Annotated in this window: 55 protein-coding genes, 1 tRNA gene and 1 pseudogene (1 of these 57 running past the window's edge); 20 read left to right on the forward strand and 37 right to left on the reverse strand. The window is 71.9% G+C overall.

All coding sequences use genetic code 11. The annotated features are described in order from the left end of the window. Window positions 1–179: 179 nt before the first annotated feature. Window positions 180–365 carry a hypothetical protein gene (locus N8N77_RS12270; protein ID WP_396652839.1) on the forward strand — a complete coding sequence of 62 codons (186 nt, stop codon included), beginning with the start codon at window positions 180–182 and terminating at the stop codon, window positions 363–365. A gap of 36 nt (window positions 366–401) precedes the next feature. Here N8N77_RS12270 and N8N77_RS12275 read toward each other — a convergent pair whose 3' ends face one another. After that, window positions 402–611 (reverse strand): methyltransferase, encoded by a 210-nt coding sequence (locus N8N77_RS12275; protein ID WP_261167164.1) that lies wholly within the window; start codon window positions 609–611, stop codon window positions 402–404. 125 nt (window positions 612–736) lie between these two features. After that, the gene (locus tag N8N77_RS12280; RefSeq protein ID WP_396652840.1) at window positions 737–2,815 is read right to left on the reverse strand and encodes a type IIA DNA topoisomerase subunit B; all 2,079 of its coding nucleotides are present in this window, start codon (window positions 2,813–2,815) and stop codon (window positions 737–739) included. A 192-nt stretch (window positions 2,816–3,007) separates the two neighbouring features. On the opposite strand from N8N77_RS12280, the gene N8N77_RS12285 reads away from it, so the two are divergent. After that, window positions 3,008–3,223, forward strand: coding sequence for a hypothetical protein (locus N8N77_RS12285; RefSeq protein WP_261167165.1), 216 nt, complete (start codon window positions 3,008–3,010; stop codon window positions 3,221–3,223). 66 nt (window positions 3,224–3,289) lie between these two features. Here the strand turns inward: N8N77_RS12285 and N8N77_RS12290 are convergent, their stop codons facing one another. From N8N77_RS12290 to N8N77_RS12315, 6 genes are all read right to left on the reverse strand, one after another. Next, the gene (locus N8N77_RS12290) at window positions 3,290–4,381 is read right to left on the reverse strand and encodes an alanine racemase (protein WP_261167166.1); all 1,092 of its coding nucleotides are present in this window, start codon (window positions 4,379–4,381) and stop codon (window positions 3,290–3,292) included. Continuing rightward, window positions 4,378–5,349: an alanine racemase gene (locus N8N77_RS12295; RefSeq protein WP_261167167.1), complete on the reverse strand. Its 972-nt coding sequence runs from the start codon at window positions 5,347–5,349 to the stop codon at window positions 4,378–4,380. Before N8N77_RS12295 ends, N8N77_RS12290 begins: the two co-directional genes overlap by 4 nt. Further along, window positions 5,346–6,371, reverse strand: a complete 1,026-nt coding sequence (locus N8N77_RS12300; protein WP_261167168.1) for a sugar-transfer associated ATP-grasp domain-containing protein — start codon at window positions 6,369–6,371, stop codon at window positions 5,346–5,348. The genes N8N77_RS12295 and N8N77_RS12300 overlap by 4 nt, the downstream gene beginning before the upstream one ends. Continuing rightward, window positions 6,359–7,090, reverse strand: a complete 732-nt coding sequence (locus N8N77_RS12305) for a coenzyme F420-0:L-glutamate ligase (protein WP_261167169.1) — start codon at window positions 7,088–7,090, stop codon at window positions 6,359–6,361. Before N8N77_RS12305 ends, N8N77_RS12300 begins: the two co-directional genes overlap by 13 nt. Then, the gene (locus tag N8N77_RS12310) at window positions 7,087–8,451 is read right to left on the reverse strand and encodes an RNA polymerase sigma factor (RefSeq protein WP_261167170.1); all 1,365 of its coding nucleotides are present in this window, start codon (window positions 8,449–8,451) and stop codon (window positions 7,087–7,089) included. Before N8N77_RS12310 ends, N8N77_RS12305 begins: the two co-directional genes overlap by 4 nt. A gap of 151 nt (window positions 8,452–8,602) precedes the next feature. Then, complete coding sequence (locus tag N8N77_RS12315) at window positions 8,603–9,541, reverse strand: proteasome assembly chaperone family protein (RefSeq protein WP_261167171.1); 939 nt, start codon at window positions 9,539–9,541, stop codon at window positions 8,603–8,605. Window positions 9,542–9,674: 133 nt separating this feature from the next. Here N8N77_RS12315 and N8N77_RS12320 point away from each other — a divergent pair, with 133 nt between their 5' ends. From N8N77_RS12320 to sucB, 3 genes and pseudogenes are all read left to right on the forward strand, one after another. Beyond that, complete coding sequence (locus N8N77_RS12320; protein WP_261167172.1) at window positions 9,675–11,162, forward strand: leucyl aminopeptidase; 1,488 nt, start codon at window positions 9,675–9,677, stop codon at window positions 11,160–11,162. A gap of 28 nt (window positions 11,163–11,190) precedes the next feature. After that, the gene (lpdA, locus tag N8N77_RS12325) at window positions 11,191–12,564 is read left to right on the forward strand and encodes a dihydrolipoyl dehydrogenase (protein WP_261167173.1); all 1,374 of its coding nucleotides are present in this window, start codon (window positions 11,191–11,193) and stop codon (window positions 12,562–12,564) included. A 97-nt stretch (window positions 12,565–12,661) separates the two neighbouring features. After that, window positions 12,662–14,800, forward strand: a pseudogene (gene sucB / locus N8N77_RS12330) (2-oxoglutarate dehydrogenase, E2 component, dihydrolipoamide succinyltransferase). Window positions 14,801–14,836: 36 nt separating this feature from the next. Here sucB and N8N77_RS12335 read toward each other — a convergent pair. Next, window positions 14,837–16,399: a hypothetical protein gene (locus N8N77_RS12335; RefSeq protein ID WP_261167174.1), complete on the reverse strand. Its 1,563-nt coding sequence runs from the start codon at window positions 16,397–16,399 to the stop codon at window positions 14,837–14,839. A gap of 133 nt (window positions 16,400–16,532) precedes the next feature. Here N8N77_RS12335 and N8N77_RS12340 point away from each other — a divergent pair, with 133 nt between their 5' ends. Further along, window positions 16,533–17,240, forward strand: coding sequence for a DUF4191 domain-containing protein (locus N8N77_RS12340; protein ID WP_261167175.1), 708 nt, complete (start codon window positions 16,533–16,535; stop codon window positions 17,238–17,240). Between the two features lie 102 nt (window positions 17,241–17,342). Here the strand turns inward: N8N77_RS12340 and N8N77_RS12345 are convergent, their stop codons facing one another. Continuing rightward, a complete protein-coding gene (locus tag N8N77_RS12345; RefSeq protein WP_261167176.1) occupies window positions 17,343–17,741 on the reverse strand; it encodes an RDD family protein in 399 nt (132 codons plus the stop codon). A 189-nt stretch (window positions 17,742–17,930) separates the two neighbouring features. On the opposite strand from N8N77_RS12345, the gene glnA reads away from it, so the two are divergent. Beyond that, window positions 17,931–19,355 carry a type I glutamate--ammonia ligase gene (gene glnA, locus N8N77_RS12350; protein WP_261167177.1) on the forward strand — a complete coding sequence of 475 codons (1,425 nt, stop codon included), beginning with the start codon at window positions 17,931–17,933 and terminating at the stop codon, window positions 19,353–19,355. A 128-nt stretch (window positions 19,356–19,483) separates the two neighbouring features. On the opposite strand, the gene N8N77_RS12355 is transcribed toward glnA, so the two are convergent. From N8N77_RS12355 to N8N77_RS12425, 15 genes are all read right to left on the reverse strand, one after another. After that, window positions 19,484–19,954: a DUF2243 domain-containing protein gene (locus N8N77_RS12355; RefSeq protein ID WP_261167178.1), complete on the reverse strand. Its 471-nt coding sequence runs from the start codon at window positions 19,952–19,954 to the stop codon at window positions 19,484–19,486. Beyond that, the gene (locus N8N77_RS12360) at window positions 19,947–20,792 is read right to left on the reverse strand and encodes a cytochrome c oxidase assembly protein (RefSeq protein ID WP_261167179.1); all 846 of its coding nucleotides are present in this window, start codon (window positions 20,790–20,792) and stop codon (window positions 19,947–19,949) included. Before N8N77_RS12360 ends, N8N77_RS12355 begins: the two co-directional genes overlap by 8 nt. 121 nt (window positions 20,793–20,913) lie before the next feature. Further along, complete coding sequence (locus tag N8N77_RS12365; protein ID WP_261167180.1) at window positions 20,914–23,910, reverse strand: bifunctional [glutamine synthetase] adenylyltransferase/[glutamine synthetase]-adenylyl-L-tyrosine phosphorylase; 2,997 nt, start codon at window positions 23,908–23,910, stop codon at window positions 20,914–20,916. A gap of 34 nt (window positions 23,911–23,944) precedes the next feature. Beyond that, entirely contained in the window at window positions 23,945–25,282 is a 1,338-nt protein-coding gene (locus N8N77_RS12370; protein WP_261167181.1) for a glutamine synthetase family protein, read from the reverse strand. A 58-nt stretch (window positions 25,283–25,340) separates the two neighbouring features. Then, window positions 25,341–25,556, reverse strand: coding sequence for an SPOR domain-containing protein (locus tag N8N77_RS12375; protein ID WP_261167182.1), 216 nt, complete (start codon window positions 25,554–25,556; stop codon window positions 25,341–25,343). A gap of 59 nt (window positions 25,557–25,615) precedes the next feature. Continuing rightward, window positions 25,616–25,798 (reverse strand): PspC domain-containing protein, encoded by a 183-nt coding sequence (locus N8N77_RS12380; protein WP_261167183.1) that lies wholly within the window; start codon window positions 25,796–25,798, stop codon window positions 25,616–25,618. 31 nt (window positions 25,799–25,829) lie between these two features. After that, window positions 25,830–27,431, reverse strand: a complete 1,602-nt coding sequence (gene lnt / locus N8N77_RS12385; protein ID WP_261167184.1) for an apolipoprotein N-acyltransferase — start codon at window positions 27,429–27,431, stop codon at window positions 25,830–25,832. Window positions 27,432–27,479: 48 nt separating this feature from the next. Beyond that, the gene (locus N8N77_RS12390; protein WP_261167185.1) at window positions 27,480–29,870 is read right to left on the reverse strand and encodes an RNA helicase; all 2,391 of its coding nucleotides are present in this window, start codon (window positions 29,868–29,870) and stop codon (window positions 27,480–27,482) included. A gap of 2 nt (window positions 29,871–29,872) precedes the next feature. Then, window positions 29,873–30,682, reverse strand: a complete 810-nt coding sequence (gene tatC, locus N8N77_RS12395; protein ID WP_314732532.1) for a twin-arginine translocase subunit TatC — start codon at window positions 30,680–30,682, stop codon at window positions 29,873–29,875. 6 nt (window positions 30,683–30,688) lie between these two features. Further along, window positions 30,689–30,937 (reverse strand): twin-arginine translocase TatA/TatE family subunit, encoded by a 249-nt coding sequence (locus N8N77_RS12400; RefSeq protein WP_261167186.1) that lies wholly within the window; start codon window positions 30,935–30,937, stop codon window positions 30,689–30,691. A 95-nt stretch (window positions 30,938–31,032) separates the two neighbouring features. Further along, the gene (locus N8N77_RS12405) at window positions 31,033–32,004 is read right to left on the reverse strand and encodes a YafY family protein (RefSeq protein WP_261167187.1); all 972 of its coding nucleotides are present in this window, start codon (window positions 32,002–32,004) and stop codon (window positions 31,033–31,035) included. Beyond that, window positions 32,001–32,993: a YafY family protein gene (locus N8N77_RS12410; protein WP_261167188.1), complete on the reverse strand. Its 993-nt coding sequence runs from the start codon at window positions 32,991–32,993 to the stop codon at window positions 32,001–32,003. Before N8N77_RS12410 ends, N8N77_RS12405 begins: the two co-directional genes overlap by 4 nt. A gap of 63 nt (window positions 32,994–33,056) precedes the next feature. Beyond that, window positions 33,057–34,031, reverse strand: a complete 975-nt coding sequence (locus tag N8N77_RS12415; RefSeq protein WP_261167189.1) for an FKBP-type peptidyl-prolyl cis-trans isomerase — start codon at window positions 34,029–34,031, stop codon at window positions 33,057–33,059. A gap of 76 nt (window positions 34,032–34,107) precedes the next feature. Then, window positions 34,108–35,115, reverse strand: coding sequence for a tRNA (adenine-N1)-methyltransferase (locus tag N8N77_RS12420; RefSeq protein WP_261167190.1), 1,008 nt, complete (start codon window positions 35,113–35,115; stop codon window positions 34,108–34,110). Beyond that, window positions 35,112–35,792 (reverse strand): HAD family phosphatase, encoded by a 681-nt coding sequence (locus N8N77_RS12425; protein WP_261167191.1) that lies wholly within the window; start codon window positions 35,790–35,792, stop codon window positions 35,112–35,114. The genes N8N77_RS12420 and N8N77_RS12425 overlap by 4 nt, the downstream gene beginning before the upstream one ends. 98 nt (window positions 35,793–35,890) lie before the next feature. Here N8N77_RS12425 and N8N77_RS12430 point away from each other — a divergent pair, with 98 nt between their 5' ends. Then, window positions 35,891–36,763, forward strand: a complete 873-nt coding sequence (locus N8N77_RS12430; protein ID WP_261167192.1) for a PAC2 family protein — start codon at window positions 35,891–35,893, stop codon at window positions 36,761–36,763. Window positions 36,764–36,766: 3 nt separating this feature from the next. Here N8N77_RS12430 and N8N77_RS12435 read toward each other — a convergent pair whose 3' ends face one another. The 5 genes from N8N77_RS12435 to N8N77_RS12455 form a co-directional block, all read right to left on the reverse strand. Then, window positions 36,767–37,600, reverse strand: a complete 834-nt coding sequence (locus N8N77_RS12435) for an undecaprenyl-diphosphate phosphatase (protein ID WP_261167193.1) — start codon at window positions 37,598–37,600, stop codon at window positions 36,767–36,769. Between the two features lie 57 nt (window positions 37,601–37,657). Then, window positions 37,658–38,974 carry a M20/M25/M40 family metallo-hydrolase gene (locus N8N77_RS12440; protein WP_261167194.1) on the reverse strand — a complete coding sequence of 439 codons (1,317 nt, stop codon included), beginning with the start codon at window positions 38,972–38,974 and terminating at the stop codon, window positions 37,658–37,660. Window positions 38,975–39,140: 166 nt separating this feature from the next. Next, window positions 39,141–39,226: transfer RNA gene (locus N8N77_RS12445), tRNA-Leu, on the reverse strand. 86 nt (window positions 39,227–39,312) lie between these two features. Further along, complete coding sequence (locus N8N77_RS12450) at window positions 39,313–40,404, reverse strand: VIT1/CCC1 transporter family protein (protein WP_261167195.1); 1,092 nt, start codon at window positions 40,402–40,404, stop codon at window positions 39,313–39,315. Window positions 40,405–40,493: 89 nt separating this feature from the next. Then, on the reverse strand, window positions 40,494–42,239 hold the full coding sequence (locus tag N8N77_RS12455) for a DEAD/DEAH box helicase (protein ID WP_261167196.1): 1,746 nt from the start codon (window positions 42,237–42,239) through the stop codon (window positions 40,494–40,496). A gap of 54 nt (window positions 42,240–42,293) precedes the next feature. On the opposite strand from N8N77_RS12455, the gene N8N77_RS12460 reads away from it, so the two are divergent. Then, complete coding sequence (locus N8N77_RS12460) at window positions 42,294–43,133, forward strand: SGNH/GDSL hydrolase family protein (protein ID WP_261167197.1); 840 nt, start codon at window positions 42,294–42,296, stop codon at window positions 43,131–43,133. Between the two features lie 12 nt (window positions 43,134–43,145). Here the strand turns inward: N8N77_RS12460 and N8N77_RS12465 are convergent, their stop codons facing one another. Next, the gene (locus N8N77_RS12465; protein WP_261167352.1) at window positions 43,146–43,976 is read right to left on the reverse strand and encodes an RNA methyltransferase; all 831 of its coding nucleotides are present in this window, start codon (window positions 43,974–43,976) and stop codon (window positions 43,146–43,148) included. A 47-nt stretch (window positions 43,977–44,023) separates the two neighbouring features. Here N8N77_RS12465 and N8N77_RS12470 point away from each other — a divergent pair, with 47 nt between their 5' ends. The 3 genes from N8N77_RS12470 to N8N77_RS12480 all read left to right on the forward strand — a co-directional run bounded on the left by N8N77_RS12470 (window position 44,024) and on the right by N8N77_RS12480 (window position 46,077). Then, window positions 44,024–44,875 (forward strand): Sir2 family NAD-dependent protein deacetylase, encoded by an 852-nt coding sequence (locus tag N8N77_RS12470; RefSeq protein WP_261167198.1) that lies wholly within the window; start codon window positions 44,024–44,026, stop codon window positions 44,873–44,875. A 28-nt stretch (window positions 44,876–44,903) separates the two neighbouring features. After that, the gene (locus N8N77_RS12475; RefSeq protein ID WP_261167199.1) at window positions 44,904–45,464 is read left to right on the forward strand and encodes a histidine phosphatase family protein; all 561 of its coding nucleotides are present in this window, start codon (window positions 44,904–44,906) and stop codon (window positions 45,462–45,464) included. 136 nt (window positions 45,465–45,600) lie between these two features. Continuing rightward, window positions 45,601–46,077 carry an Lrp/AsnC family transcriptional regulator gene (locus N8N77_RS12480; protein WP_261167200.1) on the forward strand — a complete coding sequence of 159 codons (477 nt, stop codon included), beginning with the start codon at window positions 45,601–45,603 and terminating at the stop codon, window positions 46,075–46,077. A 9-nt stretch (window positions 46,078–46,086) separates the two neighbouring features. Here N8N77_RS12480 and N8N77_RS12485 read toward each other — a convergent pair whose 3' ends face one another. Beyond that, on the reverse strand, window positions 46,087–46,968 hold the full coding sequence (locus N8N77_RS12485) for an alpha/beta fold hydrolase (RefSeq protein ID WP_261167201.1): 882 nt from the start codon (window positions 46,966–46,968) through the stop codon (window positions 46,087–46,089). Window positions 46,969–47,249: 281 nt separating this feature from the next. Here N8N77_RS12485 and N8N77_RS12490 point away from each other — a divergent pair, with 281 nt between their 5' ends. Both N8N77_RS12490 and N8N77_RS12495 read left to right on the forward strand, forming a co-directional pair. Beyond that, window positions 47,250–47,960: a 3'-5' exonuclease gene (locus N8N77_RS12490; RefSeq protein WP_261167353.1), complete on the forward strand. Its 711-nt coding sequence runs from the start codon at window positions 47,250–47,252 to the stop codon at window positions 47,958–47,960. A 57-nt stretch (window positions 47,961–48,017) separates the two neighbouring features. Further along, the gene (locus N8N77_RS12495) at window positions 48,018–48,395 is read left to right on the forward strand and encodes a hypothetical protein (RefSeq protein ID WP_261167202.1); all 378 of its coding nucleotides are present in this window, start codon (window positions 48,018–48,020) and stop codon (window positions 48,393–48,395) included. 64 nt (window positions 48,396–48,459) lie between these two features. On the opposite strand, the gene N8N77_RS12500 is transcribed toward N8N77_RS12495, so the two are convergent. Further along, a complete protein-coding gene (locus tag N8N77_RS12500) occupies window positions 48,460–48,711 on the reverse strand; it encodes a type B 50S ribosomal protein L31 (RefSeq protein ID WP_261167203.1) in 252 nt (83 codons plus the stop codon). A 95-nt stretch (window positions 48,712–48,806) separates the two neighbouring features. Further along, window positions 48,807–49,595 carry an ABC transporter ATP-binding protein gene (locus N8N77_RS12505; RefSeq protein WP_261167204.1) on the reverse strand — a complete coding sequence of 263 codons (789 nt, stop codon included), beginning with the start codon at window positions 49,593–49,595 and terminating at the stop codon, window positions 48,807–48,809. Between the two features lie 84 nt (window positions 49,596–49,679). Between N8N77_RS12505 and serB the strand changes: the two genes are divergently transcribed. Further along, the gene (gene serB / locus N8N77_RS12510; protein WP_261167205.1) at window positions 49,680–50,312 is read left to right on the forward strand and encodes a phosphoserine phosphatase SerB; all 633 of its coding nucleotides are present in this window, start codon (window positions 49,680–49,682) and stop codon (window positions 50,310–50,312) included. Here serB and N8N77_RS12515 read toward each other — a convergent pair. Further along, a complete protein-coding gene (locus N8N77_RS12515) occupies window positions 50,252–50,830 on the reverse strand; it encodes a tetratricopeptide repeat protein (protein WP_261167206.1) in 579 nt (192 codons plus the stop codon). The two genes, serB and N8N77_RS12515, sit on opposite strands and share 61 nt — an antisense overlap. A 53-nt stretch (window positions 50,831–50,883) precedes the next feature. Between N8N77_RS12515 and N8N77_RS12520 the strand changes: the two genes are divergently transcribed. Further along, a complete protein-coding gene (locus N8N77_RS12520) occupies window positions 50,884–51,696 on the forward strand; it encodes an SDR family oxidoreductase (protein ID WP_261167207.1) in 813 nt (270 codons plus the stop codon). 96 nt (window positions 51,697–51,792) lie between these two features. Here N8N77_RS12520 and fabG read toward each other — a convergent pair whose 3' ends face one another. Continuing rightward, window positions 51,793–52,503 carry a 3-oxoacyl-ACP reductase FabG gene (gene fabG, locus N8N77_RS12525; protein ID WP_261167208.1) on the reverse strand — a complete coding sequence of 237 codons (711 nt, stop codon included), beginning with the start codon at window positions 52,501–52,503 and terminating at the stop codon, window positions 51,793–51,795. Between the two features lie 128 nt (window positions 52,504–52,631). Here fabG and N8N77_RS12530 point away from each other — a divergent pair, with 128 nt between their 5' ends. Genes N8N77_RS12530 through N8N77_RS12540 form a run of 3 tightly spaced genes read left to right on the forward strand, consistent with a single transcriptional unit; the run spans window position 52,632 to window position 54,012 of the window. Beyond that, window positions 52,632–52,955, forward strand: a complete 324-nt coding sequence (locus N8N77_RS12530; protein ID WP_261167209.1) for a DUF3099 domain-containing protein — start codon at window positions 52,632–52,634, stop codon at window positions 52,953–52,955. Continuing rightward, window positions 52,952–53,161, forward strand: coding sequence for a hypothetical protein (locus N8N77_RS12535; protein ID WP_261167210.1), 210 nt, complete (start codon window positions 52,952–52,954; stop codon window positions 53,159–53,161). Before N8N77_RS12530 ends, N8N77_RS12535 begins: the two co-directional genes overlap by 4 nt. Further along, complete coding sequence (locus N8N77_RS12540; protein ID WP_261167211.1) at window positions 53,158–54,012, forward strand: SURF1 family protein; 855 nt, start codon at window positions 53,158–53,160, stop codon at window positions 54,010–54,012. Before N8N77_RS12535 ends, N8N77_RS12540 begins: the two co-directional genes overlap by 4 nt. A gap of 28 nt (window positions 54,013–54,040) precedes the next feature. Here N8N77_RS12540 and N8N77_RS12545 read toward each other — a convergent pair whose 3' ends face one another. Beyond that, complete coding sequence (locus N8N77_RS12545) at window positions 54,041–55,639, reverse strand: ABC-F family ATP-binding cassette domain-containing protein (RefSeq protein ID WP_261167212.1); 1,599 nt, start codon at window positions 55,637–55,639, stop codon at window positions 54,041–54,043. Window positions 55,640–55,868: 229 nt separating this feature from the next. Between N8N77_RS12545 and N8N77_RS12550 the strand changes: the two genes are divergently transcribed. Beyond that, on the forward strand, window positions 55,869–56,180 hold the 5' end (the start) of the coding sequence (locus N8N77_RS12550) for a glycoside hydrolase family 3 N-terminal domain-containing protein (RefSeq protein WP_261167213.1). It continues 2,598 nt past the right edge of the window; only the first 312 of its 2,910 coding nucleotides appear in the window; the start codon lies at window positions 55,869–55,871; its stop codon lies beyond the right edge, outside the window.

Consider the following 56,180-nt stretch of genomic DNA (forward strand, 5'->3'; position numbering starts at 1 on the left):
GGGACTGACCGCGGCGCGATCGGCCGTGCTGTTCGTCGTCGACGGGCTCGGGGCGATCCCGCTGCGCGCGCACCGCGGGCATGCCCGCTTCCTCGCCGGCGCGATGGCGCGGCGCGACGTGGCGCGCGAAGATCACCGACTTCTCCGAGTTCCCCGCGAAGGGACGCGCCACCGGCGGCGTGCGAGCCCACGCCTTCCTGAAGGGCGAGGACCGGCTCACCCTGGCGTGGGTGGGTCCTGACCCGGCACTGGCCGTCGACGCCCAGGGCTCGGTGCGCAAGCTGCCCCCGACGCTCGCGCGACGCGACGCGTCGGGCCAGCCCCTCGAGGCCGTGATCGGCTCGATCGGCCGCACCCTGGTCTGATCGCGCCGCGCTCCCGCCCTCGGGCGGGGCCGCCGGTCAGTGGCGGCGGAACTCGGGGCGTGGGCTGCCCGGCTTCAGGTGCGAGCAGAGGGCGCCCTTGGCGATCTCGAGCGTCGGATAGGAGCCGATAGGCGCCGACTCGCCCACCATCGTCACGGCGAACCCGTCGTCGTCTCGTCGGATCGACCCGACGGCACCGGCCCTGCCGTATGCCACCCACAGCGATCGCGTCTGCGTCATCGACATGCGACTCTCTTCCCGCGCGATCCTCGTCGATCGCGCACGCCCGACGCTACGCTGCCGCGCGCGGGCGGTCCACTCCGGTCGCGATGAGGTCCGCCCCGCCGCGCGAGCGCGGCCCGCGCCGCGCGTCAGGCGTCGATCGCCTCGCGGTCGAGCCGGTCGGCGGAGTCCACGATGAACTCGCGTCGCGGGGCGACGTCGTTGCCCATGAGCATCTCGAAGACGCGGCCGGCGGCCTCCGCGTCCTCCAGACGGACCCGGCGCAACAGGCGCCCGTCCTTCTGCATGGTCGTCTCGGCCAGCTGATCCGCGTCCATCTCGCCGAGGCCCTTGTAGCGCTGGATCGGCTCCTGCCAGCGCTTGCCGGCCTTGCGGAGCCGCGCCAGCAGCGCGTGCAACTCGCGCTCGCTGTAGGTGTAGATCGTCTCGTTCGGCTTGGAGCCGGGGTTGACGACGATCACGCGGTGCAGCGGCGGCACGGCGGCGAACACGCGGCCGTGCTCGATGAGCGGGCGCATGTACCGATAGAAGAGGGTCAGCAGCAGGGTGCGGATGTGCGCGCCGTCCACGTCGGCGTCGCTCATCATGATGATCTTGCCGTAGCGGGCGGCGTCGATGTCGAAGGTGCGCCCGGAGCCGGCGCCCACCACCTGGATGATGGAGGCGCACTCGGCGTTCGAGAGCATGTCGCTGATCGACGCCTTCTGCACGTTCAGGATCTTGCCGCGGATGGGCAGGAGGGCCTGGAACTCGCTGTCGCGCGCCTTGCGCGCCGTGCCCAGCGCCGAGTCGCCCTCGACGATGAACAGCTCGCTGCGCTCGACCTCCTTGGTGCGGCAGTCCACGAGCTTGGTGGGAAGCGTCGACGATTCGAGCGCGTTCTTGCGCCGCTGCGTCTCCTTGTGGGTGCGGGCGGAGATGCGCGCCTTCATCTCGGCGACGACCTTGTCGAGCAGCATCGAGACCTGGCTCTTGTCGTCTCGTTTCGGCGAGGCGAACCGCTGCTTCAGCGCCTCCCGGACCACCTTGGCGACGATCTGGCGGGCGGCGGGGGTGCCGAGCACCTCCTTCGTCTGCCCCTCGAACTGCGGTTCGGGCAGCTCGACGGTGAGCACCGCCGTCATGCCGGCGAGGACGTCGTCCTTCTCGAGCTTGTCGTTGCCCACCTTCAGCCGCCGCGCGTTCTTCTCCACCTCGGCGCGCAGCTGCTTGAGCAGTTCCTGCTCGAAGCCCTGCTGGTGGGTGCCGCCCTTCGGCGTGGCGATGATGTTCACGAAGGATCGGATCGTCGTGTCGTAGCCGGTGCCCCAGCGCAGCGCGATGTCGACGCGGCACTCGCGCTCCACCTCGGTGGAGCGCATCGAGCCGTCGGCCTGGAGCATCGGCACCGTCTCGGTGAACGTGCCCGCCCCCTCGAGCCGCCACGTGTCGGTCACGGGCGCGTCGGTCGCGAGGAAGTCGACGAACTCGGCGATGCCGCCGTCGTACTTGAACGACGTGTCGACGGGCTCGTCGCCGCGCTCGTCGCGGATGGCGATCTCGAGACCCGGCACGAGGAACGCCGTCTGGCGTGCCCTGGTCATGAGGTCGTCGAGCTGGAACGCCGCGTCCTTGGCGAAGATCTGGCGATCGGCCCAGTAGCGCACGCGCGTGCCGGTGACGCCCTTGGCGACCTTGCCGATCACACGCAGCTCGCTCGACTGCTCGAACGGCGTGAACGGCGCATCCGGGCGCTTCTCGCCCGTGTCGGCGAAGATCCCGGGCTCACCGCGGTGGAACGACATGGCGTAGGTCTTCCCGCCGCGGTCCACCTCGACGTCGAGACGCTCGCTGAGGGCGTTCACGACCGAGGCGCCCACGCCGTGCAGACCGCCCGAGGCGGCGTAGGAGCCGCCGCCGAACTTGCCGCCTGCGTGCAGCTTGGTGTAGACCACCTCGACGCCCGTGAGGCCCGTGCGCGGCTCGACGTCGACGGGCACACCGCGGCCACGGTCGCGCACCTCGACGCTGCCGTCCGCGTGCAGCAGCACGTCGATACGGTTGCCGTTGCCCGCCACCGCCTCGTCGACGGAGTTGTCGATGATCTCCCAGAGGCAGTGCATCAGGCCCTGGGAGCCGTTCGACCCGATGTACATGCCGGGGCGCTTGCGGACGGCCTCCAGCCCTTCCAGGACCTGCAGATGGTGGGCGGAGTACTCGGCTGTCACAATCTTCGATGCTATCCGCGCTCGGCCCTCCCACCTCGCCGACACTCCCCACGCGGGCCCGGTGCGGGCGGGTGCGAGCGCCCGGCGTACGCGCAGAGCGAAACATGCCGGCGTTCGGGCAGGATCCACAGCGCCGCGTGGTTATATGTGAGGCATCGATCATCGGTGCAGGACGAAACGAGGAGGCAGACCATGACAACCGCAACCGCTGAAGCTCCTGGCCTCCACCGCCTCACGGCGGCCGACCGCTGCGACTCGTGCGGCGCTCAGGCGTACATCGCCGCTGAGGTCAATGGCAGCGAACTGCTGTTCTGCGCACACCACGGCCGCAAGTACGAGGAGAAGCTGCGCGCCGTCGCCACGAGCTGGCACGACGAGACCGAGCGACTTCAGGCTGAGGCGCGCTGACGCAAGGCGCGCTCCTGAGCTGAAAAGAGGGGCCGGGCGGATTGCCCGGCCCCTCTTGCGTGTCCGTCAGGATCCGCCGATGTACCGTCGCGGCACGCGCGACGCGATCCGCGTCGTGATCTCGTCGCCGAGGGTGCCGCTCAGGTCGCCCCATTCGCGCACGGTCTGCTCCCCCTCGGCGCCCGTGCCGAAGAGCACGGCGGCCTCGCCGACCTCCGGCTCGCGACCCGTGACGTCGACGACCAGGTGGTCCCGCTCCACGGCGACGATCGGGTGCTGCGTGCCGCCCAGCGCGACCGACGCCTTCCCGGCGACCGACCGCGGCACGCCGTCGCCGTAGCCCGCGCTCACGAAGGCCAGGGCGCGGTCCCGGTCGCGACGCACGCCGAGCACCTGGGCGCGCAGCGTCATCACCGGCACGAGTCCCATCTGCGCGGGCGTCACGCCGTCGAAGGACGGGATGCCCCAGCAGTGGCCTCCCATGCGCACCAGATCGAGCCGCACGTCCTCCCGGCGGAACCCGGCGCTGCTGGCTGCCAGGTGCCGCACCGCGACGGTGGCGCCCAGCGCGCGGGCGGCGGCGACGCCGGCGAGGAACCGCTCGAGGGAGAGGGTGTCCTCCTCCTCGGATGCCTCGGCGATGTGCGTCCACACGGCGTGCGTCCGCACGAGACCCCGGCGCTCGGCCGCGACGGCCGCCGCCACCAGTGCCGGCCAGTCGTCGGCCGTGGCGCCGTTGCGATGCAGGCCCGTGTCGAGCTTGAGATGCAGCCGGGGCGCGACGAATCCCGGGCGGTCGCGGGCCTCGGCCGCCGCGCGCGCGATCGCGTCCATCTCGCTCACGCTCGACACTCCGAGGTCGACGCGGGCGGTGATGGCGCGCTCGAAGTCCTCGCCGGGCGGGTACAGCCACGCCAGCACGCCCGTGTCGGGGCCGACGCCCCCGGCGCGCAGCGTCAGCGCCGTGTCGAGGTCGAGCGCCCCGATCCAGCGGATGCCCCTGCGCGCGGCCTGCAGGGCCACCGGAAGCCGCCCGTGCCCGTACGCGTCGGCCTTCACGACGACCATGAGCTCGGCCGGCGCCACCCGGGCGCGAAGCGCGTCGATGTTGTGCCCGAGGGCATCGAGGTCGACGACGGCCTCCACCAGCGCGCTCATCGATCGCTCCCCGTCGCGCGTCGCCGCGGCCGAGCCGAGAGGCGGGTCACGACCTCGGCGCTGTGCGTGCCGAGGGCCCGCGCGTGGGCGAAGGCGTCCGGCTCGCCGCGGCGTGGATCGCCGAGCACGGTGACCGGCGTGCCCAGCGGCGGCGCCGGCGCGTCGCCGAGGTCAAGCATGAAGGCGTCCATGGCCACCCGTCCCGCGATGGTGCGGGGGCGGCCGCCCGGTGTCGGCGCGACGGCCGCGGCGACCCGGTTGCCCGCGGCGCGGTCGAGCCCGTCGGCGTAGCCGAGCGTGACCAGCGCGAGAACCGTGTCCGCCCGTGTGCGGTAGGTGTAGCCGTAGCTGACCCCCTCGTCTGCGCGGACGCGCTTGGTGGCCGCGATGGGCGCCCACAGCCGCAGCACGGGCCGTTGCTCGCCGATCTCATCCGTCTCGCGCTCGCTCACACCGAACACCTCGGCGCCGACCACCGACAGCGTGGAGGCGAGGTGCGCCGCGGCTCCCTGTCGCGCCGCCGCCGCGATCGCCTCGTCGATCTGCGAGGAGGTCAGGCCCGGCAGCCCGCCGCCCGTCTCCTCGGCGAGAAAGACTCCCCCGACGCCCGCGGCCAGGGCCCTCTCCACCTCGTCCGGGCGTCGTACGAGCGGCGTCACCCCGAGCTCGGCGGCGGCTCGGAAGCTCTCGTCGGCCGCGTGCTGGGTGGTGATGATCTGGGCGGATGCGCTGAGGGCACGCACTCGCGCCGCCTCGTCGAGCCGCGGCACCGCAAGCCGATCCACGCCCAACGCGACGAGCGCCGGGACGACGACCGCGAGGCCGTGACCCCACGCGTCCGCCCCCACGTCGACGACGAGGTCGCGGGCCTGGGCGCGGCGCAGGCCATCCACGTTGGCCGCGAGCTGCGCGAGGTCGATCTCGATCTCTCGGAACGCCGGGGCCGTCATCTCGGGCTGACGCTTCACCGCCCGATGACCGCCTCGAAGCGAGGACGCGTGCCCGTGCGGATGCCGGTGACCGACGGCTTGTGCTCGTAGATGCCGGGCAGCCAGTTGCCCTCGACCACGAGCGGGCCGTTCTCGCCGATGACGAAGTCCCAGCCCACGTACGGCACCTCGGGCACGACACGTCCGACCTTGGCGACGAGCGCGCGAAGCTCCTCCACCATCGGCAGCTGGAACTGCGCGATGGACGCGCCCGAGTCCGGATGCGTGGGGAAGCGGTTGGTGTTCTTGCCCGTGTGCCCGTCGCCGTACGAGCGTCCGTTGTCGTCGAGCATCGTGTAGAAGCCGCCCGAGATCGGCTGATCGCTCACCTCGCCGCGCCCGAACTTCTGCGCCCACGAGAGGATGTGCGTGCGCTCGCCGTCGAAGAAGGCGTTCACCCGCGTGGTGTTGACGGTGCCGGGGCACACCTCCGCCAGCGCGGGATGCTGGCGGATGTTCTCCTCGACGAGGATCTGTCCCTTGGCGACGAGGCGATCGTGGAAGGCGCGCCAGTCCTCGACGTCGGCGGTGACGTAGCGCTCCACGCCGTTGCCGGCCTGGCCGGTCGGGAACTTGCCGATGATCAGCTCGTGGCGGCGCCCGAAGTCCTCCAGGCCCTCGGGGCCGACCTCACGAAGGTCGATCCACTCGCGCCCGAGGTAGGGGCCGAACGCGCGGTTGAATGCGATCTTGTCGAGGAACAGGTCGCGCTTGTCCGGCCGGTCGTACTTCGTCGCGATGTGGTTCGACAGCGGCGACGTCATGAACGTGCGGCGCTCCTCGCGCGTGAGCATCGCGAAGTCGAGCTCGAAGTAGTCGTTGAAGGCCGTGTCGCGGAACGCGGCGCTCCAGAGCATGTCGGCGAGCACGGCCGGGGCAAAACGGTCGTGCTGCGACGCCGCCAGGCGCGCGCGGCGCACGACCGACCCGACGTCGATCCGCCTCGCGCGGCCGAGCACGAAGCGCACGCGGCTCGCCACGTCGAAGTTCAGGCGCGCCATCCGCCGGTCCCCTCCCCTTCCGTCACCGCGCGGATGATGCCGAGCGGCGTCGACTGGTGTCCCTGGCCGAGCGGGTTGTCCTTCAGGATCCGGACGAGCAGCCTCTCACCGTCGCGACCGAGCGTGGAGCCCAGGATGTTGCCTCCCAGATCGTTGATGTCGACCACCGCGACCTGCGCGTCGGCCTTCAGCAGCGACTTGACGTGCGCGGCGACCTCGCGCGGCCGTTCCGGGCCCAGCACCACCGCGGTGTTGTACGGCGGGATCGTGCCGCTCGTCGGCCCGTCGATGGCGCGCGCCTTGTCACCGGCGATGCGGTAGAAGTCGCCGCTGCGGCCGAAGAGCTTCGTCACGGCCGAGACGGCGGCCGCGAACAGGATGCGCGGCGTGCCGACCTCGCGCAGCGCGAACTCCATGGTCTCGGGGATCCCCAGGCCGATGCCATACGCCGTCTTGGTGACGTACCGCGAAAGGAACCGCGCGAGCGGGCGCGCCTGGATCTCGCTCATCTGATACGAACGGCCCTGCATGATGGCGACGATCTTCTCCGTCACGAAGAGGATGTCGCCATCGCGCACGTGGTCTGCCGCGTACGTCGCGATGACCTCGTCGAGCTCGTCCCCGGGCATGATGACCCGGGTCCTGAGGGGGATGCGCTGATACGTGACGCCGTCGACGACGGCCTCGAGAGCCTTGCCCTCGTTGGCGGCCGCACTCACTCGAGATAGTCCCGCAGCGACTGCGAGCGGCTCGGGTGACGCAGCTTCGCCATCGTCTTCGACTCGATCTGGCGGATACGCTCGCGCGTGACGCCGAACGTGTCGCCGATCTGGTCGAGGGTCTTCGGCTGGCCGTCGCCCAGACCGAAGCGCATCCGGATCACGCCGGCCTCACGCTCCGACAGCGAGTCGAGCAGGCTCTCCAGCTGGCGCTGCAGCATCGTGAAGCCCACCGCGTCGGCCGGCACGACCGCCTCGGTGTCCTCGATCAGGTCACCGAACTCGCTGTCGCCGTCCTCGCCGAGCGGGGTGTGCAGCGAGATCGGCTCGCGGCCGTACTTCTGCACCTCGACGACCTTCTCGGGCGTCATGTCGAGTTCCTTCGACAGCTCCTCGGGCGTGGGCTCCCGGCCCAGGTCCTGCAGCATCTGACGCTGCACGCGCGCGAGCTTGTTGATGACCTCGACCATGTGCACCGGAATGCGGATGGTGCGCGCCTGGTCGGCCATGGCGCGGGTGATGGCCTGGCGGATCCACCACGTCGCGTAGGTCGAGAACTTGAAGCCCTTGGTGTAGTCGAACTTCTCGACCGCACGGATCAGACCGAGGTTGCCCTCCTGGATCAGGTCCAGGAACTGCATGCCACGGCCGGTGTAGCGCTTGGCGAGCGACACGACGAGGCGCAGGTTGGCGCCGAGCAGGTGACTCTTGGCGCGCTGGCCGTCGCGGGCCACCCACTGCAGGTCGAGCCCCAGCTGGCTCGACTTCTCGGCCGCCGACATCTTCGACAGCTTCTCCTCGGCGAACAGGCCGGCCTCGATCCGCATGGCGAGGTCGACCTCCTCCGCGGCGTTCAGCAGCGGGACCTTGCCGATCTGCTTGAGGTAGTCCTTGACCGGGTCGGCGGTGGCGCCGGTGATCTGCGTGGAGTAGACCGGCACCTCCTCCTCGTCGGCCTGCGAGATGACGATCGCGCCCGTGGGAAGCGGCTCGGTCGTCGCCTTGGCGGGCGTCTCGTCCTCGGTCTCGTCCGCCTCGCCCTCGGCGACGGCAGGAACAGCCTCCGTGTCCGGGCTGGCGACGTCCGCGTCGTCGGCGACATCCGCGTCCTCGGCGATGTCGTCGTCGAGCTCGACGTCGTCCTCGACGACCTCGGACTCATCCTTCTTCGCGGTCTTCTTGGCGGCGGTCTTCTTCGCCGGCGCCTTCGCCGCGGTGGTCTTCTTGGCGGCGCGCTTCGCGGGCGCCTTCTTCGGAGCGGCCTCGGCGGCTTCGGTCGTCTCGTCGACGACGACCTCCTCGCTCGCCTTCGCCGTGGTCTTCGCCGCGCTCTTGCGCGGGGTCTTCGTGGCAGTGGTCACGTCTCGCCTTTCACCGGCGGCGCTGTGCGCGACGCCCCCGGATGTTTTCGGGCACTAGTAGGACCCTTGTCAAGTGGGCGATGAGCGCCTCTCGACAACGGGTCCGTCTTGACATTATAACCCGCAGCCCCTAGCGATCATTCCCCGTGCGTCAGGACGAGGCGCCCTTGTCATCGTCGGACGGACGCGAGGCGAGGTAGCGCTCGAGCTCCGCGGCCAGTTCGTCGGCGCTCGGCAGGGCCGCCTCGTCGAACGTTCCGGTACCGGAGGGCGCCGTGCCGCTCGCGAGCCGGGCCGCGTACGCGTCGTAGCGGTCCTCGAGGCCGCGCACCATCCGCTGCAGCTCCTCGTTCGCCGAGATCTGCTCCTCCACCCGCTCCACGTAGTCGCGGTCGTCCTCGCGCAGGTCGTCGAGCGCGAAGACCAGGCCGGTGGACGACATCAGCTTCTCGAGCGCTGCCGCCGTCGCTCCGGGATAGTCGGTGTCGGCCAGGTAGTGCGGCACGAGCAGTACGAAGCCCGTGACGGTGGCACCGGCCTCGCTCAGCCGGATCTCCAGCAGGTGCCCCACCGTGGCCGGCACCTGCGTGTGCGGGCGCCAGATGGAGTGGGCTTCGATGAGGTCGCCACGGGTCCCGCTCACCGTCACGCCCAGCGTGCGCGTGTGCGGCACCGGCATCGCGATCGCGTGCACCCACGTGACGGACGAGACCTCGAACTCCTCGGACAGATCGAGCACCGCGGTCGCGAAGGCGTCCCAGCCGAAGTCCGGTTCGTAGCCCGCGAGCACGAGGAAGGGCTGCCCGAGCGCGTCGCGCACGAGCGACAGCTCCAGCCGCTGCGGGCGGTAATCGGTGAGGTGATCCTGATCGAAGGTGACGATCGGCCGACGCGCCCGGTAGTCCAGCAGCGCGTCGTTGGAGAACTGCACGAGCGGGCGGGGGTCCAACTCCTCGCGCACGTACTCGATGACGCCCGAAACCGTGCCGCCCGCATCGGTGAAGCCCGTCATGAGCACCACCATCGGCAACCCGGCGGGAACCACCGGGGCGTTGGCGACTCTCTCGAACAGCGGACCGAACGGGGGCATGCACCCATGCTACGAGGCGGGCGCGTCCACGTCGCCGCCCTCGCGCGCGCGGGGCGCCGCTTACGCCAGCGGCGAAAACGCCGTGCCCGACGGCGGCGTTCTCGGTGACGGGCGCGTACCTAGGATGGAGCGCATGGCCCATCCCGAGCTCTCGCTGACGCACGCCCCCTTCCCGTCCGATGACGCCGACGCGCTGATCCTCGCGATCCCGTCTCTGGAAGAGGCCGAGCTGGGCGCGTTCGCCGGTCTCGCGGCGGCTCTCGAGGCGGTCGGCTTCACGGGCGCGGCGCGCAGCTACGCCCGCGCGTACGTGCCGGAGCTCGTGGCGAAGCCCCTTGCCGTGGTGGGCCTGGGCACCTCTCCGGACCTCGAGACGATCCGGCAGTCCGTGGGGGCCGGCGCACGCCAGCTCACGGGCTTCGACACGGTCGCGGTCGCCGTCCTGTCGGACGCGGAGGGCGCGTGGCTCGCCGCCGCCGAGGGTGCCGTGCTCGGCGCGTACCGATTCGACGCGTACAAGACGCGGGATCCGGAGAAGGCGGCGCAGAAGCGCCGCGCGTCCCGCATCATCGTGCACGCCCCGGAGGGCACGACGGACGCCGACCTCGCCGCGGTCCGCGCCGGCGCGGAGGCCGTGGCACTGGTCAAGGACCTCGTGTCGACGCCGGCCGAGTGGCAGAGCCCGGCGCAGCTGGCCGAATCGGCGGTCGCGGCCGTCGAGGGCCTCGGCGTCGACGTGACGGTCTACGACGAGGCGGCGCTCGAGGAGGGTGGCTTCGGCGGCATCCTCGGCGTCGGCAAGGGGTCGGATCGCCCGCCGCGCCTCGTGCGGCTGGAGTGGGCGCCGGAGCGCGCGCAACGACACGTCGCGCTCGTCGGAAAGGGCATCACCTTCGACACCGGCGGTCTCTCCCTCAAGCCCGCGGCCTCGATGGTGGGGATGAACGAGGACATGACGGGCGCCGCCGAGGTCCTCGCCGCCGTCCGGGCCGCCGCGCAGCGCGAGCTGCCCGTGCGCGTGACAGGATGGATGTGCCTCGCCGACAACATGCCGTCGGGTCGCGCCATCCGCCCCGGCGATGTGCTGCGCATGCTCGACGGCCAGACGGTCGAGGTGACCAACACGGACGCCGAGGGGCGCCTCGTGCTGGCCGACGGTCTCGTGGCCGCCAGCCGGGAGAAGCCCGATGTGATCGTCGACGTGGCCACCCTGACGGGCGCGATCATCATCGGGCTGGGCACGCGGTACACCGGCGTCATGGGCGATCAGGAGACCGTCGACGCGTTCCTTCGCGCCTCCGACCGCACCGGTGAGCCGGTGTGGGCGCTGCCGCTGCCCGAGTACCTGAACGAGCGCCTCGATTCGCGCATCGCCGACATGCAGAACGCCGACGTGGGCAACCGCGAGGCCGGGTCGCTGTTCGCCGGGCTGTTCCTGCAGCGTTTCGTCGGTCGCGTCGGCGAGGGCGAGGACGCACCGCGCATCCCCTGGGTGCACCTCGACATCGCCGGCTCGGCCATGTCGGCGGGAAGCGCCTACGGCTACACCGACAAGGGCCCCACCGGCGCGACGGTGCGCACCCTCATCGACTTCGTCGCGGCGGGCGGCGAGCTGCTGTGACCCTCGCCATCCGTCGGACGGAGACCGCATGACCGAGCACGCATTCGACGTCGTCGTGCTGGGCGGCGGCAGCGGCGGCTACGCCGCGGCACTGCGGGCGGCCGAGCTGGGCAAGCAGGTGGCGCTCATCGAGCGCGACCGCCTGGGCGGGACCTGCCTGCACCGTGGCTGCATCCCGACCAAGGCCCTTCTCCACGCCGCCGAGATCGCCGACACGGTGCGCTCGGCCGGCACCTCCGGCATCTCGGCGACGCTCGACGGCGTCGACGGGGAGGCGATGCTCGCGCACCGGCACTCCATCGTCGACAAGAAGACGAAGGGCCTCGAGGGACTGATCGGGCGGCGCGGCATCACCGTCGTCTCCGGCTCCGGTGAGCTCACCGCCGATCGCGCGGTCGCGGTGGGAGACGACCTTTACCGCGGCACGGATCTCGTGCTCGCGACCGGCTCGTACAGCCGCCTCATCCCGGGCATCGAACTGGGCGAACGCATCCTGACAAGCGAGGGCGCGCTGGCGCTCGATCGCGTCCCCGCGCGGGCGATCGTCCTCGGCGGCGGTGTGATCGGCGTCGAGTTCGCCAGCGCATGGCGCTCGCTGGGCGCCGACGTCACGATCCTCGAGGGACTGGAGCACCTCGTCCCGAGCGAGGACATCGCTCTGAGCACGGCGCTCGAGCGCGCCTTCCGCCGCCGCGGGATCGTTTCGCGACTCGGTGCTCGCGTGGCGTCGGCGGTCGAGTCCGGCGACGGCGTCACCGTGACGCTCGAGGGCGGGGAGACGCTCGACGGCGATGTCCTGCTCGTGGCCGTCGGCCGCGGGCCGTCGACCTCGGGGCTGGGCCTGGAGGAGGCCGGCATCGCCCTGGACCGCGGGTTCGTGTCGGTCGACGAACACCTGCGCACGAACGTTCCCGGCGTGTGGGCGGTGGGCGACATCACCCCGGGCCTGCAGCTGGCGCACCGCGGCTTCCAGCAGGGCATCTTCGTGGCCGAGCGGATCGCCGGCCTGGAGCCCGCTCCGATCGACGAGCGGCTCATCCCCCGCGTCACGTACTCGAGCCCCGAGCTGGCCTCCGTCGGCCTCACGCAGGCCGCCGCGGAGGAGCGGTACGGAGCGGAGGGCATCGCCGTGGCGGAGCTCGACCTCGCGGCGAACGCGCGCAGCGAGATCCTCGGCACGCGCGGTCTCGTCAAGATCGTCCGGCGCGTCGACGGGCCCGTCGTGGGCGTCCATCTCGTGGGCGACCGCGTGAGCGAGCTCATCACGGAGGGCCAGCTCGCCGTCGCCTGGGACGCCCATCCCGAGGACATCGCGCCCCTCATCCACGCGCACCCCACGCAGAGCGAGGCCCTGGGCGAGGCGTTCCTCGCCCTCGCGGGCAAGCCGCTTCACACTCTCTGATTCCCCGATCCGCCCCGTCGCCGCGCGCGAATGCCGCACCTTGAGGACGGATCACTAAGCTAGGCATGTCACCGACAGATACGAAGGAGACTTCGACATGAGCACTCCCGTAGTCCTCCCCGCGCTCGGAGAGAGCGTTACCGAGGGCACCATCACCCGCTGGCTGAAGCAGGTGGGCGATACCGTGCAGGCGGATGAGGCCCTGCTCGAGGTCTCGACCGACAAGGTCGACACGGAGATCCCGTCGCCCGTGAGCGGCGTGATCGAGGAGATCCTCTTCCAGGAGGACGACACCGTCGAGGTGGGCGCCGTCCTGGCCAAGATCGGTGACGGCAGCGGCTCGTCGGCCGCGCCCGAGGGGCCCGCCGGGGCCGCGCCGGGCGCCGGGTCCGCCCCCGCCCCGGCCGTCGAGGCCTCCACCGTGCCCGCCGCCGACTCCCCCGGTGCGGAGTCCGCGCCGGCTCCCGCGGCGTCGGGCGAGGCGACCGACATCGTGCTGCCCGAGCTGGGCGAGTCGGTCACCGAGGGCACCGTCACCCGCTGGCTCAAGCAGGTCGGCGACACCATCGAGGTCGACGAGCCCCTGCTCGAGATCTCCACCGACAAGGTCGACACCGAGGTCCCCTCGCCCGTCGCCGGCACGATCACCGAGATCCTCGCCGCCGAGGACGAGACCGTCGAGGTCGGCGCCGTCCTGGCCCGCGTCGGCTCCGGCGCCCCGGCCGCGAAGGCCGCCCCGGCCCCCGCCGCCCCGGCACAGGCCGAGCAGCCCGCCCCCGCTCCCCAGGCCGAGCAGCCCGCGCCGGCACAGGCCGAGCAGCCGGCCGCGGACGCGCCCGCGGCGTCGGGCGGGCGACCGACATCGTGCTGCCCGAGCTGGGCGAGTCGGTCACCGAGGGCACGGTCACCCGCTGGCTCAAGCAGGTCGGCGACACCATCGAGGTCGACGAGCCCCTGCTCGAGATCTCCACCGACAAGGTCGACACCGGGTCCCCTCGCCCGTCGCCGGCACGATCACCGAGATCCTCGCCGCCGAGGACGAGACCGTCGAGGTCGGCGCCGTCCTGGCCCGCGTCGGCTCCGGCGCCCCGGCCGCGCAGGCCGCCCCGGCCCCGCCGCCCCGGCACAGGCCGAGCAGCCCGCCCCCGCTCCCCAGGCCGAGCAGCCCGCGCCGGCCCCGCAGGCCGAGCAGCCGGCTCCGGCCGCTCCGTCGCAGCCCGCGCAGGCCGCTCCGTCGCAGCCCGCGCCGGCCGAGCAGCCCAAGGCTCCGGCCGAGCCGGCCGCGCCGAAGCTCTCGCTGCCGACGGACGACGAGAAGGTGTATGTCACGCCGCTCGTGCGCCGCCTCGCCGCCCAGCAGGGCGTGGACCTTGCCACGGTGAAGGGCACGGGCGTGGGCGGTCGCATCCGCAAGGAGGACGTGCTCAAGGCTGCCGAGGCCGCGAAGGCCGCCCCGGCCCCCGCCGCCACGCCGGCCACGCCGGCGCCCGCTCCGGCCGAGACGCTCGAGGACTCGCCGCTGCGTGGCACCACGCAGCCGATGTCGCGTCTGCGCAAGGTGCTCGCGAAGCGCGCCGTGGAGTCCATGACGTCGACGGCGCAGCTCACGACGGTCGTCGAGGTCGATGTGACGAAGCTCGCGGCGTTCCGAGACCAGGTCAAGGCGGACTTCCAGGCCAAGACCGGCGACAAGCTGTCGTTCCTGCCCTTCTTCGCCCTCGCGGCGGCCGAGGCGCTGCGTGCGTACCCGATCATCAACTCGACGCTCGACGGCGAGAACATCGTGTACCCGCCGTCGGAGAACCTCTCGATCGCCGTTGACACGGAGCGCGGCCTGCTCACGCCGGTCGTCCGCGACGCGAGCGAGAAGAGCCTCGCGCAGCTCGCGCACGAGATCGCCGACCTCGCCGCGCGGACGCGCGACAACAAGCTGAAGCCGGACGAGCTCGCCGGCGGCACGTTCACGCTGACCAACACCGGTTCGCGTGGCGCGCTGTTCGACACGCCCGTCGTCTTCCTCCCGCAGTCGGCCATCCTCGGCACCGGCATCGTGTTCAAGCGGCCCGGCGTCGTCAAGACCGACGGCGGCGTCGAGGCGATCGGCATCCGCTCGTACGTCTACCTCGCGCTCTCGTACGACCACCGCACGATCGACGGCGCCGACGCAGCTCGCTACCTGTCGGCCGTCAAGACGCGCCTGGAGGCGGCGGACTTCGCGGGCGACCTCGGCATCTGATCCGATCGCTCCCCGAGGGGGACGGGTGACCTCGCGTCATCCGTCCCCCTCGGTCGTCCCGGGCGTTGGAGAGTGCACGTCTCGCACGGTCCAGCGCTCGTCGGCCGACGCGCGCTCGATCACCACCGACTGCGGCGCACCGGCCCCGTCCGACGCCTGCACCCGCAGCACCGCGAGATCGCCGAAGTCGTCGAGCAACACCACGCTGCGAGCGTCGGCCGGCAGCCACACGGCCGCGTCGTCGTTCAGGCGCAGCGGGGGCGCGCCGACGGGGCGCACGGCGCCGCACGTTTCGTCCCCCGCCGCGCGACACACCGCCAACCCGTCGAGGAGCCGCTGCGCGGCCGCGACGGGGTCCTCGGCCGATTCCGCAGCGCCGGCCTCGCCCCGGTTCCGCGCCGCGTCATCGCCCGGTCTCACCGCCGCCCCGGCGGTTGATGCCGTCTCCTCGTTCGTCGCCGCCTCGTCCGTTGCGGCGCCGCCCGGCCGCCGCTCGGCCTCCCCGCGCGCGCCCGCCGCGGCGTGCGCGGAACGGGCGGTCCCCGCACCCGGCTCGGCGGCGGCGTGATCCTCGCCGCTCGGCCACATCAACCCGCCGGCGATCACGGCCGCCGCCGCCACGCCGCCCAGGAGGAACGGCGCCCCGCGGGCGTCCCGCACGGCGCGCAGTCGTCCACGCACGCTCAGGAGGAAGGCCGCTGCGCTCTCGGCCACCCGCCCGGACAGCGCCGCGTCGATCGTCTCCCGCAGGTCGATGCGCGTCCGCGCTGCACCATTTACCGCGCCGGGTCGCCGCCCGCCGTCGCGCCGCGGACGACCGCGCGCGGCGCGCGCCGTGCGAAGCTCGCGCCTCGTGCGGCGTTCGCTCGCGCGCGCCGGCGGGGCGGGAGCGGGAGCGCCGTCGCGGGGCTCGGGTGGCGCGAGCAGGCGCTCGAGCGGCTGCGGGGCGCGGGCCTCGAAAAGGCGCTCCTCCAGCGCCTCGACGGCCTCCACCGACACGTCGGCGGCCTCGAGCAGCGCGCAGGCCTCGTCGAGCAGCTTGCGCACCACCCGGTCGTCGACGCCCGCCCCCACCTCGGTGAGGATCCGTGCCGCCGATGACGCGCACTCACCCATCCCGTCGAGGGCCGGCCGGGACGCCGCGCTCCGCAGTCCGTCCGTCGGGACGAACGCGGGGCGCCCGTCGGACACGAGCCACCACGCGCCGCGCACCGGGGCGCCGCGCGAGGAGCGCCGAGCCTCGCCCACGCCACGCATCAGGCTGACGGCGAGGGTGACCGCCCCACCACCGGAGAGCGGGGGCGCGGCGCGAAGCGAGACGTCGAGGCGCCTCACGCACCAGGAGAGCACCGCGTCGTGCCCGCCGCGACGCCGCGCGACGTCGCGCACGCCGAGGACATGCTGCGATTCCCCGTGCGCCCATCCCGGCCAGCCGTCGAGCTCGGCGACGTCGACGAGCACGACGCTCTCGTCTCCCACCGCAACAAGCTCGCCCGGAAGCGGCGACTCCCCGGGCACGAGACGCCGAATCGTGCGATACGCCCCACCGAGAAGCTCGCCGCGCTCCTCCCCGGCGTCGTCCGTGCGCTCCCCTGTCATGGGACCAGCCTGCGTCGCGAGGCGAGGACGGCGCCCGGCGCGGCACGCTCCGTGGAGGTCTCGGTGCTTCGCGCACGCTGTGAGCGGACCGAGGCGCACGTGCGCACGGCGGGCACTCGGTAGGCTGGAGGGTATGGCAGCACGCGGTACCGAGGCGGAGAAGCGCCCGGGATTCATCTCTCAGCTCAGGCAGCTCTTCACGTTCACGCGCGAGGTGTTCGCGTGGCTGCCGTGGGCGCTGGCCGGCATCGTCCTCGCCGGCGTCGGCCTCGGCGTGCTGCTGGCATTCCTCGTGCAGCCCGACATCTGGGGCTTCATCCTGTGGCCGATCTTCGGCCTCATGCTCGGGGTGCTGGGGTCGATGATCCTCATGACCCGGCTCTCGACGGTCGTCATGTACCGGCGCATCGACGGCATGCCCGGCGCGGCCGGTCACGTGCTGTCGACGATGCTCGGTCGCCGCTGGCGCGCGAGCGAGATGCCCGTCGGCGTCAACCCGAAGACGCAGGAGGCCGTGTACCGTGCCGTGGGCCGGGGCGGCATCGTGCTGGTCGGCGAGGGCTCGCGCGGCCGCCTGAAGAAGCTCTTTCGCGACGAGCGCATGAAGGCCGCGCGCGCCGCGCACGGCGTGCCGCTGCACGAGTTCTACGTGGGCCACGGCGAGGGCGAGATCCCCATCAAGGACCTCGCCAAGACGATCAAGGCACTTCCGAAGGCGATCGATCGCGCCACCATGGGTGCGGTCGTGCAGCGACTCGAGTCGCTGGGCAGCGGGATGTCGTCGCTTCCGATCCCCAAGGGCATCGACCCCACGCGGGTCCGCGCGCCGCGCCCGCGCTGACGACCCGCCCCCGGCTGCAGGGCCAGGCCCCGTCGCGGATGGGCGGCCCTTGTCGTTGCGTGGGGGCCGTTCCGTCCGAGCCAGCCGGTGCCTGGGCGCGGCCTACGACCGGACGAGCACCGTGCCGGCGATGACGTCGTGCAGTCCCCGCCCGTCCTGCCAGATCACGGCGGGGACCACGAGGCCGAGCAGGAGCGTGCGCACCGCGGGCCGCCACGGTCCCGCCCAGCCGCCCGCTGCGCGCTGCACCCGCAGGCCGAAGATGCGGTGACCGGGGCTGCCGCCGATGGTCGGGATGAAGACGATGTGGATGACCATGAAGGTCAGGTGGATCGCGAGGGCCTCCGACGCGAAGAACGTCGCCGCGATCACATACGCGGCCGCCCAGTCGATCGCGAGGCCGCCGATCCTCCTGCCCAGCGATCCGAGGCTCCCGGTCCCCGTGCGCGGCAGTCCCAGATCCCTGCCCGGATAGTCGCTGTCGGCCTGCGTGTCGGTCACCCCACCAGCCTACGGTCCGGCCGCTGAGCGCCCGCCGACGACCGGGCCCACCACGCGTTTCCGGATGCTCGCGAGCCGGCGTAACATCGCGGAAACATTCGGGACACCCTCGAGCAATGCCCCGCGGATAGCGTCGAGGGGTCACCCGTGGAGGGTGTCCGACCCGAAGATCCCCAACCTGGAGCCTCAATGTTCAACGATTCCTCCGAGGTGCTCAAGTTCATCAAGGACGAGGACGTCAAGTTCCTCGACATCCGTTTCACGGACCTCCCCGGTGTCCAGCAGCACTTCAACATCCCGGCTTCGACCGTCGACGAAGAGTTCTTCACGGTCGGACAGCTCTTCGATGGCTCCTCGATTCGCGGCTTCGCGAACATCAACGAGTCGGACATGCAGCTCATCCCCGACGTCACCACCGCGTACGTCGACCCCTTCCGCGAGGCGAAGACGCTGATCATGGTCTTCGACATCTACAACCCGCGCAACGGCGAGATCTACTCGAAGGACCCGCGTCAGGTCGCCAAGAAGGCCGAGAAGTACCTCGCGTCCACGGGCATCGCCGACACCGCCTTCTTCGCGCCCGAGGCCGAGTTCTTCATCTTCGACGACGTGCGCTACGAGGTCTCCTCCGGCAAGAGCTTCTACTCGGTCGACTCCGAGGAGGCCGCGTGGAACTCGGGCCGCGAGGAGGAGGGCGGCAACCTCGGCAACAAGACCCCGTACAAGGGCGGCTACTTCCCCGTCTCGCCGGTGGACAAGCAGGCCGACATCCGCGACGACATCGTGCTGAAGCTCATCGAGGTCGGGCTCGAGGTCGAGCGCTCGCACCACGAGGTCGGCACCGCGGGCCAGGCGGAGATCAACTACAAGTTCGACACGATGGTCCACGCCGCGGACGACATCCTGAAGTTCAAGTACATCGTCAAGAACACGGCCGAGCAGTGGGGCAAGACCGCCACGTTCATGCCGAAGCCGCTGTTCGGCGACAACGGCTCGGGCATGCACACGCACCAGTCGCTCTGGGCCGACGGCAAGCCGCTGTTCTACGACGAGAAGGGCTACGCGCAGCTCTCGGACGTCGCCCGCTGGTACATCGGCGGTCTGCTCAAGCACGCCCACGCGGTCCTCGCGTTCACGAACCCCACGCTGAACAGCTACCACCGCCTGGTCAAGGGCTTCGAGGCGCCGGTCAACCTCGTCTACTCGGCCGGCAACCGCTCGGCGGCCATTCGCATCCCGATCACGGGATCGAACCCCAAGGCGAAGCGCATCGAGTTCCGCGCCCCCGACTCGTCGGGCAACCCGTACCTCGCGTTCGCGGCGCAGCTGATGGCCGGCATCGACGGCATCAAGAACCGCATCGAGCCGCACGAGCCGATCGACAAGGACCTGTACGAGCTGCCGGCCGAGGAGGCCAAGGGCATCCCCCAGGTGCCGAACTCGCTGCTCGACTCGCTCGAGGCGCTCGACAAGGACCGCGAGTTCCTGACCGCCGGCGGCGTGTTCACGGACGAGCTGATCGACACGTGGATCGAGTACAAGTACGAGAACGAGATCCTGCCGATGCAGCAGCGTCCGCACCCCTTCGAGTTCGAGCTGTACTACGGCGTCTGACCTCCCCGCAGGCCCGCACCCGGCCCGGTCCTCGCGAGTCATCGCGGGGGCCGGGCCTTTGCCGTCCTCGCGGAAGGTTCGCGAGCGACGGCGGTGCGGCGGTTCGCGCCCCGGGTGGGGGCCGTCGGTCAGCTCGCGGCGATGGCGCTGGGCCGTCGCGAGCAGGCGACGGTGAGCGCGATCCCCACCGCGAGGAGCGCGACGGCGACGACGAGCCAGGCCACGTCGTACGGGAGGATCTCGACGTCGTAGCGGATCTGGTGCAGGCGGAGGAGCTTGTGGTTGACCGTGCCGTCCCACAGCTGGAAGGCCCCCGTCCCGACGAGGAAGCCGGCCCACGCGGCGTCGTGGCGGAAGCCGCCGCGGCGGCGCGCATCGAGCATGAGGAAGAAGCCCGCGGCCGCGCAGAACAGCTGACCCGCGTGCAGCAGCCCGTCGGACACCAGCCCGAACGCGGGCGTCGAGAGGTCGTAGAAGTGGTGCCAGCGCAGGATCTGGTGGAACACGATCTCGTCGAGAGCGGCGACCACCGCGACACCGAGAAGGACGGCCGCCGCGTACTCACGGCGACGAACGACCCGCAGCACCCGCTCAGCCACGGCGCTCTCCGCTCGCCGCCGCCGGCTCGGCGACCTCGACGGTCGCACCGACGCTGTCGAGCCGCCGCCCGCTGCGCCGATACCACTCGGCGCACAGGAGGACCATGAGCACGAGATCGACCGCGTCGCCGCCGTAGAACATGAGCAGGGCGCCATCGCGCGCCTGAGCGGCGGGGACGCCGGCGGGCGGGTTCACGAAGAGCAGCTTGGCGAGCACTCCGTGCGCGGCGAGCGACAGCACGAGAACCGTCGCCCTCAGGGCCAGACCTGCGCGATGGGGGTTCGGATCCACCGACACCAGCGCCGTCGTGAACAGGTAACCGGCGATGAGGAAATGCGCGGTCACGAGCAGGTGCAGGAAGGGATCCTGCATCATCATCCCGTGCAGGGGCGTGAGATGGATCACCCACAGGCCGCCCACGTTGAGCAGGGCCGCCACGACCGGGTGCGTCAGAAAGCGGGCGAGCGGGCTGCGGAGCAGCCGGCTCAGGCGGCGGGCGGGGACCGTGGCGAGCGTGCGCAGCGCCAGCGTCGCGGGCGCTCCGTACACGAGCAGCAGCGGCGCGATCATGCCGACGAGCACGTGCACGCCGACGTGCGCGACGAACCCGCCGTGGGCAGCGGCGGCGAGGGGGCCCGCGAACCCGAGGGCTGCGGCCACCAGTCCGGCCATCCATATCGCTGTCCGCCACATCTGCCAGCCGCGTCCGGTGCGCTGCTCGCGGATCGCGGAGGCCAGGTACGCGATCGCCGCGACGGCGAACGGGAGCAGCAGGAAGGCCTCGACGGGGATGCCGCCGTGCCCCGAGTGAACGTGAGCAGCGACCTCGACGGGCACGTGGGCTCCCCCCTGACGATCCGGTCCGTTCCGTGAACCGTACGCGCCGAGGCGCTGGCGGCGTCAGAGGGTTGACGCGGGCGCCGGCGGCTGCGATGCGGGGCGCCGCGCCGGCGGCCGGTCAGCCGTAGAAGAGCGTCTCGAACGCGCGCCGGGCGCGCCGGGACGTGCGCATCCAGTCCTCCTCCACCTCCGTGGCCGAATGGGCCGGGTACTCGAGGATGCGGCCGATGCCGTCCAGGTCGCGACGGTCGCTCGGCAAGACGTCGCTCGTGCGTCCCGTGAGGAGCGTGTTCGCCGAGCGCAGCCGCGAGGCGAGGCGCCACGCCTCCCCCAGCCGCCGCGCGGGATCGACCGGCAGGAGGCCCGCGTCCACGGCGGCGACGAGGGCGTCGAGCGTCGAGGTCGTGCGCAGCGCCGGCACCTCGTGCGCGTGCTGTAGTTGCAGCACCTGGACGAGCCACTCCACGTCGCTCAGGCCACCAGGGCCGAGCTTGAGGTGACGGCGCGGGTCGGCGCCCTGCGGCAGGCGCTCGCTCTCGACCCTGGCCTTGATGCGGCGGATCTCTCGCACATCCTGCGGGTCCAGCTCCCGCGGGTAGCGCACCTCGTCGGCCATCTCGAGGAACGCGTCGATCAGCTTCGCCGACCCCGCGATCCCCCGCGCTCGCAGCAGGGCCTGAGCCTCCCACGAGAGCGACCACCGGCGGTAGTACTCGCGGTACGCGTCGAGCGAGCGCACGATCGGCCCGTTCCTGCCCTCCGGGCGCAGTCCCGCGTCGAGCTCGAGCGGCAGCCGGTGATCCTCCGATTGCCGGCGCAGCTCGGCGACGATCCGCTCGGCGTGGCGCTGCGCCCGCTGGGGGTCGACGCCCTCGGGCCGGTACACGTAGAGCACGTCGGCATCGGAGCCGAAGCCGATCTCGGCGCCACCGAAGCGCCCCATGCCGACCACGGCGAAATCGAGCGCGTCGTCCTCGGGGGGCACCACCTCGCGGCGGATCGCGCGCAGGGCGGCCTGGATCGTGACCTCGGTGATGGTGGTCAGCGCGGCCGAGAGCTCGGTGATCGTGACGGTGCCCAGGATCGACGCCATCGCCGCACGCAGCAGCTCGCGGCGCCGCAGCGCGCGCACCGCCCGCATGGCGTCGTGCATCGTGGCGTGGCGCGACTGGATCGCCCGCGCCTCCTCCGCCAGCAGCGAGCCGCCGCGCGGGCGCAGCTGCTCCTCGTCGTCGAGCCACGCCACCGATTCGGGGATCCACTCCATCAGCTCGCCCACATACCGCGAGCCGGAGAGCAGCTTGGCCAGGGCGTCGGCGGCGCCCGCCGAGTCGCGCAGCATGCGCAGGAACCACGGCGAACCGCCCAGCCGCTCGCTGATGCGGCGGAACGCGATCAGTCCGTAGTCCGGATCGACGCCCTCGGCGAAGCGGCGCAGCATGACGGGCATGAGGTGGCGCGTGATGGTGGCCTTGCGGCTGATGCCGCTCGTGAGCGCCTCGATGTGGCGCAGCGCGCCGCCCGGGTCGCGGAAGCCGATGGCGGCAAGCCGGTCGTGCGCCCGCTGCGGCGTCAGCTGGGCCTCATCGCTTGGCAGCGCCGCGACGGCCGACAGCAGCGGGCGGTAGAAGATGCGCAGGTGGATGTCTCGCACCTCACGCTTGAGGCGCTCCCACGCGCGGCGCAGGTCCGACCCGGTGGGCGCCAGGCCGGTCGCCCGCGCGAGCACCCGAAGGCCGTCGTCGTCGCGCGGCACGAGGTGGGTTCGGCTCAGGCCCTGCAGCTGCAGCCGGTGCTCCATGAGACGCAACCGCCGGTAGTGATCGTCGAAGGCGGCGGCGTCGGCACGGCCGATGTAGCCGCCGTCGGCCAGCGCCGCCAACGCCTCCAGCGTGCCGCGCTGGCGGACCGCGTCGTCTGTGCGTCCGTGCACGAGCTGCAGCAGCTGCACGGCGAACTCGATGTCGCGCAGGCCTCCCGGCCCGAGCTTGAGCTGATAGGGCACGTCCTCCGCGGGGATGTGCTCGGTGACCCGCTCGCGCATGCGCTGCACGCCGTCGACGAAGTTCTCGCGCGCCGCGCTCTCCCACACCGCCGGTCGCACCGCCGCGATGTAGTCGTCGCCCAGCGCCGCGTCGCCCGCGAGCGGCCGGGCCTTCAGCAGGGCCTGGAACTCCCAGCTCTGCGCCCACCGCGCGTAGTACGCCACGTGCGATTCCAGCGTGCGCACGAGCGCGCCCTTCTTGCCCTCGGGCCGCAGGTTCGCGTCCACCTCCCACAGCGGCGGTTCGGCCTCGAAGCCCGAGATCCCGCGCATCGTCTGCACCGCGAGGCGGGTCGCGATGTCGATCGCCCGGCTCTCGGCCAGGTCGGATCCCTCACGCGCTCCGGCGACGAAGATGACGTCGACGTCGCTGACGTAGTTCAGCTCGCGGGCGCCCGCCTTGCCCATGCCGATGATCGCGAGCCGGGTGTCCGCCACCTCCTCGCGGGGAAAGAGACCGGCGCCCCCCGTGCCGGTCGCGACGCGTGTGCGTGCGACGGCGAGCGACGCCTCCAGCGCCGCCCCGGCCAGATCCGAGAGCGCGGCCGCGACGTCGGGCAGGACGTCGACGGGCTGCGACGAGAGCAGGTCGAAGGCGGCCACGCGGGCCAGCTGCGAGCGATACGCCGCCCGCAGGGCCGCCCAGGCCGACTCGTCGCACGTCTGCGCGAAGCCGCCGGACGCACCGACCGCGTCGAGCACCTCGCGACGCATCTCCTCGGCGCTCGGCAACCGGCTCCCCGCGGTGTGCAGCGCCGCCAGGTGTTCGGGTCGCCGCAGGTAGAACTCGCCGAATCCGCGCGACGCTCCGAGCAGCCGCCAGGCCGTGCCGCGGGCGCGTTCGTCCCGCAGCACGTCGGTGACGGCGTCGGCGCGTCGCCGCGCGATGAGGACGAGCCCCGTGAGCGCCTCGTCCGGATCGGCGGCGCCCTCGGCGCCTCCCAGCAGCACCACGCGCTCCAGGCCGGTGGCCTCGGCGAGCTCGGCGATCCGGTCCTCGGCCTCGTCGATGCGCGCGAAGCCGAGGCGCACCAGCCCGGTGCGGGTGGCCGCCCGGCTGACCGAACTCATGCGCGCGTTCCGGTGATCCTCAGCGACGCGTCGGTCAGACGATGTCGAGGTGGTGACGCAGCTCGAAGGGCGTGATCTGCGAACGGTACTGCTCGAACTCGCGCCGCTTGTTCGCCAGCACGTAGCTGAACACCTGCTCGCCCAGGGTCTCGGCGACGAGCTCGCTGTCCTCCATCGCCGCGACGGCCTCGTCGAGGGTCTGCGGCAGCGCCCGGTAGCCCAGCGCGCGTCGCTCGGCGTCGCTGAGCGCCCACACGTTCTCCGCCGCCTCGGCGGGCAGCTCGTACTCGTCCTCGATGCCCTTCAGGCCCGCCGCGAGCATCAGCGCGTACGCGAGGTAGGGGTTGGCGGCGGAATCGATACCGCGGTGCTCCACGCGCGCCGAGCTGCTCTTGCCCGGCTTGTAGCGCGGCACGCGCACGAGCGCCGAGCGGTTGTTGTGACCCCACGTCACGTAGCTGGGCGCCTCGTCGCCGCCCCACAGGCGCTTGTAGGAGTTCACGAACTGGTTCGTCACCGCCGAGATCTCGCGCGCGTGCGCGAGCAGGCCCGCGACGAACTGGCGGCCGACCTTCGACAGCTGGTATTCCGCGCCCTCCTCGTAGAACGCGTTGACGTCGCCCTCGAACAGCGACATGTGCGTGTGCATGCCCGATCCGGGGTGCTCGGCGAACGGCTTCGGCATGAACGTGGCGTGCACGCCCTGCTCGATCGCGACCTCCTTCACGACCGTGCGGAAGGTCATGATGTTGTCGGCCATCGCGAGCGCGTCGGCGTAGCGCAGGTCGATCTCGTTCTGCCCCGGCCCGCCCTCGTGGTGGCTGTACTCGACCGAGATGCCGAGGTCCTCGAGCATGCGCACCGAGCTGCGGCGGAAGTCGTGCGCCGTGCCGCCCGGCACGTTGTCGAAGTAGCCGGCGTGGTCCACCGGCTCGGGCCCGTCGGTGCCGAAGGTGCGCGTCTTCAGCAGGTAGAACTCGATCTCGGGGTGGGTGTAGAAGCTGAACCCCGCCTCGGCGGCCTTCGCGAGCGTGCGCTTGAGAACGTTGCGCGGATCGGCGACGGCCGGCTGCCCGTCCGGCATCGTCAGGTCGCAGAACATGGCGGCGGTGGGGTCGACCGTGCCGCGCCACGGCAGGATCTGGAAGGTCGAGGCGTCGGGATACGCCAGCAGATCCGACTCGTGCGAGCGCGTCAGGCCCTCGATCACCGAGCCGTCGAAGCCGATTCCCTCGGTGAAGGCCCCCTCCACCTCGGCGGGGGCGATCGCGAGCGACTTGAGCGTGCCGATGACGTCGGTGAACCACAGTCGCACGAACTTGACGCCGCGCTCCTCGATCGTGCGCAGGACGAAGTCCATCTGCTTGTCCATCGAATCCTCTCCGAAGGGGTGACGCCGGAGCTTTCAGCCTAGTGGGCGCGCGCGGAAATCACGGTGCGCCGGAGCCCGCGTCCCAGTCGTCCTCGCGGGCCTCCTCCTCCGCCCACGCGCGGGAGCGCTCGGCGAGGATCTCGTAGGCCCGGGAGGCCTCCTCCGGTGTCGCGAACGGACCGATGCGGTCCGGCGCCGGCGACACCAGGCCCCGCTCCACCTCGCCCGTCTTCGCGTTGTACCAGTACTGCGCGTCCTGATCCTGATCGGCCATGTCGGCTCCCCTCGTCCGGTGGCCCCAGCCTACGACCCGAGGCGGCGAGAACCGGGCGGTCAGTCGCTGGGGACGACGACCCACAGGGCGATGTAGACGGGGATCGTCCATCCGAAGAAGAGCACCCCGACGACCGCGAGCACCCGCACGAGGGTCGAGGGCAGCCCGAACCGGCGGGCGAGCAGACCGCACACCCCGGCGACGACTCGGTCCTGGCGGGGCCGCACGACGATCATCGACATGGCGCCAGCGTAGCGGCCTGGGAGCGCCGCGTCACGGGTGAGCGGCGTCGACGTGCGCGCTCGATGCGCGCCGCGAGATGTCGCCGCGACGGGCGCGCCACCGAACCACGCCCAGCGCGAGGAGCGCGAGCAACGCGCCGAGGGTGAGCACGCCGGTGACCCACGGGCCGAGCACAACGCCGGCGGTGAGGCCCTCGCGCAGCTCGACGTCGGCGACGATGACGCCGGCCTCGTCCACCCACACCTGAGCGAGCGTCGTCCCGTCGGGCGCGATCAGCTGACTCGTGCCGACGGTCGAGAGATTGACGACGCTGCGCCCCGTCTCGATGGCGCGCATGCGCGCGAAGGCGAGCTGCTGCAGATTCTCGTCGCTGCCGCGGAAGTCGGCGTTGTTCGTCTGGAACATGAACACCTGCGCGCCATCGCCGATCCCCTCGCGGATGAAGGAATCGTCGATCACGTCGAAGCAGATCGCCAGGCCGGCGAGCGCGCCGCCCAGATCCATCACGGGCGAATCCGTGCCCGGTGTGTACTCGCGCCCGATCATGTGGATGAGCGACGGCACGATGGCGGCGTAGAACGCCCGATCGGGCACGTACTCCCCGAACGGCACGGGATTGCGCTTGGAATGGGTCTGCTCGGGCCCGGCCGCGGTCCAGAGCATCGACATGTTGTAGACGCTCTCGCCCTCGGCGCTCGCGGCGTTCATGAGCAGCGGCGCGTCGTAGTCCTCGGCGACGTCCTCGAGGATGCGGGCGACCGACGACTCGGCGCGCGGATCGGCGTCGACGCCGCCCTCGGGCCACACGATGACGTCGACGTCCTCGCCCGCGAGCTCACGGGTTGCGGCCAGCTGCGCTCGCAGCACGTCGAGGTACGCGCGGTCGTCCATGTACGCGGCGGGGCCGTTGCCCTGCACGGCGCCGACGCGGAGCGTGCCCGCGGGAGTGGTGGGGAACTGCGGCACGAGGGCAAGCAGCGCGAGCACGGCGGCAGCCGGCAGCACCGTGCCCGCGATCCGGGCTCGCGTACGACGCTCCGCCCCTGCGCGCGCCGCGCTGCGGAAGATCTCGATGACCATGGCAGACAAGAGCACGACGAGGAACGTCAGCCCGGTGACCCCGATCCACGACGACAGCTGCGCGAGCGGGGAGCTGGCGAGACTCATCCCGATGCGGCCCCACGCGAAGCCGCCGTAAGGCCACGAGCCCATCACCACCTCGCGGGCGGTCCACAGACCGGCGACGAGTGCCGGCACGGCGATCAGGCGCGCCCAGCCGCCCCATCCGTCGGTCCACCGGTAGGCGAGCGCAATGAGGATCGCGCCGAGCGCCATGAAGAGGCTCTCCACGCCGGCCAGCGCCACCCACGGCACCCACGCCAGCTCGTTGTCGCCCAGGAATCCCGCCGCCCAGTCGATGTGGGGGAAGTAGAAGGCGGCCGCGAAGGCCAGCCCGACGAGGAACGCCGCCCCGGCCCGGCGCGCGACGAGCGTGACGAGCGACACCCCGACGGCGATGAAGGCGAGCGGCCAGATGCCGGCGCTCGGGAAGCTCGCGTCGAGCGCGAAACCGCCGGCGGCCGCGAGCGGGACGGCGGCCCACAGCGGCAGTGACGAACGGCGGGCGGGCATGGGCAGAAGCCTATTCCGCCCCGCCTGGTGGCCGGCTGCGTCGCGGCCTCACACCGCCGAGTAGGCGACGATGCCGTGGCGCACCTGGTCGAGCGCGCGGCGGGCGGTGCGGGCGAGGTCGCCATCTGCCGTGACGGAGAGCTGGTCGAGCAGGTCGATGGTCTGCTTGGCCCAGCGCACGAAGTCGCCGGCCGCCATGTCGGCCTCCCCCAGGACCCGATCGAGCATCTGCCCGCGCGCCCACAGGTGCATGGCCAGCGCCAGCCCGGTGGCGACCTCCTGGGTGCCCGGCAGGCGATGGTCCTGCTCCAGGTCGTCGAGCCGTGCCCACAGCTCCTGCGTGCGGCTGAGGGCCTCGCGGAAGGGACCGTGCGGAAGCGCATGCCCGCCGTACTCCTCGCGGCCCCGCGGCTCGTAGACGAGGCAGCACGCCAGCGCCGCCAGCGAGGGCGCGTCGAGCCCCTCCCAGATGCCGGCGCGCAGGGACTCGGCCACGAGCAGGTCGCGGTCGCCGTAGATCCTCCTCATGCGGGCGCCGGCCTCGGTGAGGGTCGCCTCGTTCCCGTCGAGCTCGACGTAGTCCAGCTCGACGAGCACGTCGATGATGCGGTCGAACCGGCGCGCGACCGTGCCCGTGCGCGACGCGATCTGGCGGCGGATCCTGTCGGTGTCGCGCGCGAGCTTCTGGTATCGCTCCCCCCAGCGCGCGTGTCGCTCGCGATCCGGGCACTTGTGGCAGGGGTGCCGTGTCATGCGTTTGCGGAGGGCATTGATCTCCCGCGTGCGCTGCTCGCGCACGGCCCTGCTCGCGTCGGCGTCGCGCCGCTGCGCCTTCTCGAGGTCGCTCAGCTCGCGGCGCATCGCCGAGTACTCGAGGAAGTCGCCGCGGTCGCACGCCATCGCCTGCGCGTAGCCCTCGAGCGAGGCCTCGGCGTCCTTCACCTGCTGCGCGAGCCCGACCACCGAGCGATCGGCCTGGAACTGCGCGAACGACGACTCCAGGATCGCTCGGGCCCGGCGCCGTCCGAACTGGTCGATGAGGTTCACCGCCATGTTGTAGGTCGGCCGGAACGACGAGTTGAGGGGGTAGGTGCGTCGAGAGGCGAGGGAGGCGACCGCCTGGGGATCGAGCTGATCGGTCCACTGCACGACCGCGTGCCCCTCGACATCGATGCCGCGACGACCGGCCCGCCCCGTGAGCTGCGTGTACTCCCCCGGTGTGATGGGCACGCGCGACTCACCGTTGAACTTCTCGAGCTTCTCGAGCACGACGGTGCGGGCGGGCATGTTGATGCCGAGCGCGAGCGTCTCGGTCGCGAACACCGCCTTGAGGAGCTTGCGCTGGAACAGCTCCTCGACGACCTCCTTGAACGCCGGCAGCAGACCCGCGTGGTGCGCGGCGACGCCGCGCTCCAGGCTGTCGCGCCACTCCCACCAGCCGAGCACGCCGAGGTCCTCCTCGGCGAGCGTGCCGGTGCGCTGGTCCACGATCCTGCGGATCTCCGCGCGCTCGTCCGCCGTCGTCAGCCGCAACCCGCTGCGGCGCACCTGCTGCACGGCGCCGTCGCATCCGGCTCGGCTGAAGATGAAGAAGATCGCCGGCAGCAGGTTGGACCGCTCGAGAAGCCGGATCACGTCGGGGCGGTCGATGCGCGCCATGCGGGGAGCGGGGCGGCCCCCGCCGCGTCCTCCCCCACGGCGGCCGCCACGGCGCCGCCCGTCGAAGGTCCGGTCGTACGCGACGGATCCGGACCCGCCCAGACGCAGCAGCTCGCGGTTCACGCGGTTCGACGCCGCGCCGGCGCGCTCATCGAACAGCGGCAGCAGATCGCCGCGCGCGAGCACGTGCTGCTCGAGGGGCACCGGCCGGGTCTCCGAGACGATCACCTCGGTGTCGCCGCGCACGGTTCCGAGCCAGTCCCCGAACTCCTCCGCGTTCGAGACGGTGGCCGACAGAGACACCAGTCGCACGCTCTCGGGGAGGTGGATGATGACCTCCTCCCACACGGCACCGCGGAACCGGTCGGCGAGATAGTGCACCTCGTCCATCACGACGTAGCGCAGACCCGTGAGCGACGACGAGCCGGCGTAGATCATGTTCCGCAGCACCTCGGTCGTCATCACGACCACGCGCGCGTCGCCGTTGATGTTGACGTCGCCGGTGAGCAGGCCGACCTCGTCCTCGCCGTAGGTGTCCTGCAGCTCGCGGAACTTCTGATTCGACAGCGCCTTGATCGGCGTCGTGTAGAACGCCTTGTCCCCCGGCGTCTGCATCGCCAGGTGCACGGCGAACTCGCCGACGATCGTCTTGCCGGCCCCGGTCGGGGCGGCCACGAGCACGCTGCGGCCCTCTTCGAGCGCCTCGCATCCCGCGATCTGGAACGGGTCGAGCTCGAAGCGCTGAGCCGCCGCGAAGGCGGTCGTGACCGGATGCTTCATGGCTACACCTCGATGTAGAGGTCGGGGTTCTGCTTCCGTTTGCGGCGATCGAACAGCAGCGACACGAGAGCGGCGGCCAGGTACAGCACGAACAGGATGAGACCGAGCACGACCATGGACACGATGTCGGCCGGCGACGAGGCGAGCATGCCGATCACCAGTCCGATGATGAGCGCGAAGCGCCAGCCCTTCAGGATCGAGCGGCCGCTGACGACACCGGCGAGGTTCAGCGCGACGAGGAACACCGGCAAGACGAAGGCGATCCCGACGATCGTGATCAGCTTGAACACGAAGTCGTAGTACGCGGCGTAGTCGTAGAACTGTGAGGCGAACTGCTCCTCCGGCACGAACTCGCTCATCACGAGGATGAGGCGCGGCAGGAGGTAGATCGCGACGGCGCAGCCGCCGAAGAACAGCGGGATCGCGGCGGCCATGAAACCGACCGTGTACTGGATCTCCTTCTTCTTCAGCCCGGGCATGATGAACGCCCAGATCTGCCAGAGCCAGACCGGCGCCGAGATGATCAGGCCGATCGCGAAGGAGATGCGGATGCGCATCTCGAACGGCCCCGTGATCGTGGAGTACACGAGGCGAGTGAAGTCGTCACCGAGCTGCTCGGCCACCTGGCGGATCGGGAAGACGAGCCATCCGATCACCCAGTCGGTCAGGAAGTAGGCGATCACCATGCCCACGACGAGGGCGATGGCCGCGATCACCAGCCTGCGGCGCAGCTCCATGAGATGACCCGCGAGGGTCATCCGCTTCTCGCGCGGCGGCTCCTCCTCGTCGATGGTCACGTCGGGCGTGGCCACCGGTGGTTACGGCTTGGGGTCGGTGCCGTCGGCCGCGGGCGCGGCCGGCGGGGTCGCGGTGCCCGGCTGGTCGGCGGCCTTCGACGGGGCGGTGCCACCCGGGCCGCTCTCCTCCTTCATCTGCTTGATCTCACCCCGGAAGACGCGCGCCGACTGCCCGAGGCTCTTCGCGAGGGCGGGGAGACGAGCGGCGCCGAAGATGAGCAGGATGATCGCGAGGATCAGCAGGATCTGCCAGATGCCCGGCATGTGCATGGTGACTCCGTACGTCGGGGAAGCGTGTGCGCGGTCAGTCTAACCCTCGACCCTTCGAACGGGGCAGGACGCGACGGATCCGCCTGCGCGCCGTGTCAGGCCTCGCCGTAGAGCGCCAGCGCCTCGTGAACCCATTCGGCCGCGGCCCGCCGGGCCGCGGGCGGTTCGAGGATCTCGACGGCACCGCCGCGGCGCGCCGCGAGTCGCTTCAGGCTGCGGGCGTCGGCCACGCGCACGCGCGCGGTCGTGAATCCTCCGGCGTCCTCCACCTCGGCGCGGTCGAGGTACTCCCCCACGAGCGGCGCCAGCTCGGTGCGGAACCGGATCACCGCCACCTCATCGTCCGCGCCGGGCTCGAACAGCTCCGGCACCGGCTCGTGAGCGTGCTCCGCGGGGATCGCGGTGAGGCGGGGATCGCTCACCCGCTCGAGGTGGAAGGTGCGCATCGCGCGGCGCAGGTGGCACCATCCCTGCAGGTACCACTGGCCGTTCGAGATGAGGACCTTCACCGGATCGACCGTGCGCGTCGTCTCGGGGGCGTCGGGTGCGCGATACGTGAAGGCGACGGCCACCCGGTCGTGCAGCGCCTGCGACACCACGTCGCGCACCTCGTCGACCCGGGGCGGCACGATGACGACGTCCGCCGGCGCCGCCGACGCGCCCGCCGCGAGCTTGGCGATCAGGCCGGTGACGACGTCGGACCCGGCCACGCCGGGCATGGCGCTGGCGAGCCGCAGCCCGGCAAGCAGCGCGGCGGCCTCGCGCGACGTGAGGCGGGGCGCGCGATCCAGCGCCGGCGCATACGTGATGGCGATCCGGTCCCGCTCGTCGAGCAGGTCCCAGTCGATGTCGAACATCTCGCCCGGCATCTGCCAGAACTCGTCGGAGCCGGGCAGGCCGATGACGGTGAGCTTCTCGACCATCCCCCGCATCTGCGCGGGCGTGACGCCGAACTCCTCGGCGGCCTCGGCGAGCGAAACCTCCCCGCGTTCCAGCAGGTAGGGCACGAGCGTGAGCAGCAGCTGCACGCGGTCGCTCGAGACGAGCGCGGGTCGTCGTCCGCTCATGCCGTGCCCTCCCCGCCGCTGGTGTGGACATCCCGGACGGCACGGAGGCGTGCGATCACGGCCTCGCGCAGATCGTCGGGCTCGACCACCCGCACCTCCGGCCCGTACGAGGCCAGTTCATCGGCCAGGATGTGCCGGTCCACATAGGGAACGCGAATGCCCTGGGTCTGCTGCTCGCCGCGCCGTCCCAGCCGCAGCGCCGCCTCGGTGCCGGGGGTGACCTCGAGCAGCGCCGACTGGCGCGCTGCCACCTCCTCGAGGCCGCGCTGCGCGCGCTCGCCGGCCCCCTCGCGCAGCGACGGGTCGAAGCGCTCGCGGGTACGGAGGACGTCGCCGACGATCCGGCTCAGCAGAAAGGTGCGGTCCTCGCCCACGCCGAGATCCTGGCAGTAGACATGCCACCGGGCCTCCCAGTCCACCAGGGCCAGCGGTCGCACGCGCCGCCGCCGCGGGTGCTCCTCCCCCGGCTTCAGGTAGTCGAACTCCACGACGACGCACTCGTCGACCGCCTCCTGCAGCGGCCCGAACGCCGCCTCCCTGGCCGACATGCGCGGGGCGAAGCCCAGGATGGGCTCGTCCACGTCGATGCCGAGCGCGCGGATCTTACGCAGGCCGCGCTGCGCGTCCTGCGAGAGCGAGCCCTCGCTCCACACGCTGCCGGCCAGGCTGAGCACGGCCACCTCCGCCGGGGTGAACTCCAGGTCCTCCGGCAGGTCGTACTCGGACTTCGGGATCCGGTACCGCGCCTCGCGCAGGTCGTTCGGATCGCTCGCGTCGCCGATCGTCTCCACCGGCACGCCCACGCGGCGCAGCTCCTCCTTGTCACGCTCGAACATCTTCTCGAGCGCCTCGACGGAGGCGGCGCCCTGACGCTGGCGGTACCCCGAGACGTTGTCGAGGATCTGCTGCTTGGTCAGGCCGACCTCGGTCGCCATGAGGGCGACGACAAGGTTGAGCTGTCGCTCTTCAGGAGGGATCGCGGCGGCCACCCGCCCATCCTATGGTCGGCGCGCGGCGTGGCGCCGCCGTCGCCGCACGAGATGCGGCGCGCGTCAGGAGGCGGGCTCGACACCGACGATGTCGATGACGAACACGAGCGTCGAGTTCGCCGGGATGCGGCCGCTGCCCTGCTCGCCGTAGCCCAGCTCCGGCGGGATGACGGCGAGCACCTGCGAGCCGACCTTCTGACCCTCGACGGCCTGCCAGAACCCGGGGATCACGCCGTCGCCCGTGGCGCGCAGCAGCGCGCCGCTGTCCCACGACGAGTCGAAGACGGTCTTGTCGTCCCAGGTCACGCCGGTGTACTGCACGATGGCCGTGTCACCCTCGCCGATCTCAGCCCCGTCGCCCTGCAGCAGCGTCTGCACGACGAGCTCCTGCGGCGCCTCGGCGTCGGGCACGGTGATGCCGGGGCGACCCTCGGTGGTCCGCACGACCGACGGCACGCCGGCATCGGCGTTGTAGACGGGGCTGCCCCACGCGGCGCGCGCGTACACGTCGCGCACATCCACGACGGCGATCACGCCGCCCTCCGCCGGGAAGCCCTGCATCGCGTACTGCGCGCGTGCCGCCTCGTCCACGCCGTCCTCGCTGAGCGCCACGACGGTGCGCGTGCCGGCCGTCGCGCACGTCAGCGCAGCCTCCAGGCCCGGGAACTGCGTCAGCCACGTGCTCACGCGGGTCGGCGCGGCGTCGGCGGAGTAGGAGGTGCCGATGATCGGCTCGCCGGTCTCGGCCGAGAACAGCGACATGTCCACGACGCCGGGCTGATCCAGGTCGGCGATCACGGGACCGTCGCCCCTGGCGATGTCGGCGAAGATCGACCGCTCGGTCTCGAAGGGCTGGTTCAGCGAGATCTCGGGGATCTCCCCTTCCGCGCCCGACACGTCGATCGCGTGCGCGACGGCCTCGTTCTGGGCCGGTCGTGTGCAGTCCGCGTTCGCGGCGGGGTTGCCGGCCGGGGCGCAGGCCACCAGGCTCAGAGCCGCCAGAGCGGTCACGGTGAGGGCAGCGGGGATCTTACGCACGCATCGCAGTCTAAGCGCGCGCGCCCGAACGCCCGAATCCGCGGGCGAGTCCGCGCCTCGTCGCGCCCGCCGCCGGTCAGGCGTCGGTGCCGTCCGCAGCGCGGGAGGCGGCCGCGATCCGGGCGCCGTCGCGCGCCTTCTCGGCCTCGCGGATGCGCTTGCGCAGGTTCTTGTCCGTGATCTCGCGGTCGCCCACGCCTCCGGGCGTCCAGATCTCGAGGTCCTCGTCGGTGTAGCTGCGCTTCGACGCGCGGCGCTTCACCTCGGGCGGCACGGCACCGGGCGCCAGCCGTCGCGCGGAGATGAGGAAGCCGGTGTGTGCCACCATGCGGTGATCGGGCCGCACGGCAAGACCGTCGACGTGCCAGCCCCGCACCATCGTCTCGTTGGCGTCGGGCTCGGTGAACGCGCCGAGCCCCCTGAGGAACTCCGCGGTGCGCGACAACTGCGTGGCGGTGGCGACGTAGCAGATCACCACTCCGCCGGGGGTGAGCGCGTCCGCCACGGCGGGCAGCACCTCCCACGGCGCGAGCATGTCGAGCACCACGCGGTCGACCGTGCCGGGCTCGACCGCACGCGGCAGCTCTTCGGCCAGGTCGCCCTCGCGGACCTCCCAGAACGGCGGGAGCTCTCCGAAGAACGTCTCGACGTTGGCGGAGGCCACCTCGGCGAACTCGGCGCGCCGCTCGAAGGAGATCAGCCGACCTTCCGGGCCCACCGCGCGCAGCAGCGACAGCGACAGCGCTCCCGATCCCACCCCCGCCTCGACGACGACGGCGCCGGGGAAGATGTCCGCCTGCACGACGATCTGCGCCGCGTCCTTGGGGTACACGATCGCCGCCCCGCGCGGCATCGACATGACGAAGTCGCGCAGCAGCGGGCGCAGGGCGAGGTACTCGTGACCGGCGCTGTTCTCGACCACGGAGCCGTCGGGCTGGCCCACCAGCTGGGCGTGCGCGAGCACGCCGTGGTGCGTGTGGAGCTCGCCCCCCTCGCGCAGGGTGATGGTGTGCATGCGGCCCTTCGGGCCCGTCACCTGGACACGGTCGCCGTAGCGGAAGGGGCCGCGGGGCTTGTCGATCATCGGGCGGCCTCCCCCGCGATCCGGTGGCGGGCGTGCAGCTGCACCAGGTCGTCGACCCCTCGCCCGTCGAGGCCCTTCCACACCTCGGCGGCTCCCAGCCCCTCGAGCGAGAGAAGGTTCTCGACACCCAGCGCCGTGGCGCCCGACGCCACGGCGGAGCGCAGCCCGTTCGGCGAGTCCTCCAGGGCGACGCAGTCGCGGATGTCCACGCCCAGCGAGCGCGCGGCCTGCAGGTACGGGTCGGGGAACGGCTTGGGGCGCTCCACGTCGTCGCCCGCGACGACGAGGTCGAACGCGGGGAAGTCGATCAGGTCGATGATCTCGCGCGCCATGCGGTGCATGGACATCGTGACGAGGGCCGTCTTCACGCCGGCCTCGCGCAACCCGAACAGCAGCTCGCGCGCGCCCGGTCGGAACGGCACGCCCGAACTCTGCGTACGCCGGATGACCTCGGCCGTGAGGTGGTCGACGATCGCCTCCGGCTCCATGTCGACCCCTCGGCTGCGGATGATCTGCGCCGAGTCGAGCAGGCTGAGGCCGACGAGCTGCAGGGCGTCGTCATGCGTCCAGGTGCCCCCGTACGAGGCGATCAGTTCGGTCTCGGCGGCCATCCAATACGGCTCGGAGTCGACGAGGGTGCCGTCCATATCCCACAGCACGGCCTGAGGCGTAGTCATCGAATCAGCCTATCCGGCGCATCCTGCGCTCTTCCCGCGCGCACGGCCCGGGCGCTCTCAACGGGTCGTAGGGTGAAGGGAAGGTGGAAGGGAGACCGGTGACGGCACGCGAGCAGGACACACGCCCGCAGAACACGCTGGGCGGCAGGATCCTCGTGGCGGCGTTCGACGGATGGAACGACGCCGGCGAGGCCGCGTCCAACGCCATCGAGCAGTTGCGCCGATCGGGCTCCTACGAGCCGGTGTTCTCCGTCGACCCGGAGCTGTACTTCGACTACCAGTACACCCGGCCGAACATGCAGGCCGACGGCGATGGGCGCCGCGTGCTGAAGTGGCCCGAGGCGACGCTGTACCGCCCGACCCGCAGCACCGGTGTGGAGCTGTGGCTACTCACGGGCGTCGAGCCCGCACGCGCCTGGCGGGCCTTCACCAGCGAGTTGCTCGACGTGGCGCTGCGCGAGGACGTGACGGGACTCGTCACCCTCGGCTCGATGATGTCGGACGTGCCGCACACCCGACCGATCGCCGTCTCGGTGACGAGCGAGAACGATCCGCTGCGCACAGCGCTCGAGCTGGAGCGCAGCGCCTACGAGGGCCCCACCGGCATCATCGGCGTGCTCGCCGACGCCGCCGAGACGGTCGGCATCCCGGCCGTGTCGCTCTGGGCGAGCGTGCCGCACTACGTCGCCAGCCATGCCCCCTCGCCCAAGGCGACGCTGGCGCTGCTCGACCGGCTCGAGGAGCTCAGCGGGGCGGACGTGCCGCGCGGCTCCCTCGAGACGGAGGCGGCCGCCTGGGAAGCGTCGATCGACGCGGCCGCCGCCGACGACGAGGAGATGCGCGAGTACATCCGCCACCTCGAGGAGAACCGCGACACGGTGGAGTCGCCGGAGGCCTCGGGCGACGCGATCGCGAAGGCCTTCGAGCGCTACCTGCGCCGCGACGGCGACGACCCGCGCGGCCGCCGCTGACGATCAGTACGCCGAGAGCACGCCCGTGGCAAGGAGCACCATGAGCACGGCGCCGAGGGCGACGCGGTAGATGACGAACGGCAGGAAGCTGCCCGTCTTCAGGTAGCGCATCAGGTACGCGATGACGACCCACCCGACCGCGCCGGCGACGACGGTGGCGAGGATCGTGCCGCCCCAGCCGTAGGGCCCGGGGTCGCCGGTCTCCAGGCCCTCGCGCAGCTCCCACAGGCCCGACCCGAAGACCGCGGGCACGGCGAGCAGGAAGGCGAACTCGGCCGCCGAGGTGCGGTCGTAGCCCAGCGCGCGCGCCGCCGTGGTGGTCGCGCCCGAGCGCGAGACCCCCGGTACGAGCGCGAGGGCCTGCGCCACGCCGATCGTGAGGCCGTGCGGGTAGCTCACCTGGTCGATCGTCCGGTCCCGGCGCGCGTAGCGGTCGACGAGACCCAGGATGATGCCGAAGCCGATGAGCACGGCCGCGACGAGCCACAGGTTGCGGAAGGTCTCGCGGATGTAGTCCTGCAGCGCGAAGCCCAGGATCCCGATCGGGATGGTGCCGATGATCACCAGCCACCCCATCCTCACGTCCGGGTCATCCTTCGCGACCTTGCCCGCCAGTGACAGCGCCCACTTGCGGATGATCGTGACGATCCGGTTCCAGAAGTAGACGAGCACCGCCAGTTCGGTGCCGATCTGGGTGATCGCGGTGAAGGTGGCGCCGGGGTCGGCCGCCGAGGGCAGGAACTCGCCGATGACGCGGATGTGCGCGCTGGACGAGATCGGCAGGAACTCGGTCAACCCCTGCACGAGCCCCAGGATGAGCGCCTCGATGTAATGCACGAGAGTCGACTCTAGGTCACCGCCCCCGAAGGTCTCGTCAGACTTCCGGGGGACCTGTCAGTACGAGCGGATGAGATCCGCCAGCACCCGCTGGCCGAACACCAGCGCGTCGACGGGCACCCGCTCGTCCACGCCGTGGAACATGCCGGTGAAGTCGAGGTCGGCGGGCAGCCGCAGCGGCGCGAAGCCGTAGCCGTCGATGCCCAGCTGCGAGAGCGCCTTGTTGTCGGTACCGGCGCCGAGCAGGTACGGCAGCACCGGAACGCCGGGATCGTGGCGGCCCAGCGCGGCGACCATCGCCTCGACGAGGGGGCCGGCGAACGGGATCTCGAGGCCGATGTCGCGCACGACCATCTCGATCTCGATGTCGTCGCCCACTATGCGCTGGATCTCGGTGAGCACCGCGTCCTCGGTGCCCGGCAGCACGCGCACGTCCACCGTCGCCTCCGCGCGGTCCGGGATGACGTTGTGCTTGTACCCGGCCGTGAGCCCCGTGGGGTTCGAGACCGTGCGGAACGTCGACTTGATGAACGCCTCGGCGGGACCGGTGTGGGCGGCGAGCACATCGGGGTCGGTGCTGACCTCGCCGCTCAGCTCGGCGATCCCCTCCAGCAGCTGGCGCGTCGTCTCGGTCATCTCGACCGGCCACACGGCACGGCCGAGCGTCGCGAGGGCCTCCGACAGCCGCGTCACCGCGTTGTCGGGGTGGAAGCGGCTGCCGTGACCGGCGCGCCCCCGCGCGATGAGCTTGATCCACATCAGCGCCTTCTCGCCCACCTGCAGCAGGTACGCGCTCCGATCGCCGACGGGCACCGTGTAGCCTCCGACCTCGCTGATCGCCTCGGTCGCACCCGCGAACCATTCCGGGCGGTCCCTCACGACGAGCGCGGATCCCTCGACGCCGCCGTTCTCCTCGTCGGCGAAGAACGCGAGGACGAGGTCGCGCTCGGGGCGCTCCCCCGTCCGCAGCACATCGGCGACGGCGGTGAGGATCATCGCGTCCATGTTCTTCATGTCGACGGCACCACGGCCCCACAACATGCCGTCGCGGATCTCGCCCGCGAAGGGATCGACCGACCAGTCCCCCGCGACGGCCGGCACGACGTCGAGATGCCCGTGCAGCACGAGTGCCGGCTTGTTCGGATCACGGCCCGGCACGCGCGCCATCACGTTGGTGCGGCGCGGGATCGGCTCGTAGTACTCCGGTTCGAGACCCAGCGACTGCAGGTAGGCGCCGACGTACTCGGCGGCCTCCCGCTCTCCCTTCGCGTTCCCGCCGCCGTAGTTCGTCGTGTCGATGCGGATGAGGTCGGCGGCGATCCGCGCGACCTCCGGCAGCTCGCTCGCGGGCGTGGGGTTCTCGGGTCCGGCCATGCGCTCCAACCTACCCGCGCCCCGCGCGGCGCCTCGCCGGGCGGCGGGGATGCGAGCTCTCCTCCTCCCCGCAACCGCTCCAGGGGCCCTCAGGGTGCCAGCCCTCCTCCCCGCACCCGCAAACGAAGAAGGACCCGACCAGTCGGCCGGGTCCTTCTTCGTTGTGTGCGCGAGGGGGGACTTGAACCCCCACGCCCTAATACGGGCACTAGCACCTCAAGCTAGCGCGTCTACCTATTCCGCCACCCGCGCATTGGGTGTGATCCGCACTGCGGACCGAGGAACTACGTTACCACGTCCGCCGCCGGTTGCCCGCACCGGGCGCACGCCCGGGCGCGTCACGCCACGCTCACCCCGAACAGCAACCCGAGCAGGTAGGTCACCGCCGCGGCGCCGAAGCCGATGCCGAGCTGGCGCAGGGCGCGCGGGATCGGCGGGGCCCCCGACAGCAGGCCCACGGTGCCGCCGGTCAGCAGCAGCGCGATCCCCACGAGCACGAGCGCGATGACGACGGCGGGCACCCCGGAGAGCCCGAAGATCCAGGGCAGCACGGGGATGATCGCACCCGAGGCGAAGAAGAGGAAGCTCGACCAGGCAGCGTGGAACGCGCCGCCGACGACCTCGTGCACGTCGATCCCGCCGGTGCGCGTGGGCACCGTGCCGGCGCGCGCCGCCGCGATCGCGCGGCGGGCGTGCTCGGCCGCCTCCTCCTCGCTCTGACCGCGGGCACGATAGACGAGCGCGAGCTCGTTGGCGTCGATGTCGAGATCCGGCAGGTACGGGTCGCCGTAGCCGCTGGGCTCCGTCGCGTCGAGCATCTCGCGCTGCGAGCGCACCGAGACGAACTCCCCCGCGCCCATCGACAGCGCCCCGGCGAGCAGGCCGGCGATGCCACTGAAGAGGACGAAGTGCGGCGCCGCGCCCGTCGCCCCGATGCCCATGACGAGGGCGAGGTTGCTGACCAGGCCGTCGTTGGCGCCGAAGACGGCGGCGCGGAACGTGCCCGACAGTCGGCGGCGGCTGCGGGCGGCCAGCCCCCGCACCACCTCGTGGTGGATCTTCTCGTCGGCGCGCATGGCGGGCGTGGCGAACGGATCCTTGTCGTACGGCGATCGTCCCTCGGCCATCTGCGCCAGAGCGAGGGTGAAGACCGAGTCGAACCGCGCCGCCATCCACCCCGTGAAGCGATCCGACAGCCGCGCCCGGGGCAGCTTCGGCGGCATTCCCCCCAGCAGGCGCACCCAGTGCTCCTCGTGACGCTGCTCGGCGCGCTCGAGCTCCAGCAGGATCTCGCGCTCCTCGCCCTCGCGCAGCCGGGCGAGGCGCCGGTAGACGGCCGCCTCCGCCCGCTCGTCGGCGATGTACTGGGCGAACCGGCGCCGGTCGGCGGCGGTAGGTGCGGCAGGGGTTTCGGGTGGGGTATCGCTCACCAGGCAACGCTATCCGCCGCCCCGAGGGCGGCCAGGGCCGGGCGGCCGGATTGCCAGTATTTCGGGGCTCCGAAGCACCCCGCAGCGGGTCAGGAGTGCACGCGGCGGCGGAGCACCTGGATGCGCTTCTGCAGCTGCGCCACGGTGGCCTGCGCCACCGCCGGGCCCCCGCAGGTGCGCCGCAGCTCGGCGTGGATCGCGCCGTGCGGCTGGCCGGTCTGCCTGGCGTAGACCCCGACGAGGCTGTTCAGCAGCTGGCGCTGCTCCTTCAACGTGCGGTGCAACGGCTCCGGCAGGGTCGTCGTCGCCTCGCCGTCCTGCTCGCGCGCCTCGCGCGCCTGTCGATGCTTCGACTGCCGCGCCACGCGCTGCATCAGCAGCTCGTGCACGTGCTCGGGCTCGAGCAGGCCCGGCAGCCCGATGAACTCCTGCTCCTCGTCCGTGCCCGGCACGGCGAGCTGACCGAACTCCTTGCCCTCGAACACGACGCGGTCGAAATGCGCGACCGAGCCGAGTGCCTGGAACGATCCCTCCTCCATGAGCGCGTCCGAGGCCTTGTCCTCGCGCTCGGCCGCTTCCAGCAGCGAGTCGTCGAGGCCGTCGGCGTCCTTGTCGCCCCGGTCGAGCACGTGGTCGCGTTGGCGCTCCATCTCGCCGGCCAGGCCCATGAGCACGGGCACGTGCGGCAGGAACACGCTCGCGGCCTCGCCGCGGCGGCGAGCGCGCACGAAGCGGCCGATCGCCTGGGCGAAGAACAGGGGCGTCGACGACGACGTCGCGTAGACGCCCACGGCCAGACGCGGCACGTCCACGCCTTCCGACACCATGCGCACGGCCACCATCCAGCGGTCATCGCTGGCGCTGAAGCGCTCGATGCGCTGCGAGGCCTCGGCGTCGTCCGAGAGGACGACCGTCGCGCGCTTGCCGGTGATGGAGTGCAGCAGCTTGGCGTAGGCGCGCGCGGCGGTCTGGTCGGTGGCCAGGACGAGCCCGCCGGCGTCGGGCACATGGTGCCGGATCTCGGTGAGACGCGCGTCGGCCGAGCGCAGCACCGCCGACATCCACTCGCCGTTCGGGTCGAGGGCGGTGCGCCACGCCTGGGCGGTGATGTCCTTGATGTTGTCCTGGCCGAGGTGCGCCTCGAGCTCGTCGCCCGCGCGCGTGCGCCACTTCATGTGCCCGGAGTACACGTGGAACAGCACGGGGCGCACAACGCCGTCGGCGAGCGCGCGACCGTAGCCGTACGCGTAGTCGGTGACGGAGGTGCGGCGCCCCTGCTCGTCCGGCGCGTACTCGACGAACGGGATCGGCGCGTCGTCGCTGCGGAACGGCGTTCCGCTCAGCAGCAGGCGCCGCGTCGCGGGCTCGTAGGCCTCGCGGATCGCATCGCCCCAGCTGAGCGCGTCGCCGCCGTGGTGCACCTCGTCGAGGATGACGAGGGTGCGGGCGCGCTCCGTGAGCGCCCGGTGCACGATCGCCTTCGCGGCGACCTGGGCGTAGGTGACGACGACGCCGTGATACTGCCGGGAGGGGGCGGTGTGGCTGTTGCGGAAGGCCGGGTCGAGGCGGATATGCACGCGCGCGGCGGCGTCCGCCCACTGCGTCTTGAGGTGCTCGGTGGGCGCGACGACGATGATCTGGTCGATGACGTCCTCGTGCCGGAGCTTCCGGGCGAGCGTCAGGGCGAACGTCGTCTTTCCGGCGCCGGGGGTGGCGGCGACGAGGAAGTCGCGCTTGCCGGCCGCCTCGTAGGCGTCGAGGGCCTCCTGCTGCCACGCCCTGAGGCTTCCCGCGGTGCCCCAGGGCGCTCTCTGCGGAAAGGACGGTGACAGCACTCATCCACGATAAGCGAGGTGGCCGACGCCGGCCGTCGGCGTAGTCTGCCTGACATGAGCGACGCCCCCTCCGCCCAGGCCCCGTACGACGACAATGTGGGTGCGCACCCGTGGCGCCGCTTCGTCGCAGTGGGTGACTCGTTCACCGAGGGCATCGGAGACCCCGAGCCCGGCTCGCCGGGCGGGCACCGTGGGTGGGCAGACCGCGTCGCGGAGGTGCTCGCTGGCCAGGTGGACGACTTCGCGTACGCGAACCTCGCGGTGCGCGGCAAGCTCATCCGCCAGATCTCCGCGGAGCAGTTGGACCGGGCGGTCGCGCTGCAGCCCGACCTCGTCACCCTGTGTGCCGGCGGGAACGACGTGCTCCGGCCCGGCACGGATCCCGATGAGATCGCCGTGCTGTTCGAGCAGGCGGTGGCGACCCTCAGCGCCACGGGCGCCGCGGTGGTGATCTTCACCGGTTTCGACGTGGGCTGGAACCCGGTCTTCCGCGCGCTGCGGGGCAGGATCGCCATCTACAACGAGAACATGCGGGCCGTCGCCGAGCGCCACGACGCGATCGTCGCGGACCTGTGGGCCCTCAAGGAGATCCAGGACCCGCGCTTCTGGTCCGCCGATCGCCTCCATCTGAACCCGCTGGGGCACCACGAGGTGGCCCGCATGGTGCTGCGCACGCTCAACGTGCCCAACGACCTGCGAGCGATGCGCCCGGACCCCCTGCCGGAGCGCAACTGGCGTGAGGCGCGTCGCGACGACCTCGTGTGGGCGCGCACGCACCTCGTGCCGTGGGTGCTGCGCCGGCTGCGTCACCAGTCCTCGGGCGACCACGTGCTGCCCAAGCGCCCCGAGGCGCTGCCGGTGCGCAGCCGCCCCTCCGCGCCGCGCGGGGACTGAGCGGCGGCGCCCTCAGCGGCGCGCGTGACGCAGCGCCCAGAGGGCGACCGCCGCGGCGGAGGCGACGTTGAGCGAGTCCACGCCACCGGCCATGGGGATCGTCACGGTGGCGTCCGCGGCGGCGAGCGCATGACGCGACAGCCCGTGCCCCTCGGAGCCCATGAGGAGCGCGACGCGCTCGGGCGGGTCGTCGACGAAGTCCTCGAGGGCCACGGCGTCGTCGACGAGCGCGAGGGCCGCGATGCGGAAGCCCGCGTCGTGCAGCAGCGCGGCCGCGCCCGGTTCGCCGTCCCGCTCGCGCCATTCCGGAAGCCGGGTCCACGGCACCTGGAAGACCGTCCCCATGCTCACGCGCACGCTGCGGCGGTAGAGCGGATCGGCGCAGCGCGGCGTCACGAGCACGGCGTCGGCGCCCAGACCGGCGGCCGCGCGGAAGGCGGCGCCGACATTGGTGTGGTCGACGATGTCCTCGAGCACGAGGGCCAGGCGCGCTCCCCGCAGCACGTCGGCGACCGGACGGTCCGCGGGGCGGTGCATCGCCGCCAGCATGCCGCGGTGCACCGCGTAACCGGTCACCGCCTCGGCCACGGCGTCGGGCACCACGTACACGGGCACCTCCGCGCGACCCGACAGGAGCGTCTCGACCTCCGGCAGCCACTTCTCGGCCGTCAGAACGGACCGCGGCTCGTGGCCGGCCGCGAGCGCGCGGGCCAGCACCTTCGACGACTCGGCCATGTAGAGCCCGCCGCGCGGCTCCATCACCCGGCGCAGGGCGACGTCGGTGAGGTCACGATAGTCCGCCAGCCGCTCGTCGGCGGCGTCGTCGATCCGTGCGATCCGCATCCGGTCCTCCCGATCCCTGGGCAACCACCAAAGCCTAGACTTCCGGTGTGACCGCCACCGCCCCGTTCGACGCCGCCACGACCGCACAGGTCGGTCGCGCGATCGACGCGCTCGCGGGGCGGCGGGTCGCGATCCTCACCGGCGCGGGCGTGTCCACCGATTCCGGGATCCCCGACTACCGCGGCGAGGGGGCACCCCGGCGCACCCCCATGACGGCGCAGCAGTTCCTTGCCGACGACGCGGCACGGCGGCGCTACTGGGTGGGGTCGCACCTCGGGTGGCGAGCCTTCTCGGCCGCGCGACCGAACGAGGGGCACGAGGCCATCGCCGCGCTCGAGCACGACGACGTCGCCACCGGCGTGATCACGCAGAACGTCGACGGCCTGCACCTGCGCGCCGGCAGCACCCGCGTGGTCGAGCTGCACGGCACCATGCGTCGTGTGCTCTGCCTGCGGTGCGGGCAGGTCTTCGACCGCCGCGACATCGGTGCCCGGATCGAGGCGGACAACCCGTGGATCACCGTGCCGGAGAACGTGCCGCTCGGCCCCGACGGCGACGTGCTGCCGGAGTCGACCGAGGGCTTCCTCATCCCCGACTGCACGGTGTGCGGGGGCATGCTGAAGCCCGAGGTCGTCTTCTTCGGCGAGTACATCCCGGCGGGCCGCTTCCGTGAGGCCGAGCAGCTCGTCGCCACCGCCGACGCGCTGCTCGTGGCGGGTTCCTCGCTCGTCGTGAACTCGGGTATCCGGCTCGTCGAGCGCGCCCGCCGCCGGCGGCTGCCGGTCGTGATCGTCAACCGCGGCGAGACGAAGGCCGACCGCCGCGCCACGGTGAAGATCGACGCGGGCACCAGCCCCGTGCTCACCCACCTCGCCAGGGCTCTGCCCGCACTGCGCTGAGCCAGCCGCCTGCCGTTACCCTCGGTGGGTGACACTCATCGCCCTCGTGCGCCACGGACAGACCGACTGGAACCTCGAAGGACGCCTGCAGGGCTCCTCGGACATCCCGCTCAACGACACGGGCCGTGCGCAGGCCAGGGCCGCCGCGGAGAGGCTGCGGGGCGGCGGGTATGCGGCGATCGTCGCCAGCCCGCTCTCCCGCGCAGCGGAGACGGCGCGGATCATCGCGACCGAGCTGGGGCTTCCGGCGCCCGAGAGCGTCGCCGCCCTCGCCGAGCGCGGCTACGGCGTGGCGGAGGGTCTTGATGTGCTCGCGGCGCGCGAGCGCTACGGCGACGCCGTGCCCGGCGCCGAGACGCGACCGGTCGTCGCCGAGCGGGCGGCGACCGCGCTGCAGGAACTCGCCAGCCGGCACGGCGAGGCGCGCGTGATCGCGGTCAGCCACGGCGGCGTGATCGGCACGCTGCTGCGCCTCGCGACCGACGGAGCCCTGCCGAACGCGCAGTCGCGGGTGACGAACGCCTCCATCTGGGTCTTCGACGTCACGCCCGAGGCCGTGACGCTCGCTGCCGCCGACGCCGTCGTCTGACGCGGCCCCGGGCGTGCGGTTTGTCAGATCGATGCGCACCGACGCCGACGCATCGCGACACCGCGCGCATCCGATTCCATAACGACTGAGCATCCTGCTCAGGTCGCCCGACCGCAGCCTGTTAGGCTCCTTCGCTATGGCCTCGCTCGATCACGTCGACCTCGAACTCCTCGCGGCTCTCGCCGAGGACCCGCGCGCCACGGTCGTGGCGCTTGCGGAGCGCCTGCACCTCTCGCGCAACACCGTGCAGGCGCGCATGGGCCGGCTGGAGAAGTCGGGCGCCTTCCGGTCGTTCGAGCGCTCGATCTCCACGGCGGCCCTCGGGTTCCCGCTCGAGGCGTTCATCGCCGTGGGCGTGCGGCAGCCGCACCTGCAGAAGATCACCGCCGAGCTGGCGCGGCTTCCCGAGGTCCTTCAGGTGCACGGCCTCAGCGGGCAGACCGACCTGATGACCTTCGTCGCGTGCCGGGACGCGCGCCATCTCTTCGACGTGGACGGCCGCATCCTGGGCATCGAGGGCGTCGAGCGCACCGAGACCTCGCTCGTGATGAGCGAGGCGATCCCGTACCGCGTGAGCGGCCTCATGGAGCTCGCCAAGCGCGACGGCCGCTGAGTCGCGGCGCTACTCGGAGAGGAACCGCCGGATCGCCTCCGCCGCCTCCGCCGGCTTCTCGTAGTGGATGAGGTGGCCGACGTCGGCCAGCTCCACGAGCCGGGCATCCGGGAAGAGCGCGCGCAGCCGCCGCTCCGCCTCGATGGGCGTGATGTCGTCGCGGTCCGCGGCGACGAGCAACGTGGGCTGCGCGATGCGCGGCGCCGACTCCCGCACGTCGTGCGACACGCTCGTCACGAACGCCTCGCGCAGCACATCCCGGTCGGCGAACCCTGAGAAGAAGCGGTCATGCTGGTCATGGATCCAGCGACGCAGCGCCGGGTCGCGCGTCTTGGCCATCGCCAGGCTCATGATCCGCACGATCACGCGGGTGCGCAGCAGCCAGGTGCCGATCCGCTCCGGCAGGCGGGCACCGGCGCCGTAGTAGAGCACCGCGAGACGCGTGAACAGGCCGCGCGGCCCCTCGAGGGCGGGCGCGCCGATCGGATTGATGAGGATCAGGCGGGGCGTCGCGAGCCCGCGGGCCACGGCCGCCGCCGCGACGATGGAGCCGAACGAATGGCCCAGCACGACGGCCCCCGGCGCGGCCGCCGCGGCGAAGGCGGCGGCCCACGCGGCGTACGTCTCGAGGTCGTGCGCACGGTCCGGCAACGGCGGAGAGGCACCGAAACCCGGCAGGTCCGGCATGACGACGCGCACGCCGGGAAGATGCGCCACGACCGGCTCGAGGCCGTGGTGATCGCCGCGGAACCCGTGATAGGCGACGATCGTCGTGTCGGCGTCCTCGGGCCCGTACACCCAGTACGCGGTGGAACCGCCGAGCACCGCCACCTCGCGGCGCTCGACGGGGATGCGGGCGAGGCGATCGGCGTACGGAGAAGCGACGGGCACTCGTCGAGTCTAGGAGCGCCGCACGGTGCCGCGACGCGCCGCCATCGCCGCCCGGGAATGTCGGTGTGCCGCCCTACGGTGTGGGTATGAGCGACCGCTGGCCCGATCCGCCGCCGCTGTTCGACCTGGACGACCCGGACGACCTGGCGGAGCCGGGGGACGCGCCGGCCCTGCCCGAGCCGGCGGCGACGGCCGTCGCCGCCGCCCTGCCCCTCATCGCCGCCGCCACGCGCGCGGCCGCCGCCGAGCCGCGCGCCACCGAGGCCGCGGACGACGCGCCGATGGTGCTCTCGGAGCGGCCGCCACGCCTGCTCCAGCGCGTCGCGGTGTTCGACCTCGAGACGACCGGCGTCGACGTGGAGAACGACCGGATCGTCACCGCCTACGTGGGGCTGCTCGACGACTCCGGAGCCGTCCTGCACGCAGAGTCATGGCTCGCCGACCCCGGTGTCGAGATCCCGGCTGGCGCCACCGCCGTGCACGGCATCACCACGGAACACGCGCGCGCTCAGGGCCGCCCGGCGGCCGAGGTGGTGGGCGAGATCGTCCAGGCGCTGCGCACGATCCTCGCGGGAGGCATCCCCGTCGTCGCGTACAACGCGGCCTTCGACCTGTCGATGCTCAAGCACGAGGCGCGCCGCCATGGCCTCGACCCCCTCGCCGATCCCTCCCCCGTGATCGACCCGCTCGTCATCGACAAGACCGTGGACCGTTACCGCAAGGGCAAGCGCACGCTCGACGTGGTCGCCGCGCACTACGCGGTGGCGCTCGAGGCCGCGCACGAGGCCTCGGCCGACGCGATCGCCGCAGGTCGCGTGGCGCTCGCCATCGCCGAGCGCTACGCCGACGCGCTGCCGCCCACGGTGGAGGAGCTCCACACGCAGCAGATCGCCTGGGCCCGCGCGCAGGCCGAAAGCCTGACGGAGTACTTCGTGCGCATCGGGCGCCTCGACCCCGCCGACGCGCTCGATGGCAGCTGGCCGGTGCGCTGAGCCGACCGGCGTCGGCACCTCGTCGCCGCACCCGCCTCTCCGGGCTACCCTCGGGGCATGAGCCTCGACGAGCTGCTTCGCGTCGGCCTGCTGCTTCTGCCGCTCCTCGGTGCACTCGCCGGTGCGATCTGGGTCGTCGTGGTGATGAACTCCTCGGTCCCGCTCGAGAGGAAGTACGGCCAGTCGTCGTCGGGCGCCGCCCTCTTCAACGAGGCGTTCCACCCCAGCGCGGCGAACGCGCTCAAGACCTGGGAGCAGGACAAGCGGACGATCGTCCCGGCACCGTCGCCCGACAAGGGACCCGGCATCATCGATGTCGACAAGGGCACGATCCGCCTCGACATCGCGGAGACCGCCACACCGAACACGCCCGAGGCAGCCGGGGACCGCGCGCCTCACGCCTCGGATCGCCCGCCCCACACCCGGGGCCACTGAGCGCCCGCACGTGTCCGGATACGACGAAGGCCCCGCCGGAGCGGGGCCTTCGTCGAACGCGGGCTTACTTGGAGCCGAAGCCCTTGAAGCGCTGGTTGAACTTCTCGACGCGACCGGCCGAGTCCATGATGCGCTGCTTGCCCGTGTAGAACGGGTGCGAGGCCGACGAGATCTCGACGTCGATCACCGGGTACTCGACGCCGTCGAGCTCGATCGTCTTGTCGCTGGTCGCGGTCGAGCGCGTCAGGAACGTCTCGCCCGAACCCAGGTCGCGGAACACGACCGCCTTGTACTCGGGGTGGATCTCAGTCTTCATTCGGATGTCCTTGCGGGAGCGATTGATAAAAGGGAAGTCTGTGGGTGCGCGGGCACCAGCGATCAAGTCTAGCAGAGGTCGCGCCGGGAGTCCGCTCAGATGCGGGCGCGGGCGGCGTACCGACCGTTCGCCGAGGCGAGCGCGATCTGCATGCCGAAGGTCGCCGAGAGGTTCTCCGGCGTGAGGGTCTCGCGGATGGGCCCCGCGGCCACCACTGCCCCGTCGCGCATCAGCAGCACATGGGTGAAGCCGACGGGGATCTCCTCGACGTGGTGGGTCACCATGACGATCGCGGGCGTGGAGGGTGAGGCGGCGTATTCCGACAGCAGGGCGAGCAGCACCTCGCGTGAGCCCAGGTCGAGGCTCGCGGTCGGCTCATCCAGCAGGAGCAGCTCGGGATCCGTCATGATCGCACGAGCGATCTGGACCCGCTTGCGCTCGCCGTCGCTGAGCGTGCCGAAGAGACGGTCGGCGAGATGGTCCAGCCGCCAGTCGCGCAGCACACGCAACGCCCGGCGCTCGTCGACGTTCTCGTACTCCTCGTTCCATCGCCCCATCACCGAGTAGGCCGCCGTCATGACGACGTTCAGCACCGTCTCCTCGGCGGGGATCTGACGCGCCAGCGCCGTGGAGGCGAAGCCGATACGCGGGCGCAACTCGAACACGTCGGTGCGGCCCAGCTGCTCGTCGAGGATGCGAACGGTTCCCGAGGTCGGGTGCATCAGCGTGTCGGCCAGCTGGAGCACGGTCGTCTTGCCTGCGCCGTTCGGGCCGAGGATCACCCAGCGCTCGTCGTCGTTCACCGTCCAACTGACGCCGTCCACGATGTTGCGGGATCCGCGACGGACGACGACATCGGCGAACGAGAGCACGGGGTCTGCCATGCGGATCAGCCTACCGATCCCGAGACCGGCGTTCGGTCCGCGCGCGCCGATTCACCCGACGCCGCACCGATATGCTCGACGCTCGTGACCTCGCGCTTCCTCGTCGTCCTCGATGCCGACTCCACGCTCATCCGCAACGAGGTGATCGAGCTGATCGCCGACGAAGCGGGGCGCGGGGCCGAAGTGGCGGCCGCGACCGAGGCGGCCATGCGCGGCGAGGTGGACTTCGCCGCCAGCCTGCGCTCGCGCGTGCGGGAGCTCGCCGGCGTGCCGCTCACGTCATTCGCCCGCGTGCGAGCGCGCATCGAGCCGACGCCCGGCGTGCGGGAGCTGATCGACGGCGTGCACGCGCGCGGCGGGCTGGTGGGCGTCGTCTCCGGCGGATTCCACGAGATCCTCGACGACATCGCCCCCGAGCTGGGCGTGGACGTGTGGCGCGCCAACCGGCTTGCCGCCGACGGCGGCGTGCTGACCGGCGAGGTGGACGGACCGATCGTCGACGCGGCGGGCAAGGCCGCGCAGCTTCAGGCCTGGGCGGCGGAGCACGGCGTGCCGATGAGCCGCACGATCGCCATTGGCGACGGCGCCAACGATCTGCTCATGATCGGCGCCGCCGGCCTGGGCCTCGCCTTCAACGCCAAGCCGACGGTGCGCGCTCAGGCCCCGCTCGTGGTCGGCCCCGTCGACCTGGCCCAGGTGCTGCCGCTGCTGCCCTGAACCGAGACCGAGGGTGTGGCGTCCTCGGCGAGGGCATCGTCGTCCGTGAGCGCGGCCGCGTAGGCGCGGACGGATCGGCGGTAGCGCGGAAGCGTCGGCTCGATCGCCTCGATCGCCACCCGCAGCGCCTCGGCGGATCGTCCCGCGCTGTGCAACGCGAGCGCCAGGAACACCGCGGGCGCCGCCCCGGTGCCGGGATGCGGCTGCGCGGCGCGGAGCATCGCGATGGCCTCCTCCGTGCGGCCGAGGTTCCGCAGCGTCGAGGCGTGCTGCACGGCGAGCTGCGCCGCCCGGGCGGGGTCGATCCGCGCCAGGCCGGCCGCCGTCGCCGCGGCGTACTGGGCCTCGGCAGCGGCCTCCTGGCCCGCCGAGTCGAGCGCACCGCCCAGCTCGAAGGCGCCGAGCGCCGCATGCGGCGCATCATCCGCGAGCACCCGCGCCCGCTCGATCCGATCCTCGTCGCCGAGGTCGTCGGCCCACAACGCCGCGACGCGCTCCTCCCAGTCATCCCGATCCACCGCGCCAGCGTATCGTCGCATCGACGCCCACCACGCCGGACGAGGGGACGCAGATGACGAAGGCACTGCCGCTGCAGGGACGCACGGCTCTGGTGACCGGCGCGAGCCGCGTGCGCGGGATCGGCGCGGCCGTGGCGCGGCGACTCGCGGCGATGGGCGCCGACGTCGCGATCCATCACCACCGCGCCCACGACACCGAGCAGCCCTGGGGTGCGGACGAGCTCGCCGATGTGCTCGCGTCGATCGAGCCGCACCTCGCGCCGGGGGCGCACCTGCTCGACCTGCCGGGCGACCTCGCGGATCCGACCGCGCCGGCCGCACTGGTCGACGCGGCGATCGACGCCCTGGGCGCCCTCGACATCCTCGTGTGCAACCACGCGATCTCGGGCCGGGACGGCACGCTCGCCGAGATCGACGCTGCGGCGCTCGACGCGCACTGGGCCGTCGATGCCCGCGCGGTGCTGCTGCTCACGAAGGCGTTCGCCGCGCGCCACGATCCGTCGCGACCAGGCGGCCGCGTGATCTGGATGACGTCGGGTCAGGCCAAGGGTCCCCTGCGCGGCGAGATCGCCTATGCGACGGCGAAGGCAGCGCTCGCCGGCATGACGATGACGGTCGCCGACGAGCTCGCGCCGCAGGGCATCCTGCTCAACACCGTGAACCCGGGGCCGGTGAACACGGGCTTCCTCGATCCGGGCAACGGGATGGACGACGCGACCCTTGAGTGGCTGCGCGACCGGTTCCCGAGCGGCCGCTTCGGCGACCCCGACGACCCCGCCCGGCTGATCGCGTGGCTCGCGAGCGACGACGGCCGGTGGATCGTCGGGCAGATCATCGACAGCGAGGGTGGCTTCCGCCGCTCCTGAGCCGAGAGCCTGGCGCTCGTCGCCGGGGGCGCGAAGCGCCGGAGCGTGCGGGCGCTCCGCCGCCCGCCCCGCGGCGCGAAGCGCCGCCGACGAAAACTAGTGCCCCATCCCCAGACCGCCGTCGACGGGGATGACGGCGCCCGAGATGTAGGCGGCCTCGTCGGAGGCGAGCCACGCGACGACTCCGGCGACTTCCTCCGCCGACCCGTAGCGGCCCGCGGGGATCTGCTTCTTGTACGCCGCCTGGGTGCTCTCGTCGAGCTCGGCCGTCATGTCGCTCTCGATGAAACCGGGGGCGACGACGTTCGCCGTGATGCCGCGCCCGCCCAGCTCACGGGTGATCGCGCGGGCGAAGCCGACCAGGCCCGCCTTCGAGGCCGAGTAGTTGGCCTGGCCCGCCACGCCGTACAGTCCGGACACGCTGGAGATGAGAATGATGCGTCCCCGACGCGCCTTGATCATGCTCTTGATGGTGCGCTTGACGGTGCGGAACGCGCCTCCCAGGTTCGTGCCGACCACCGCATCGAAGTCCTCATCGCTCATGCGCATCAGCAGCGTGTCGCGCGTGATGCCGGCGTTCGCGACGACCGTCGTCACGGGACCGAGCTGAGCCTCCACCTCGGCGATCGCGGCGTCCAGCGAGGCGCCGTCGTTCACGTCGGCATGCACCGTGAGCGCACCCTCGGGACCCTCGCCGCTGCGGGCGGTCACGGCCACGCGGTGGCCGTCGCGCACGAAGCGCTCGGCGATGGCGCGGCCGATGCCGCGGTTGCCGCCGGTGACGAGGACGACGTTCTCGGTGCTCACGGATATGCCTCCTGGCTGGGATTCGAGGGGGTTCCAGCCTACGGCCAGGCGCCTTCACCCCCGCGCGCGCGTACGCTGGATGCATCGTGAAGCGCGCGTCGAGGGCCCAGTCTGCGACGTCCCTGGAGATGGCTCCGGAGGACGACGAGAACCTGCGCATCCGCAACTACCTGCTCACGATGGCCGTCCGGCTCGCGTGCGTCATCCTGAGCGCGGTCGTCGTCCCCTACGGCTGGCACACCGCCGTCTTCGCCGTCGGTGCGATCTTCCTGCCCTACATCGCCGTCGTGATCGCGAACGCCGCCTCGGCCCGCGCCGTGACGGGCGTCGTGAACCCCGAGCAGGTGCAGCTGGAGTCGGCCGCGCCGCCCGCCGCCGACGACTCCCCCACGGTGATCCGGATCGCCGAGACACCGCGACCCGCTCCCCGCCCGGAGGACGAGTCGTCGTGATCGGTCTCGACCCGGGCGAGCCCACGTGCTCGCGCGCCGGCTGCCGCGCGGCGGCCGCGTGGAGCATCCGCTGGCGCAACCCGAAGATCCACGCCCCCGAGCGGCGCAAGGTGTGGCTCGCGTGCGACGAGCACGTCGCCTACCTGCGGGATTTCCTCGGCTCGCGGGGGTTCCCGCTCGAGGTGGTCGAGGGGATCTCGTCGTGAAGAGCAGCTCCCCCGCCGTCCGCTGGACGGTCTACGCCGTCGTCGCCGCGCTCTTCGCCGTGGTGTGCGGGATCCTCTCGCACTGGCAGTTCTCCCGCAACGAGGAGCGCGCGGCGATGATCGCGCTCGTCGAGGCGAACTATGACGCCGAGCCGGTACCGGTCGAGCAGCTCATCGACGGAGTCGACGGCTTCGACGCCGCCGACGAGTGGCGCCCCGTCGTGCTGCGGGGCGAGTACCTGACGGACGAGCAGCTGATCGTGCGCAACCGCGCGCAGGGCGGCACCGCCGCGTTCGAGGTGCTCGTGCCGCTGCGCCTCGACGATGGCCGCATCTTCGTCGTCGACCGCGGCTGGGTGCCGCCGGGCGACGAGTCCGAGCCCGAGTTCGTCCCCGCCGCGCCCGGGGGTGAGGTCACGGTGATCGCTCGGCTGCGACCGGGCGAACCGCTGCCCAGCTCCGGACGGACCGCCCCCGAGGGTCAGCTGCCCACGCTGCACCTGCCGTCGGTCGCCGCGGCCGCGGGCGAGGAGACGATCACCGCCGCCTACGGGATCATGGTGTCGGAGGACCCGGCGCCGACCGACCGACCCGGCGAGCTCACGCCACCCACGGAGGATCCGGGGCCGCACCTGTCGTACGCGATCCAGTGGATCCTGTTCGCCGTCATGGGGTTCGGCTTCATCGGCTACATCATCCGCACCGAGATCGCTGCGAAGCGTGAGGAGGCCCTCGATCCGGACGAGGACGAGGACGACGAGCTGCCTCCGACGGCCCGCGCCCACCGCCCCGCGCGGGCGAAGCGCCGCGACCGCGACGCCGAGGAGGAGGACGCGCTGCTCGACGCGTAGCGTCGCGGGGCCGCGAAGGCAGCGCCGGTCAGGCCAGCGTGATGAGCTCGAGGTAGTCGCGGTTCCAGATGTCCTCGACGCCGTCGGGCAGCAGCAGCACGCGCTCGGGGTTGAGCGCCTCGACGGCGCCCTCGTCGTGTGAGACGAGCACGACGGCGCCCTCGTAGTGCGACAGCGCTCCGAGGATCTCCTCGCGGGAGGCCGGATCGAGGTTGTTCGTCGGCTCGTCGAGCAGCAGCACGTTCGCCGACGACACCACGAGGGTCGCCAGCGACAGCCGCGTCTTCTCGCCCCCGGAGAGGACGCCGGCGGGCTTGAGCACGTCGTCGCCGGTAAACAGGAACGACCCGAGCACCTTTCGGGCCTCGGTCTCGTTGAGGTCGGGGGCGGCGGAGATCATGTTCTCGAGCACCGAGCGGTTCACGTCGAGGTTCTCGTGCTCCTGCGCGTAGTACCCGATCTTCAGGCCGTGGCCCGGCTCGATCTGGCCGGTGTCGCTCTTGTCGACGCCGGCGAGGATGCGCAGCAGCGTCGTCTTGCCCGCGCCGTTGAGACCCAGCACCACGACCTTCGAGCCGCGGTCGATCGCGAGGTCGACGCCGGCGAAGATCTCGAGCGCTCCGTACGACTTCGACAGCCCCGACGCCATGAGCGGCGTCTTGCCGCACGGCGCCGGCTTCGGGAAGCGCAGCTTCGCGACCCGATCCTCCTGGCGCACCTCCTCGAGGCCCGACAGCAGCTTCTCGGCGCGCGCCACCATTTGGTGCGCGGCGGCCGCCTTCGAGGCCTTCGCCCCGAAACGTGCGGCCTGCTGCTGCAGCACCGACGCCTTCTTCTCCGCGTTCGCGCGCTCCTTGCGGCGGCGCTCCTCATCCGCGACCCTCTGGCGCTGGTAGTGCTTCCAGCCCATGTTGTAGATGTCGATGACCTGCCGGTTGGCGTCGAGATAGAACACGCGGTTCACGGTCTCCTCGACCAGATCGACGTCGTGGCTGATGACGATCAGGCCGCCCTTGTAGGACTTCAGGAACTCCCGCAGCCACACGATGCTGTCGGCGTCGAGGTGGTTGGTCGGCTCGTCGAGGATCATCGTGCCGGCATCGCTGAAGAGGATGCGCGCGAGCTCGATGCGCCGGCGCTGCCCACCCGAGAGCGTCTTCAGCGGCTGGTCGAGGATCCGGTCCGGCAGCGACAGGTTGTTGGCGATCGTCGCCGCCTCGGCCTCGGCCGCGTACCCGCCGAGCGCCTCGAAGCGCTCCATGAGGTTGCCGAAGCGCTTCATGGCCTTCTCGGCCACCTTCGGGTCGTCCGAGCCCATCTCCTCGGTCGCCTTCGCCATGCCCAGCTGGATCGCACCAAGCCCGCGGGCGTCGAGGATGCGGGTGCGCGCCAGCTCCTCGGGGTCGCCGGAGCGCGGGTCCTGCGGCAGGTAGCCGAGCTCCCCGCTGCGGTCCACCCGCCCGGCGGCCGGGATGAGATCGCCGGCCAGCACCTTCGTGAGGGTGGTCTTGCCGGCGCCGTTGCGCCCGACCAGCCCCACCTTGTCTCCGGGGCCCACGCGGAACGTCACGCCGGACATGAGCATGCGCGCGCCGACGCGGATCTCGAGGTCGTGCACGGCAAGCACAGCGGAACGTCCGTTCTTTCGGGGTGGCGGCGCGATCGCGCCAGCCTCCCATCCTACGTCGAGCCCGCCGTGACCGAGCCCGACGGACAGGTTATGCGCCGGAGACGACAGATTCTGCACGCCCGCCGCGACGGCGCCGGGGCGGGTGCTGAGATGTCGAGAAGGTCCCTATGACACCGAACGCGCCTGCACGGATGCAGGTGCGCGGGAACTGCAAGGAGAGCAGCACGTGAGCGACGCCACGGCGAAGAAGCCGAAAAAGCCGATGAGCAACAGGAAGTTCCTCTGGATCTGGGTCCCGATCCTCGCGTTCGTGACGGTGATCGCCGTCGGCGCGAACGTCGCGATCGGGATGTTCCGCGGGGCGATCGAGTCCTACATGGGCGCCGGCACCTGGGAGATCAAGAACACCGCCGAGACCGAGGACTGGGACACCCGGTACTACGAGAGCGACCACGCCACGGTCGACGAGGCGAAGGCCGCCTCGACCGAGACGGTCGTGAAGATCGCCGAGGAGGGCATGACCCTCGTCAAGAACAAC

This window comes from Microbacterium sp. Marseille-Q6965 (assembly GCF_946151065.1).
In the GTDB taxonomy this organism is placed as follows: Bacteria; Actinomycetota; Actinomycetes; order Actinomycetales; family Microbacteriaceae; genus Microbacterium.

Excerpts from the sequence above, each read along its gene's own strand:
- N8N77_RS12275 (WP_261167164.1), bottom strand. The coding sequence starts at position 611 with ATGTCGATGACGCAGACGCGATCGCTGTGGGTGGCATACGGCAGGGCC.
- N8N77_RS12285 (WP_261167165.1), top strand. The coding sequence starts at position 3,008 with ATGACAACCGCAACCGCTGAAGCTCCTGGCCTCCACCGCCTCACGGCG.
- N8N77_RS12290 (WP_261167166.1), bottom strand. The coding sequence starts at position 4,381 with ATGAGCGCGCTGGTGGAGGCCGTCGTCGACCTCGATGCCCTCGGGCAC.
- N8N77_RS12300 (WP_261167168.1), bottom strand. The coding sequence starts at position 6,371 with ATGGCGCGCCTGAACTTCGACGTGGCGAGCCGCGTGCGCTTCGTGCTC.
- N8N77_RS12315 (WP_261167171.1), bottom strand. The coding sequence starts at position 9,541 with ATGCCCCCGTTCGGTCCGCTGTTCGAGAGAGTCGCCAACGCCCCGGTG.
- N8N77_RS12320 (WP_261167172.1), top strand. The coding sequence starts at position 9,675 with ATGGCCCATCCCGAGCTCTCGCTGACGCACGCCCCCTTCCCGTCCGAT.
- lpdA (WP_261167173.1), top strand. The coding sequence starts at position 11,191 with ATGACCGAGCACGCATTCGACGTCGTCGTGCTGGGCGGCGGCAGCGGC.
- N8N77_RS12335 (WP_261167174.1), bottom strand. The coding sequence starts at position 16,399 with ATGACAGGGGAGCGCACGGACGACGCCGGGGAGGAGCGCGGCGAGCTT.
- N8N77_RS12340 (WP_261167175.1), top strand. The coding sequence starts at position 16,533 with ATGGCAGCACGCGGTACCGAGGCGGAGAAGCGCCCGGGATTCATCTCT.
- glnA (WP_261167177.1), top strand. The coding sequence starts at position 17,931 with ATGTTCAACGATTCCTCCGAGGTGCTCAAGTTCATCAAGGACGAGGAC.
- N8N77_RS12365 (WP_261167180.1), bottom strand. The coding sequence starts at position 23,910 with ATGAGTTCGGTCAGCCGGGCGGCCACCCGCACCGGGCTGGTGCGCCTC.
- N8N77_RS12370 (WP_261167181.1), bottom strand. The coding sequence starts at position 25,282 with ATGGACAAGCAGATGGACTTCGTCCTGCGCACGATCGAGGAGCGCGGC.
- N8N77_RS12375 (WP_261167182.1), bottom strand. The coding sequence starts at position 25,556 with ATGGCCGATCAGGATCAGGACGCGCAGTACTGGTACAACGCGAAGACG.
- N8N77_RS12380 (WP_261167183.1), bottom strand. The coding sequence starts at position 25,798 with ATGTCGATGATCGTCGTGCGGCCCCGCCAGGACCGAGTCGTCGCCGGG.
- lnt (WP_261167184.1), bottom strand. The coding sequence starts at position 27,431 with ATGCCCGCCCGCCGTTCGTCACTGCCGCTGTGGGCCGCCGTCCCGCTC.
- N8N77_RS12390 (WP_261167185.1), bottom strand. The coding sequence starts at position 29,870 with ATGAAGCATCCGGTCACGACCGCCTTCGCGGCGGCTCAGCGCTTCGAG.
- N8N77_RS12400 (WP_261167186.1), bottom strand. The coding sequence starts at position 30,937 with ATGCACATGCCGGGCATCTGGCAGATCCTGCTGATCCTCGCGATCATC.
- N8N77_RS12405 (WP_261167187.1), bottom strand. The coding sequence starts at position 32,004 with ATGAGCGGACGACGACCCGCGCTCGTCTCGAGCGACCGCGTGCAGCTG.
- N8N77_RS12420 (WP_261167190.1), bottom strand. The coding sequence starts at position 35,115 with ATGATCGACAAGCCCCGCGGCCCCTTCCGCTACGGCGACCGTGTCCAG.
- N8N77_RS12425 (WP_261167191.1), bottom strand. The coding sequence starts at position 35,792 with ATGACTACGCCTCAGGCCGTGCTGTGGGATATGGACGGCACCCTCGTC.
- N8N77_RS12440 (WP_261167194.1), bottom strand. The coding sequence starts at position 38,974 with ATGGCCGGACCCGAGAACCCCACGCCCGCGAGCGAGCTGCCGGAGGTC.
- N8N77_RS12460 (WP_261167197.1), top strand. The coding sequence starts at position 42,294 with ATGAGCGACGCCCCCTCCGCCCAGGCCCCGTACGACGACAATGTGGGT.
- N8N77_RS12465 (WP_261167352.1), bottom strand. The coding sequence starts at position 43,976 with ATGCGGATCGCACGGATCGACGACGCCGCCGACGAGCGGCTGGCGGAC.
- N8N77_RS12480 (WP_261167200.1), top strand. The coding sequence starts at position 45,601 with ATGGCCTCGCTCGATCACGTCGACCTCGAACTCCTCGCGGCTCTCGCC.
- N8N77_RS12490 (WP_261167353.1), top strand. The coding sequence starts at position 47,250 with ATGGTGCTCTCGGAGCGGCCGCCACGCCTGCTCCAGCGCGTCGCGGTG.
- N8N77_RS12495 (WP_261167202.1), top strand. The coding sequence starts at position 48,018 with ATGAGCCTCGACGAGCTGCTTCGCGTCGGCCTGCTGCTTCTGCCGCTC.
- N8N77_RS12500 (WP_261167203.1), bottom strand. The coding sequence starts at position 48,711 with ATGAAGACTGAGATCCACCCCGAGTACAAGGCGGTCGTGTTCCGCGAC.
- N8N77_RS12505 (WP_261167204.1), bottom strand. The coding sequence starts at position 49,595 with ATGGCAGACCCCGTGCTCTCGTTCGCCGATGTCGTCGTCCGTCGCGGA.
- N8N77_RS12520 (WP_261167207.1), top strand. The coding sequence starts at position 50,884 with ATGACGAAGGCACTGCCGCTGCAGGGACGCACGGCTCTGGTGACCGGC.
- N8N77_RS12530 (WP_261167209.1), top strand. The coding sequence starts at position 52,632 with ATGGCTCCGGAGGACGACGAGAACCTGCGCATCCGCAACTACCTGCTC.